General features: G+C 65.5%; 54 protein-coding genes and 2 tRNA genes (1 of these 56 running past the window's edge). 26 read left to right on the forward strand and 30 right to left on the reverse strand.

Going from position 1 to position 55,888, the window contains the following annotated elements:
• Nucleotides 1-54, reverse strand: partial view of an alkene reductase gene (locus EJC47_RS14140; RefSeq protein ID WP_033967557.1) — the 5' portion only. Its footprint begins 1,035 nt before the window's first position; 54 of the gene's 1,089 nt are visible here — the first part of the coding sequence; the start codon lies at nucleotides 52-54; its stop codon lies off the left edge, out of view.
• A 54-nt stretch (nucleotides 55-108) separates the two neighbouring features.
• On the opposite strand from EJC47_RS14140, the gene EJC47_RS14145 reads away from it, so the two are divergent.
• Genes EJC47_RS14145 through EJC47_RS14170 form a run of 6 tightly spaced genes read left to right on the forward strand, consistent with a single transcriptional unit; the run spans nucleotide 109 to nucleotide 6,054 of the window.
• Entirely contained in the window at nucleotides 109-1,023 is a 915-nt protein-coding gene (locus EJC47_RS14145) for a DMT family transporter (protein ID WP_126848610.1), read from the forward strand.
• Between the two features lie 9 nt (nucleotides 1,024-1,032).
• Nucleotides 1,033-1,710 (forward strand): COQ9 family protein, encoded by a 678-nt coding sequence (locus tag EJC47_RS14150; RefSeq protein ID WP_033967556.1) that lies wholly within the window; start codon nucleotides 1,033-1,035, stop codon nucleotides 1,708-1,710.
• 57 nt (nucleotides 1,711-1,767) lie between these two features.
• Nucleotides 1,768-2,055: a FeoA family protein gene (locus EJC47_RS14155; RefSeq protein WP_033967554.1), complete on the forward strand. Its 288-nt coding sequence runs from the start codon at nucleotides 1,768-1,770 to the stop codon at nucleotides 2,053-2,055.
• 1 nt (nucleotide 2,056) lies between these two features.
• Entirely contained in the window at nucleotides 2,057-3,931 is a 1,875-nt protein-coding gene (gene feoB, locus EJC47_RS14160; RefSeq protein ID WP_185867677.1) for a ferrous iron transporter B, read from the forward strand.
• 24 nt (nucleotides 3,932-3,955) lie between these two features.
• Complete coding sequence (ssb, locus tag EJC47_RS14165; RefSeq protein ID WP_126848612.1) at nucleotides 3,956-4,498, forward strand: single-stranded DNA-binding protein; 543 nt, start codon at nucleotides 3,956-3,958, stop codon at nucleotides 4,496-4,498.
• A gap of 32 nt (nucleotides 4,499-4,530) precedes the next feature.
• Nucleotides 4,531-6,054, forward strand: a complete 1,524-nt coding sequence (locus tag EJC47_RS14170) for a PAS domain-containing protein (protein ID WP_260591588.1) — start codon at nucleotides 4,531-4,533, stop codon at nucleotides 6,052-6,054.
• Between the two features lie 3 nt (nucleotides 6,055-6,057).
• Here EJC47_RS14170 and EJC47_RS14175 read toward each other — a convergent pair whose 3' ends face one another.
• The 5 genes from EJC47_RS14175 to EJC47_RS14195 all read right to left on the reverse strand — a co-directional run bounded on the left by EJC47_RS14175 (nucleotide 6,058) and on the right by EJC47_RS14195 (nucleotide 10,285).
• Nucleotides 6,058-6,459 (reverse strand): response regulator, encoded by a 402-nt coding sequence (locus EJC47_RS14175; protein WP_126848615.1) that lies wholly within the window; start codon nucleotides 6,457-6,459, stop codon nucleotides 6,058-6,060.
• Nucleotides 6,460-6,531: 72 nt separating this feature from the next.
• Nucleotides 6,532-7,134, reverse strand: a complete 603-nt coding sequence (metW, locus tag EJC47_RS14180) for a methionine biosynthesis protein MetW (protein ID WP_126848617.1) — start codon at nucleotides 7,132-7,134, stop codon at nucleotides 6,532-6,534.
• A complete protein-coding gene (locus tag EJC47_RS14185; protein ID WP_126848619.1) occupies nucleotides 7,131-7,556 on the reverse strand; it encodes a GNAT family N-acetyltransferase in 426 nt (141 codons plus the stop codon). Before EJC47_RS14185 ends, metW begins: the two co-directional genes overlap by 4 nt.
• Entirely contained in the window at nucleotides 7,553-8,686 is a 1,134-nt protein-coding gene (gene metX / locus EJC47_RS14190; protein ID WP_126848621.1) for a homoserine O-acetyltransferase MetX, read from the reverse strand. Before metX ends, EJC47_RS14185 begins: the two co-directional genes overlap by 4 nt.
• A gap of 27 nt (nucleotides 8,687-8,713) precedes the next feature.
• Nucleotides 8,714-10,285 (reverse strand): flavin monoamine oxidase family protein, encoded by a 1,572-nt coding sequence (locus tag EJC47_RS14195; RefSeq protein WP_126848623.1) that lies wholly within the window; start codon nucleotides 10,283-10,285, stop codon nucleotides 8,714-8,716.
• Nucleotides 10,286-10,370: 85 nt separating this feature from the next.
• On the opposite strand from EJC47_RS14195, the gene EJC47_RS14200 reads away from it, so the two are divergent.
• Nucleotides 10,371-11,279: a prephenate/arogenate dehydrogenase family protein gene (locus EJC47_RS14200; RefSeq protein ID WP_033967589.1), complete on the forward strand. Its 909-nt coding sequence runs from the start codon at nucleotides 10,371-10,373 to the stop codon at nucleotides 11,277-11,279.
• Nucleotides 11,280-11,292: 13 nt separating this feature from the next.
• Here the strand turns inward: EJC47_RS14200 and EJC47_RS14205 are convergent, their stop codons facing one another.
• Genes EJC47_RS14205 through ftsE form a run of 4 tightly spaced genes read right to left on the reverse strand, consistent with a single transcriptional unit; the run spans nucleotide 11,293 to nucleotide 14,151 of the window.
• Nucleotides 11,293-12,015, reverse strand: coding sequence for a lysophospholipid acyltransferase family protein (locus EJC47_RS14205; RefSeq protein ID WP_126848625.1), 723 nt, complete (start codon nucleotides 12,013-12,015; stop codon nucleotides 11,293-11,295).
• Nucleotides 12,012-12,548: a YdcF family protein gene (locus EJC47_RS14210; RefSeq protein ID WP_033967547.1), complete on the reverse strand. Its 537-nt coding sequence runs from the start codon at nucleotides 12,546-12,548 to the stop codon at nucleotides 12,012-12,014. Before EJC47_RS14210 ends, EJC47_RS14205 begins: the two co-directional genes overlap by 4 nt.
• Entirely contained in the window at nucleotides 12,545-13,438 is an 894-nt protein-coding gene (locus EJC47_RS14215) for a cell division protein FtsX (protein WP_033967545.1), read from the reverse strand. The genes EJC47_RS14210 and EJC47_RS14215 overlap by 4 nt, the downstream gene beginning before the upstream one ends.
• Nucleotides 13,435-14,151: a cell division ATP-binding protein FtsE gene (gene ftsE, locus EJC47_RS14220; protein ID WP_126848626.1), complete on the reverse strand. Its 717-nt coding sequence runs from the start codon at nucleotides 14,149-14,151 to the stop codon at nucleotides 13,435-13,437. The genes EJC47_RS14215 and ftsE overlap by 4 nt, the downstream gene beginning before the upstream one ends.
• A gap of 177 nt (nucleotides 14,152-14,328) precedes the next feature.
• On the opposite strand from ftsE, the gene EJC47_RS14225 reads away from it, so the two are divergent.
• Nucleotides 14,329-15,045 carry a zinc-ribbon domain-containing protein gene (locus EJC47_RS14225; RefSeq protein ID WP_126848627.1) on the forward strand — a complete coding sequence of 239 codons (717 nt, stop codon included), beginning with the start codon at nucleotides 14,329-14,331 and terminating at the stop codon, nucleotides 15,043-15,045.
• Here the strand turns inward: EJC47_RS14225 and EJC47_RS14230 are convergent.
• Complete coding sequence (locus EJC47_RS14230; RefSeq protein WP_126848628.1) at nucleotides 15,017-16,393, reverse strand: MATE family efflux transporter; 1,377 nt, start codon at nucleotides 16,391-16,393, stop codon at nucleotides 15,017-15,019. The two genes, EJC47_RS14225 and EJC47_RS14230, sit on opposite strands and share 29 nt — an antisense overlap.
• 110 nt (nucleotides 16,394-16,503) lie before the next feature.
• On the opposite strand from EJC47_RS14230, the gene EJC47_RS14235 reads away from it, so the two are divergent.
• The 3 genes from EJC47_RS14235 (at nucleotide 16,504) to EJC47_RS14245 (ending at nucleotide 18,091) form a co-directional block, all read left to right on the forward strand.
• Nucleotides 16,504-16,590 (forward strand) — tRNA-Leu (locus EJC47_RS14235).
• 128 nt (nucleotides 16,591-16,718) lie between these two features.
• The gene (locus EJC47_RS14240) at nucleotides 16,719-17,783 is read left to right on the forward strand and encodes a hypothetical protein (RefSeq protein WP_126848629.1); all 1,065 of its coding nucleotides are present in this window, start codon (nucleotides 16,719-16,721) and stop codon (nucleotides 17,781-17,783) included.
• Nucleotides 17,780-18,091, forward strand: coding sequence for a hypothetical protein (locus EJC47_RS14245; protein WP_126848630.1), 312 nt, complete (start codon nucleotides 17,780-17,782; stop codon nucleotides 18,089-18,091). Before EJC47_RS14240 ends, EJC47_RS14245 begins: the two co-directional genes overlap by 4 nt.
• Nucleotides 18,092-18,257: 166 nt before the next feature.
• Here the strand turns inward: EJC47_RS14245 and EJC47_RS14250 are convergent, their stop codons facing one another.
• Nucleotides 18,258-19,505, reverse strand: a complete 1,248-nt coding sequence (locus EJC47_RS14250; RefSeq protein ID WP_126848631.1) for a spinster family MFS transporter — start codon at nucleotides 19,503-19,505, stop codon at nucleotides 18,258-18,260.
• 78 nt (nucleotides 19,506-19,583) lie between these two features.
• A complete protein-coding gene (locus EJC47_RS14255; RefSeq protein WP_126848632.1) occupies nucleotides 19,584-21,938 on the reverse strand; it encodes a TonB-dependent receptor in 2,355 nt (784 codons plus the stop codon).
• A gap of 122 nt (nucleotides 21,939-22,060) precedes the next feature.
• Between EJC47_RS14255 and EJC47_RS14260 the strand changes: the two genes are divergently transcribed.
• Complete coding sequence (locus EJC47_RS14260; RefSeq protein ID WP_249340889.1) at nucleotides 22,061-22,750, forward strand: TetR/AcrR family transcriptional regulator; 690 nt, start codon at nucleotides 22,061-22,063, stop codon at nucleotides 22,748-22,750.
• A 128-nt stretch (nucleotides 22,751-22,878) separates the two neighbouring features.
• Here EJC47_RS14260 and EJC47_RS14265 read toward each other — a convergent pair whose 3' ends face one another.
• From EJC47_RS14265 to EJC47_RS14290, 6 genes are all read right to left on the reverse strand, one after another.
• Nucleotides 22,879-24,327: an ammonium transporter gene (locus EJC47_RS14265; RefSeq protein ID WP_126848633.1), complete on the reverse strand. Its 1,449-nt coding sequence runs from the start codon at nucleotides 24,325-24,327 to the stop codon at nucleotides 22,879-22,881.
• 23 nt (nucleotides 24,328-24,350) lie between these two features.
• The gene (locus EJC47_RS14270; protein ID WP_010405890.1) at nucleotides 24,351-24,689 is read right to left on the reverse strand and encodes a P-II family nitrogen regulator; all 339 of its coding nucleotides are present in this window, start codon (nucleotides 24,687-24,689) and stop codon (nucleotides 24,351-24,353) included.
• Between the two features lie 139 nt (nucleotides 24,690-24,828).
• On the reverse strand, nucleotides 24,829-25,038 hold the full coding sequence (locus EJC47_RS14275; protein WP_033967542.1) for a putative signal transducing protein: 210 nt from the start codon (nucleotides 25,036-25,038) through the stop codon (nucleotides 24,829-24,831).
• Nucleotides 25,039-25,045: 7 nt separating this feature from the next.
• Nucleotides 25,046-25,612, reverse strand: coding sequence for a pyridoxamine 5'-phosphate oxidase family protein (locus EJC47_RS14280; protein ID WP_126848634.1), 567 nt, complete (start codon nucleotides 25,610-25,612; stop codon nucleotides 25,046-25,048).
• Nucleotides 25,613-25,656: 44 nt separating this feature from the next.
• Nucleotides 25,657-27,087 carry a metalloprotease TldD gene (gene tldD, locus EJC47_RS14285; RefSeq protein ID WP_126848635.1) on the reverse strand — a complete coding sequence of 477 codons (1,431 nt, stop codon included), beginning with the start codon at nucleotides 27,085-27,087 and terminating at the stop codon, nucleotides 25,657-25,659.
• A gap of 18 nt (nucleotides 27,088-27,105) precedes the next feature.
• Entirely contained in the window at nucleotides 27,106-27,339 is a 234-nt protein-coding gene (locus tag EJC47_RS14290) for a zinc-finger domain-containing protein (protein ID WP_033967581.1), read from the reverse strand.
• Between the two features lie 92 nt (nucleotides 27,340-27,431).
• Between EJC47_RS14290 and EJC47_RS14295 the strand changes: the two genes are divergently transcribed.
• From EJC47_RS14295 to EJC47_RS14315, 5 genes are all read left to right on the forward strand, one after another.
• A complete protein-coding gene (locus EJC47_RS14295) occupies nucleotides 27,432-28,358 on the forward strand; it encodes an ABC transporter ATP-binding protein (RefSeq protein WP_033967537.1) in 927 nt (308 codons plus the stop codon).
• A 96-nt stretch (nucleotides 28,359-28,454) separates the two neighbouring features.
• Nucleotides 28,455-30,053 (forward strand): L-aspartate oxidase, encoded by a 1,599-nt coding sequence (nadB, locus tag EJC47_RS14300; protein WP_033967535.1) that lies wholly within the window; start codon nucleotides 28,455-28,457, stop codon nucleotides 30,051-30,053.
• 211 nt (nucleotides 30,054-30,264) lie between these two features.
• Complete coding sequence (gene bla / locus EJC47_RS14305) at nucleotides 30,265-31,323, forward strand: class A beta-lactamase (RefSeq protein WP_126848636.1); 1,059 nt, start codon at nucleotides 30,265-30,267, stop codon at nucleotides 31,321-31,323.
• Between the two features lie 53 nt (nucleotides 31,324-31,376).
• A complete protein-coding gene (gene polA, locus EJC47_RS14310) occupies nucleotides 31,377-34,130 on the forward strand; it encodes a DNA polymerase I (RefSeq protein ID WP_126848656.1) in 2,754 nt (917 codons plus the stop codon).
• Nucleotides 34,127-35,647, forward strand: coding sequence for a lipopolysaccharide biosynthesis protein (locus EJC47_RS14315; protein ID WP_126848637.1), 1,521 nt, complete (start codon nucleotides 34,127-34,129; stop codon nucleotides 35,645-35,647). Before polA ends, EJC47_RS14315 begins: the two co-directional genes overlap by 4 nt.
• A gap of 22 nt (nucleotides 35,648-35,669) precedes the next feature.
• On the opposite strand, the gene purH is transcribed toward EJC47_RS14315, so the two are convergent.
• From purH to EJC47_RS14335, 4 genes are all read right to left on the reverse strand, one after another.
• On the reverse strand, nucleotides 35,670-37,235 hold the full coding sequence (gene purH, locus EJC47_RS14320; RefSeq protein ID WP_126848638.1) for a bifunctional phosphoribosylaminoimidazolecarboxamide formyltransferase/IMP cyclohydrolase: 1,566 nt from the start codon (nucleotides 37,233-37,235) through the stop codon (nucleotides 35,670-35,672).
• A gap of 66 nt (nucleotides 37,236-37,301) precedes the next feature.
• Nucleotides 37,302-39,062 (reverse strand): heparinase II/III family protein, encoded by a 1,761-nt coding sequence (locus EJC47_RS14325; protein ID WP_185867678.1) that lies wholly within the window; start codon nucleotides 39,060-39,062, stop codon nucleotides 37,302-37,304.
• Complete coding sequence (gene rpe, locus EJC47_RS14330; RefSeq protein WP_126848639.1) at nucleotides 39,063-39,725, reverse strand: ribulose-phosphate 3-epimerase; 663 nt, start codon at nucleotides 39,723-39,725, stop codon at nucleotides 39,063-39,065. It lies immediately after the preceding gene.
• Nucleotides 39,726-39,771: 46 nt separating this feature from the next.
• Entirely contained in the window at nucleotides 39,772-41,046 is a 1,275-nt protein-coding gene (locus EJC47_RS14335; protein WP_126848658.1) for an RsmB/NOP family class I SAM-dependent RNA methyltransferase, read from the reverse strand.
• 125 nt (nucleotides 41,047-41,171) lie between these two features.
• Between EJC47_RS14335 and EJC47_RS14340 the strand changes: the two genes are divergently transcribed.
• Nucleotides 41,172-41,351: a DUF1674 domain-containing protein gene (locus tag EJC47_RS14340; protein ID WP_126848640.1), complete on the forward strand. Its 180-nt coding sequence runs from the start codon at nucleotides 41,172-41,174 to the stop codon at nucleotides 41,349-41,351.
• A 6-nt stretch (nucleotides 41,352-41,357) separates the two neighbouring features.
• On the opposite strand, the gene EJC47_RS14345 is transcribed toward EJC47_RS14340, so the two are convergent.
• Together EJC47_RS14345 and tsaD are read right to left on the reverse strand one after the other, a co-directional pair.
• On the reverse strand, nucleotides 41,358-42,329 hold the full coding sequence (locus EJC47_RS14345; RefSeq protein WP_126848641.1) for an NAD(P)H-dependent glycerol-3-phosphate dehydrogenase: 972 nt from the start codon (nucleotides 42,327-42,329) through the stop codon (nucleotides 41,358-41,360).
• Nucleotides 42,326-43,357 (reverse strand): tRNA (adenosine(37)-N6)-threonylcarbamoyltransferase complex transferase subunit TsaD, encoded by a 1,032-nt coding sequence (tsaD, locus tag EJC47_RS14350; protein WP_126848642.1) that lies wholly within the window; start codon nucleotides 43,355-43,357, stop codon nucleotides 42,326-42,328. The genes EJC47_RS14345 and tsaD overlap by 4 nt, the downstream gene beginning before the upstream one ends.
• A gap of 83 nt (nucleotides 43,358-43,440) precedes the next feature.
• Between tsaD and hemC the strand changes: the two genes are divergently transcribed.
• Genes hemC through EJC47_RS14365 form a run of 3 tightly spaced genes read left to right on the forward strand, consistent with a single transcriptional unit; the run spans nucleotide 43,441 to nucleotide 46,119 of the window.
• Nucleotides 43,441-44,361: a hydroxymethylbilane synthase gene (hemC, locus tag EJC47_RS14355; RefSeq protein ID WP_126848643.1), complete on the forward strand. Its 921-nt coding sequence runs from the start codon at nucleotides 43,441-43,443 to the stop codon at nucleotides 44,359-44,361.
• Nucleotides 44,358-45,041 carry a uroporphyrinogen-III synthase gene (locus tag EJC47_RS14360; protein ID WP_126848644.1) on the forward strand — a complete coding sequence of 228 codons (684 nt, stop codon included), beginning with the start codon at nucleotides 44,358-44,360 and terminating at the stop codon, nucleotides 45,039-45,041. The genes hemC and EJC47_RS14360 overlap by 4 nt, the downstream gene beginning before the upstream one ends.
• Nucleotides 45,042-45,072: 31 nt before the next feature.
• On the forward strand, nucleotides 45,073-46,119 hold the full coding sequence (locus EJC47_RS14365) for a hypothetical protein (RefSeq protein WP_260591589.1): 1,047 nt from the start codon (nucleotides 45,073-45,075) through the stop codon (nucleotides 46,117-46,119).
• On the opposite strand, the gene EJC47_RS14370 is transcribed toward EJC47_RS14365, so the two are convergent.
• Both EJC47_RS14370 and EJC47_RS14375 read right to left on the reverse strand, forming a co-directional pair.
• Nucleotides 46,116-46,913, reverse strand: coding sequence for a DUF72 domain-containing protein (locus tag EJC47_RS14370; protein ID WP_126848645.1), 798 nt, complete (start codon nucleotides 46,911-46,913; stop codon nucleotides 46,116-46,118). The genes EJC47_RS14365 and EJC47_RS14370 overlap by 4 nt on opposite strands.
• Before the next feature lie 157 nt (nucleotides 46,914-47,070).
• Entirely contained in the window at nucleotides 47,071-47,907 is an 837-nt protein-coding gene (locus tag EJC47_RS14375; protein ID WP_126848646.1) for a helix-turn-helix transcriptional regulator, read from the reverse strand.
• Nucleotides 47,908-48,003: 96 nt separating this feature from the next.
• Here EJC47_RS14375 and EJC47_RS14380 point away from each other — a divergent pair, with 96 nt between their 5' ends.
• Nucleotides 48,004-48,900, forward strand: a complete 897-nt coding sequence (locus tag EJC47_RS14380; RefSeq protein ID WP_126848647.1) for an SDR family oxidoreductase — start codon at nucleotides 48,004-48,006, stop codon at nucleotides 48,898-48,900.
• Between the two features lie 122 nt (nucleotides 48,901-49,022).
• Here the strand turns inward: EJC47_RS14380 and EJC47_RS14385 are convergent, their stop codons facing one another.
• The gene (locus EJC47_RS14385; RefSeq protein WP_126848648.1) at nucleotides 49,023-51,344 is read right to left on the reverse strand and encodes a GH92 family glycosyl hydrolase; all 2,322 of its coding nucleotides are present in this window, start codon (nucleotides 51,342-51,344) and stop codon (nucleotides 49,023-49,025) included.
• 288 nt (nucleotides 51,345-51,632) lie between these two features.
• A tRNA-Gly gene (locus tag EJC47_RS14390) sits at nucleotides 51,633-51,707 on the reverse strand.
• A gap of 200 nt (nucleotides 51,708-51,907) precedes the next feature.
• Here EJC47_RS14390 and EJC47_RS14395 point away from each other — a divergent pair.
• Genes EJC47_RS14395 through EJC47_RS14405 form a run of 3 tightly spaced genes read left to right on the forward strand, consistent with a single transcriptional unit; the run spans nucleotide 51,908 to nucleotide 53,648 of the window.
• Nucleotides 51,908-52,804, forward strand: a complete 897-nt coding sequence (locus EJC47_RS14395; protein WP_033967525.1) for a tetratricopeptide repeat protein — start codon at nucleotides 51,908-51,910, stop codon at nucleotides 52,802-52,804.
• The gene (locus tag EJC47_RS14400) at nucleotides 52,801-53,439 is read left to right on the forward strand and encodes an LON peptidase substrate-binding domain-containing protein (RefSeq protein WP_033967523.1); all 639 of its coding nucleotides are present in this window, start codon (nucleotides 52,801-52,803) and stop codon (nucleotides 53,437-53,439) included. Before EJC47_RS14395 ends, EJC47_RS14400 begins: the two co-directional genes overlap by 4 nt.
• 11 nt (nucleotides 53,440-53,450) lie before the next feature.
• Nucleotides 53,451-53,648, forward strand: coding sequence for a hypothetical protein (locus tag EJC47_RS14405; protein ID WP_033967521.1), 198 nt, complete (start codon nucleotides 53,451-53,453; stop codon nucleotides 53,646-53,648).
• A 70-nt stretch (nucleotides 53,649-53,718) separates the two neighbouring features.
• Here the strand turns inward: EJC47_RS14405 and EJC47_RS14410 are convergent, their stop codons facing one another.
• On the reverse strand, nucleotides 53,719-54,936 hold the full coding sequence (locus EJC47_RS14410) for a UbiH/UbiF/VisC/COQ6 family ubiquinone biosynthesis hydroxylase (protein WP_126848649.1): 1,218 nt from the start codon (nucleotides 54,934-54,936) through the stop codon (nucleotides 53,719-53,721).
• A gap of 126 nt (nucleotides 54,937-55,062) precedes the next feature.
• Here EJC47_RS14410 and EJC47_RS14415 point away from each other — a divergent pair.
• Nucleotides 55,063-55,888: DNA translocase FtsK 4TM domain-containing protein (locus tag EJC47_RS14415; RefSeq protein WP_185867679.1), on the forward strand; the 826-nt coding region annotated here is incomplete at its 3' end.

A 55,888-nucleotide genomic window follows, 5' to 3' on the forward strand; every position in this document is an offset into this window, starting at 1 on the left:
GCGATTGGGCGCATGGATCGTACCGAGTTGGATCGGGTCGAAGAGGCTGGGCATTGCGGACAAGTCCTTTTGCTGTGACGCACCATAAATAGGGCGCTACAGCGCGGCATGCACGACACCCTATACAAAAGAATAACTGTTACGCCTGCAATTCCAGCCAGCACGGTGGCGCTGCTGGCGGTAATTGTCGCCAACGCGGCCCTGGCCTTTGGGCCTTGGTTCGTGCGCGTGTCCGATACCGGTCCGGTCGCATCCGCCTTCTGGCGGATCACCCTCGCCGCGCCGATGCTCGTCGCGGCGGCCTCGGCGCGGGGATGGCGACCCGTAGCTGGTGTAGCACCCGTTCTGTCGCGCAGACTGTGGTGGATGATCGCGCTCGGCGGCATCAGCTTTGCCGCCGATCTGGCGAGCTGGCACCTGGGGATCCTGCGCACCACGCTCGCCAATGCAACCTTGCTCGGCAATTCGGCGACGCTGATGTTCCCGATCTATGGCTTTCTCATCGCGCGGGCGTGGCCGACGCGACTGCAGGGGTGTGCCCTGGCGCTCGCCGCGATTGGCGCGGGGTTGCTGATGGGCCGGTCTTACCAGCTCGATCCGCGACATCTCGCGGGGGATCTTTTGTGCGTGCTGGCGGGGCTGCTCTACACTGTCTATTTCATCCTCATGGCCCGCGTGCGCGCGGTGCTAGCCCCCCTCCCGGCGCTGGCGCTGTCGACGGTGGCCAGCATCGTGCCCCTGCTGTGCTTCGCCCTGCTGCTCGGTGAAAAGCTGCTGCCGACGCATTGGGCACCCTTGATCGGTCTTGCGTTGGTGAGCCAGATCGTCGGCCAGGGATTGATGATCTACGGACTTGGCCGCTTGCCGCCATTGACGATCGGGCTCGCCCTGCTGGTCCAGCCGATGGTTGGCACGACGATCGGCTGGGTCGTCTATCATGAACAACTCGGCTGGGCCGACTGGGTCGGCGCGCTGCTGGTTGCCATCGCGCTGGTGCTGGTCAGCCGCCCCGCGCGCGCCTAGATACCCCCCATGACAGACTCGATCGCCCCCACGCCGCTGGCCGATGCAACGCTCGATGAAATCCGCGCCGCGCTCGCGCCGCTGATCGCCGCCAATGCCGGGTTTGACGGCTGGGGCGATAGCGCGCGCGATCTCGCGGCGGACAGTGCAGGGGTCGATCGCGATGTCGCGCGGCTCGCCTTTCCCGGCGGCGCGGTCGATATGGTGGAGGCGTGGTTCGGCCATATCGACCACGCCATGCTGCATCGCGTACCCGCCGAGCGGCTGGCGACGATGAAAATTCGCGACAAGATCACCGCGCTGGTCGAGGCGCGCCTCGCCGAAACCGCGCCCGATCGCGAGGCCCTGCGGCGCGCGCTCGCGCTTCTCGCGCTGCCGCAGAACGTCACGCGCGGAGTGAAGCTCGGCTGGCATGCCGCCGACGTGATGTGGCGCGCCGCGGGTGATACCGCGACCGACTATAACCACTATACCAAGCGCGCGCTGCTGGCGGCGGTGTATGGCTCCACGGTCACGATCTTTCTGAACGATGAGAGCGACGGCTATACCGACACCCGCGCCTTTCTCGCGCGGCGCATCGCGGGGATCATGCAGTTCGAAAAGGCCAAGGCAAAAGTGGTGGGCCGCGCCGAACTGCGCCCGAGCCTGTCCCGCTTCATCGGACGGCTGCGTTACCCGGCGGTTTGAGAGTGATTCGCATTTAACGCTGGCGTTGCGCTCCCGTCATTGATAATCAGTCGCATCATGGATATGTCCAACCCGGTGAAGACTGCGTCGTCTCTTCCATTGCTCAGCCTCGAGTCGCTGCCGCAGCGGCAACGCGCGACGGTGTCCGCGATCGACTGGGCGCATTTGTCGACCCCGGAGGCGCGGCGCTTGCGCGAACTGGGTTTTGATGAAGGTGTCGGTGTCGAGGTTTTGCACCGCGCCAGCCTCGGCAAGGGGCCGATCGCGTGCCGGATCGGGCGGATGACCGTCGCGCTGCGCCGCGCGGTTGCGGGTGCCGTCCTCGTTTCGCCCGTTACGCGCTAACATGCCCCCCGTCCCCGGCGTCGCGCCATTGGTGGCGCTGGTCGGCAATCCCAATGCGGGCAAGAGCGCGCTGTTCAACGCCCTGACGGGCGCGCGCCAGAAGGTCGGCAATTATCCCGGCGTCACGGTCGAGCGTCATTCGGGCAAGCTGTCGCTGCCCGACGGGCGCATCGTCGATCTGGTCGATCTGCCGGGTGCCTATAGCCTCGAACCGTCCAGCCCCGACGAGCGCGTGACGCGTGACTTCGTGACCGGCACGCAAGTCGGCGAGCGTTTGCCCGATGCGCTGGTGGTGGTGGTCGATGCCTCCAACCTCGACAACCATTTGCGCTTCACGCTGCAATTGATCGCACTCGGGCTACCGGTGGTGGTCGCGCTCAACATGTTCGATCTCGCCGAGCGCGACGGGCTGACGCTGGATCCGGCGCGGCTGTCGGCGGAGCTCGGCGTGCCCGTCATCGCCACGGTGGCGGTGCGGCGGCGCGGCCTGGACGAGCTGAAGGCCAAGCTCGGCGGCGTCATTGACGAGGGGGCCGCGATCCGGCTGCGCCCGAGCGACGGCACGATCGGCGAGGACATTGTCACGCTGCAACGGCGCGCGCGCAAGATCGCGATGGCGGCGACGGTTGCGGAGGCCCCGGTGCGCCGCTGGACGCACGCGCTCGATTCGGTCGCCTTGCACCCCGTATTTGGGCTGATACTGCTGTTCGCGATCCTGTTCGTGATGTTCCAGGCGGTGTTTTACGCAGGTGCCGATCCGGCCGACGCGATTGCCGGCGGGTTCGACTGGCTGAGCGCGCAGGTCAAGGACGTGATGCCCGATTCGGTGCTGCGCTCGCTCATTACCGACGGCATCATCGCCGGCGTCGGCGCGGTGGTGAAGTTCCTGCCGCAAATCCTGATCATGTTCTTCTTCATCCTGGTGCTGGAAGCCAGCGGCTATATGGTCCGCGCCGCTTTCCTGATGGACCGGGTGATGGCGAGCGTCGGCTTGTCGGGCCGCGCGTTCATCCCGCTGCTGTCGAGCTTCGCCTGCGCCGTGCCCGGCATCATGTCGACGCGCACGATCGAGGACGAGAAGGACCGGCTGACCACCATCCTGGTCGCGCCGCTGATGACCTGTTCGGCGCGCCTGCCGGTCTACACGCTGGTGATCGGCGCGCTCATCCCCAACACCAGGGTCTTGCCCTTTGTCGGCTTGCAGGGGCTGGTGATGCTCGGCCTCTACATCATGGGCGTGGTCGGGGCGTTCGTTGTCGCCTTTGTCCTGCGCCGCACGGTAACCAAGGGGGCCTCTTCGGGCTTCATGATGGAAATGCCGAAATATCAGCTGCCCCGCGCGCGCGATCTCGCGCTCGGGTTGTGGAGCCGCGCCGAGATTTTCCTCAAGCGCGCGGGCACCACCATCGCCTTCACCACCATCGTATTGTGGGCGCTGCTGAGCTTCCCCAAGCCGCCCGAGGGCAGCCCGGTCTCGGCGGTGAATTATTCGGTCGCCGGGCGCATTGCCAACACCATCGAACCCGCTTTTCGCCCGATCGGCTTCAACCGCGACATCGTGCTGGCGCTGATCCCGGCAATGGCCGCGCGCGAAGTCGCGGTCGCGGCGCTCGGCACCGTCTATGCCATTGATACCGCAGGCGACAAAGACGAAGCCAAGATGGCGCAGACGCTGCACGCGCGCTGGAGCTTGCCGACCGCGCTCGCTTTCCTGATGTGGTTCGTGTTCGCGCCGCAATGCATCTCGACAATTGCCGTCACACGGCGGGAGACCAATGGCTGGAAGTGGCCTGCCTTCATGGTTGGCTATTTGTTCGCGCTCGCCTACATCGCTGCAGGAGCGGTCTATTGGGCCGCCATCGGACTCGGGCTTTAGCCCCGGACAGCGCAGGAAAAGACTATGGCGGGCGGCAGCGTCAACAAGGTAATCATCGTCGGCAATCTCGGGCGTGACCCGGAAAGCCGCACCTTCCAGAATGGCGGCAAGGTCGTGAACCTGCGCATCGCCACGTCGGAGACGTGGAAGGACAAGAATACCGGCGAGCGCAAGGAACAGACCGAATGGCATTCGGTCGCGATCTTCAACGAAGCACTTGGCGGCGTGGCCGAGCGCTATCTGCGCAAGGGCTCCAAGGTCTATATCGAAGGCGCGCTGAAAACCCGCAAATGGCAGGATGCCAGCGGCAACGACAAATATTCGACCGAAATCGTGCTGCAAGGCTTTAACGGCGTGCTGACGATGCTCGACGGTGCGCCCGGTTCAGGTGGCGGCAGCGGTGGGGCCCCGCGCGACGATTTCGGCGGCAATGACGATTTCGGCGGCGGTTCGGGTGGCTATGGCGGCGGCAATCGCGGTGGATCGCGCGGCGGCGGGGCCCCGGCCGGTGGCGGCGCGGCACGCGGCGGCTTTGCCGACGATCTGGACGACGACGTTCCGTTCTGAACCGAACGCGCTCTGCCGCGTTGGGCCAAGCAATGACCGATTTCGCCTCTCCCGCCATGTCCAACCGCTCGGGCTGGCGGATCGACGAGCGATTGCGCACCGCTGCCATCGCCGAATATGGCGTGGAGGCGCTACGCGACGATGCGGCGCTTACGCGAATCACGGATTTCGCGGCGGCTTTGTGCGATGCGCCGGTTGCCTTGGTCAGTATCGTCGAAGAGCATCGCCAGACCTTCCTGGCGCGTACGGGAGTGGAGCCGACCGAGACTCCGCGGGAAACCTCGTTTTGCGCGCATGCGATGGTGCTGGACGATATTCTCGAAGTGCCGGATGCGACGATCGATCCGCGGTTCGCCGATAACCCGCTGGTGACGGGTGCGCTTGGCATCCGCTTTTATGCCGGGATGCCGTTGGTTCGCGAGGACGGCCTACCGCTGGGCGCGCTGTGCGTGATCGATACGGTGCCGCGCCCCGGCCTGACCGAGCTTCAGCGCCAGGGGTTGCGTGTGCTGGCCGCCGACGTTCTGGCGCGGCTCAGCGACAATCGCAGCGCCGCGCAATCGCGTGCCAAGCTCGACGATAGCGAAGGGCGCTTTCGCGTGCTTGCCGACACCATGCCGCAGATGGTCTGGTCGACTCGAGCCGACGGTTTCCATGATTATTACAATGCGCGCTGGTATGAATTTACCGGGATGCCAGTTGGCTCGACCGATGGCGCGGAGTGGAACGGCATGTTTCACCCGGAGGATCAGGAACGGGCCTGGACGATATGGCAACACTCGCTGGCAACCGGCGCGCCGTATCAGATCGAATATCGCCTGCGCCGGGCCGACGGCCAATATCGCTGGACGCTCGGTCGCGCGCTGCCAATGTATGACGATAACGGCACGATCGTACGCTGGTTCGGCACCTGCACCGATATTCACGAACAGAAGGAAGCAAGCGAGCAGCGCGAAATCGTCGCGCACGAGCTGAGCCACCGCATCAAGAACATCTTCGCGGTAATTTCGGGTTTGATCAACTTGTCCGCGCGCAGCAATCCCGGCTTCGGCCCGATCGCCAGCGATTTACGCGAGCGGGTGACCGCGCTCGGCCGCGCGCACGATTTCGTGCGGCCGCACAGTGCGCAATCGCGCCCGTCCGTCTCTCAAAACAGCCTGCATGGCCTGCTGAGCGAACTGTTCCTGCCCTATCAACCCGAAGCCGCCCCCCGCATTTATGTGCAGGGCGTGGATTTCGAAATCGACGATCGCTCGGCGACGCCGCTGGCCTTGCTGTTCCACGAGCTTGCCACCAACGCCGTGAAATATGGCGCATTGTCGAGCGACGCGGGTGTCGTCGAGATCGCAACCCGCCGCGATGGCGAACGCGCAGTGCTGGAATGGCAGGAGCGCGACGGCCCGGTCGTCAACGTTCCGACCAAGACCGGGTTCGGCTCGCAATTGATCGAACTGAGTGTGGTTCGTCAATTGGGCGGGACCGTAGAGCAACGGTGGGAGCCGGACGGGCTCCGCGTGGCCATCGCCATTCCCAACCCGGCCCTGCGCCGCGACTAAGCCTTAATTGGTGAGCGGGACGAAGTCCGCGCTGGTGGTGGCGCTGGCGTCAACCTCCGCCGACGCGCTGGCAATGGCCGCCGCCGCCAGGATGGCCGCTTCGCTGAACGGCTTGCGGACATAGCCAAGCGCCCCGCTGGGATGCGCGATCTGTCCGGGATTGGCGGTGACGAAAACGACCTTGACCCCATAATCCCGCGCCAGCGTGCGCGCGAGTTCAGGGCCGGTCGGACCATCGCGGAGATTGATATCCACCAGCGCGAAGCTGCAATCGCGCGCGGCATCGATCGCCCCGTCGCGATCGGCTGCAATCGCCTTCACCGCATAACCGGCATCAACCAGAATACGTTCGAGGTCGAGCGCGACGAAAATCTCGTCTTCGACAATGAGGGCAGTGGCGGGCATGGCGTTTTTCATTCGGATAGGGACCTGGGACTATCTAACCCGGTATCGGGGGTGATGGTTCCTTGATCTCGCTCAATCCTTTCGGACAAGGCCCCCCAATTGGAACACAGCATGTTCCGCCAACAAATTGGCCTGCACCGACCCGGTCTGTTGATCGCCGGACAGGAACCACGCGCCCTGCACCTCAATCCCGCGCGCTTTCACAAAGGCGCGAAAGTCTTCGATCGTCACGTGATGGATGTTGGGGGTATCGAACCATTGCTCGGGCAACAGCCGCGTTACCGGCATCCGCCCGCCCCACAACAGCGACATCCGCACGCGCCAATGCGCAAAATTCGGGAAGGAGACGAAGGCTTGTCGCCCAACGCGAAGCAAATGATCGAGCACCACGTCCGGGCGGCGCGCGGTCTGCAAAGTCTGGCTTAGGATTGCGTAATCGAAGCTCGCATCGGGATAATCCGCCAGATCGATATCGGCATCGCCCTGGATTACCGACAGCCCCCGCGACACCGCCGCCGCCACATTCGCCGAATCCAGCTCCAGTCCGCGCGCATCGACACCCTTGGCGTCGCGCAATGCCGCCATCAGCGCGCCGTCACCGCAGCCGACATCGAGAATGCGGCTGCCGGGTGCGACATGGTCGGCAATGATCGCGAGATCGGGGCGCAATGTCATGACCACAGGCTCGCCGCAAAGACCGGATCGAGCCGTTCCATATAGTTTTCCGGTCGGATCGGCGCGTGAAAGCCGAGCGCCGCGTACACGCCATGGGCATCCCGCGTGACCAGGGCGATCCGCCGGATCCCTGCATAATCCGGGTGATCAACGTACCATTGCACCATCCGCCGCCCCAAACCCTGGCCGCGTACCGCCGAATCGACCCAGACGTCGGCGATCCAGGCAAAGGTCGCCCGGTCGGTGATCGCGCGGGCATAGCCCACCTGCACGCCATCCTGATAAGCGCCCAGGCAATGCGACCCCGCGATCGCGCGTTCGACCAGATCGCGCGCTATGCCCGGCGACCAGTAACTCGATGCCAGCCAGCCATGCACGCGCGCGACATCAAGCCGCGCTTTGTCGTCGGACAGCGTGATCATGCGCCCGCCCTCAAAAAACCGTCCACCACGCGATTCATCTCCGGCGCGTCGAGCAGAAAGGCATCATGGCCGTAAGGGCTCGACAACTCCACGAAGCTGACCGGCGCACCCGCCGCGTTGAGCGCGTGTACGATCGCACGCGAGGCCGGGGTCGGATAGAGCCAGTCGGTATCGAAACTGACCAGACAGAAGCGCGCCTTGGTGGCGCGAAAGGCGTTGGCCAAATGCCCGCCATGCTCCGCCGCGAGATCGAAATAGTCGGTCGCGCGCGTGATGTAGAGATAGGAATTCGCATCGAAGCGATCGACGAAGCTGATGCCCTGATGCCGCAAATAGCTTTCGATCTGGAAGTCGGCGTCGAACCCGAAGCTGATCGCGCCATCGGGCCGGTCGGGCCGCTGCTGCAGGCGGCGTCCGAATTTTTCGGTCAGCCCGGCTTCCGATAAATAGGTGATGTGCGCCGCCATCCGCGCCACCGCCAGGCCAGCCGCCGGCGGATCGCCGGTTTCATAATATTCGCCGCCGCGCCACTTTACATCGGCCATGATCGCTTGTCGGCCGACTTCGTGAAAGGCGATATTCTGCGCACTGTGTCGCGCGGTGGAGGCGATCACCACCGCAGCGCGGACGCGATCGGGAAAAGTGGCGGGCCAGCTCAATGCCTGCATGCCGCCCATCGATCCGCCGATCACCGCGGCCAGTGTGGCGATGCCCAAATGATCCAGCAACAGCGCCTGCGCGCGCACCATGTCGCGAATGGTGATGACCGGGAAGGCCATACCCCAGTGCCGACCCGTCGCCGGATTGATCGCCGCCGGGCCGGACGACCCCATGCAACTGCCGATCACATTGGTACAGATGATGAAATGCCGCGCCGGATCGACCGGCTTGCCCGGGCCAACCATGCGCGCCCACCAGCCGGGCTTGCCCGTCACCGGATGCGGCGAGGCGACATGCTGGTCGCCCGTCAGCGCATGGCAAATCAGCACGGCATTGCTGCGATCGGCATTGAGCGTGCCGTAGGTTTCATAGCCGATTTCGACCGGCGACAGCAGCGCGCCGCCATCCAGCCGCAGCGGTCCGGGCAACCTTACATGGCGGGCAAGCCCGAAACGCGCGTCCTCAGTCATTCCGCGCTGGTTAGGATCATGCGGCGATCAACTCAAGCCTCGCGCATGCGCCCGGCTGGCGATGATCGTCGAGGCGGCAAGCCGACCGGTCTGCGCACTGCCATTCATATAGCCGGGATAGGCGTCGGAAAGATGTTCGCCCGCGAACAAGACAGGGCCGGCCGAAACCGGAGCCTTTACGACCCCGCTTACCTCGGTCCAGATCAGCCGCCCGAAGCGCGTCAATTGGCCCGGCCGGAAATTGACATAAGCGCCCATCGCCATCGGATCGCGATGCCAGTTGGTGCGACGCACGAACGGCCCGGTGGCAGCCAGCATGCCCGGCACGCCGGGCTCCACCTGGACGGCATATTTGGCAGTCAGCGATAAGGGCTCCGGCCGGTCGGCCGCCGCCACCTGCGCGCCGCCCAGGAACCATGTCCACATGTCGCCCGACGCACCGCCGCCGCGCACGCTGCCATCCCAGCCGCTCGCCACTCCGGCCCGCGCGTTGGTTTGCCAGATGTCGCCGCCGCGCCCGACCACCGCATCCCATGGACGCGCGGTCATCCCCGCCTGAACCTTCATGTTCATGCCCAATCCGACCTCGGTAATGAAACGCGTCCACAGCGGCGGCAGGGGAACCTGAAAATCGATGTTGCGCGTGATCGACGCGGGGGTCGTGACGATCACGTTGGCGGCATCGACGGTTTTTCCGTCGGCAAATACCACGCGGACCCCGGCCCCGAACGGATCAATCCGCGTGACGCGGCGATTGAGCTGGATGCGGGCCGACAACCGCGCCGCCATGGCGTCGATCAACGCGCCGCTGCCGCCGGAAATAAGATAGCGTTCGTCGCTGCGTCCAAGAACGTCGATCCGCCGCCCCTTGACCGTCGGCAGGTTGAACACGAGTTCGATTGCGGATGCCTCTCCCGGTTCCACCCCATATTCGGTGCGCGCCGTCGCCTCGATCAGGCGACGGACCCACGGTTCGGGCATCAAATCGGCATGCCGGTCGAGATAGTCGGTAAAGCTCAGCGCATCGAGCTCGGGCCCGACCCGCGCATAATCCTGGTCCATCCGCACCGAATCGGCGTCGATTTGCCCGGCGATACCGCGCAACGCGGCAGCGAGCTTGCTCTGTGGCACCTCCTGGCCATCGGCGAGGATCATCGTGCGGTGCGGCGTGCCCTTGCGGTCGATCAGCGCCAAACCGAATTCTCGGGCGAGCGCATGCATATCGGCATGGTCGGTATTGACCAGCTGCGCGCCTGCCTCGAATGTCGGCTTGCCCGGCTCGCGTGCGGTATAGACCCGCCCGCCCAGCCGCGCGCGCGCTTCATACAGGCGCGCGTCGATCCCGGCGCGGGTGAGGTGCCACAAAGCAGTCAACCCGGCGATGCCGCCGCCGATAATCGCTACGGGGCCCGCGCTCGCCGTCCCCGCATGGCCAGGGGAAGGCAAAGCGGTTGCCGCCCCCGCCGCCGCGAGTGCAGCCAATACCGCACGTCGCGTCTCGCCTGGTCCCCCCGGGATCGGTGCCGACTGCTGTGTGTCGGTAAGATTGGCCCGTCGTGCCATCGCCAAAGCGCGCCAGACCGTTTCACTTCCCCGCATTCCTATCTCCCCACGCGGCCTCCTAGCAGGCCGGACGGACAACGCCAGCTTGCCAATGGAATGAGCATCCGCCATGCGCGACGTCATGCTGCCCTTTGCTCGTGTCACTATCATCGGTATCGGTCTGATCGGCTCGTCGATCGCCCGCGCCGCGCGCGCCGCGATGCCGACGGTCCGGCTGACCGGTTACGATGCCGACGCGGACGTTCGTCTCGTCGCAGACCAGCTCAAGCTGTTCGACGATGTCGCCGATAGCAGCGGCGCTGCGGTGATCGACGCGGACCTTGTCATCCTGTGCGTGCCCGTCGGCGCGATGGGAGCAGCCGCCGCCGAGTTCGCGGCCGATCTGCCTGCCGAAGCCGTGGTCAGCGATGTCGGCAGCTGCAAGGCCGAAGTGCTGCGCGCGCTGACCGAGGCGCTGCCCGGTGCCACGATCATTCCCGCCCACCCCGTCGCGGGGACCGAGCGCAGCGGGCCCGAAGCGGGCTTCGCGACGCTGTTCCACAAACGCTGGTGCATCCTCACCCCGCCCGAGAATGCCGATCCGCTCGCCGTTGAACGCGTTGCCGAATTCTGGCGCAGATTGGGCGCGGAAATCGAGACGATGGCCCCCGACCATCACGACCGCGTGCTCGCCATCACCAGCCATTTGCCCCATTTGATCGCCTATACCATCGTCGGCACGGCATCCGACATGGAGGAAGTTACCCAATCTGAAGTCATCAAATATTCGGCTGGCGGCTTTCGCGATTTCACGCGCATCGCCGCGTCCGATCCGACGATGTGGCGCGACGTGTTCCTCGCCAATCGCGAGGCGGTGCTCGACATGCTACAGCGCTTCTCGGAAGATTTGACCGCGCTGCAACGCGCGATCCGCTGGGGCAAGGGCGACGAATTGTTCGACCTGTTCACCAAGACCCGCGCGGTGCGACGCGGCATCATCGAACAGGGGCAGGACGATCCGGCCCCGGATTTCGGGCGCGCGCACGACTAAAACGCCGGCGTTGCTAGGCCTGCGGCGTGTCCAAGGCGTTGATCGCCGCATGGACGCGCCGCTCGATCTCGGCGCGCGGCAAGCCGGGGGGAATGGGCTCGCCGAACCGGAAGGTCACCACTCCCGGCACTTTCGGGCCGTGTTTGGGCCATATCTGTCCGCTGTTGATCGCCACCGGTACCACCGGGATCTTGAGCATCTGGTATAGCCCGGCGAACCCGGCGCGCAGCGGCGGCTGTTCGCCCGGTGCCACGCGCGTTCCTTCGGGGAAAATCAGGATCGAGCGCTGCTCGGCAAGCGCCGCGCGCGCCTCGCGTAACATGCGCCGCAGTGCGCCCGCCGACGCCTCGCGATCGACCACGATCACCCCGTAGCGCCGCGCCGCCCAGCCCCATACCGGGATATCGGTCAACTCCTGCTTCATCACGATCGCCGGGTTGCGCAGCATTCGCCCCAGCTCAAGTGTTTCATACATCGCCTGGTGCTTGGCGGCATAGAGCACGGGCACCCCGCCGATATGGCCGGGCCCCTTCGTATCCCCGAAACGCGCGCCTTCAATGTTTTGGTGGATACCGAGGATCGTGCGCGTCGCCCAGCCATGGAAGCGGGTCCAGAAATGCGTATGCACCACCATCGCGCGCCAGCCGAACAGCGCCGAAATTGGTGAGGTGAGCACAATCGGCACCGACCCCCCGTAAAACACCAGCATGAACAGCCAATTTCGCAAAGCGTTCACGTGACGGCCCCGATCAGCAAGGCAGCCTTGCGCAGAATGAGCTTATTATATTCGCCGATCAGCACGGCGTAGCGCGGGCTGCTCGGCACGCCATCCCCGAACACGGTCGCGTCCCCATCGAGCGCATTGACCAGTTCGAGCCGCGCCCGCGCCAGATGCCAATCCGAGGTCACCAGCCGCACCGTCTTGTAGCCGTGACTGCGCACCCAGTCCGCCGTCTCGTCGGCGTTGGAGCGGGTATCCACTGCTTCATGGCCCAAATCGACGCAGCACGCGAACAGCGCCGGGCTGACGCGATATTCATGCGCCAGTTCGGCCGGGCGCACTTCCGGCGCGACGCCGCTGATCAGCATGCGCTTGGCCATATGCCCCTGCAGCAGCGTGAGACCGCGATCGATCCGCCCGGCAGACCCCGTCAGCACCACAATTGCATCGGTACGCGGGCCGACAAGCGGTGCCGGCATCGTCGCCAGGAAAACCGCAAACCCAAGCAGCCAGAGCAGCACGAGCAAGCCCAGGACCCGCGCGATCACAAATAGCGTCCGAGCGCACCGAGCACCGCTTGCCGTGCCGCGAGCGTTGCCAGCAGCGCGAACACCAGCGGCAATGCCCCGAGCAGCACCCAATCGCGCGTGCCGAGCGCCAGGCCTCCCAGCAAATCCGAGCCAAGCGTCGTCAATTGCCAGCCAATCAACATCACCACGCCGCCCGCGACGACCGTGCCGAGCACGCCGCCGATCAACGTATCGAGCGCGATCCGGCGCTGGAACAGCCGCGCGACCTGAACATCGGTCGACCCCAGCATGTGCAAGACCTCGATCGTCGCCCGGTGCGTTTCCAGCCCGGCGCGTGCCGCCAGAACCACGACCGCCGCCGTGGCCGTCGCCATCAGCAAGACCAGCCCCGCCGCCAGCAGCGTGACGAGCCCCATGAAACTGCGCACCGGCGACATCCAGCTTTCATGCCGGTCGATCCGTGCGGAGGGCGCGACGCTCAGCACGGCTTCGCGCACGCGTGCCACCGCGGCATCGCTGGCCGCGCCGAGATCGACGTCGATCATCGCCGGGATCGGCAAATCGGGATCGGCACCGTCGGCCCCCAGCCACGGGCGCAGCAAGGTCGTCAGCTTGGCGCGATCGACCGCGACCGCGCGCGTTACCACCGGATCCGCGTGCAGCACGGCGAGCGCGCGCGCTGCCTGGTCGAGCCGCTTGCTCTCCACGGGCTCGACAATCTGCACCGTCAACCGGCCGGCCAATTGCCGGTCGAGCAACGCCGCCGCTCCCAGCGTGCCCAGCCCAAGCGCGGCGGCAAGCACCGTCAGGAACAGCATGATCGCCATGATCCACATCATGGCCCGCGTGCCCCGACTCTCGTCAAGCAAGCGGCGGTCGGCCGCCGATGCAATCATTCGCACGCTCATTCGCTACCGCCGGTGCCGTTGGGCGGGGGAAAGCGCAACGAACCCGTCGGGTCGAGCAAACGCCCGTGGTCCAGCCGCATCATGTGTGCCTTCTGGATGCGCCCGAGCAGGTGGAAATCGTGGGTTGCCACCACGACCGTCGTACCGAGCCGATTGAGCGAGTCGAACAGGTGCAACAATCGTTCCGCCATGTCCGGATCGACGTTGCCGGTCGGTTCGTCGGCAACGAGGATTTCGGGTCGGCCGATCACCGCGCGCGCAATCGCCACGCGCTGCTGCTCGCCGCCCGACAACGTTGGCGGCTTCGCCTCGACCCGGTCGCTGAGGCCGACCCAGGCGAGCATCTCGCGCACGGGTGCCTCGACATCGCTTTCGGGCACGCCCGATACGCGCAGCGGCAAGGCGATATTGTCAAAGGCCGAGAGATGCGGGACGAGCCGGAAATCCTGGAACACCACGCCGATCCGCCGCCGGAAGCCCGGCAGGCGCGATCGCGGCAAGGTCACCGCGTCTTCGCCGAACAGCCGGATGCTGCCGCGCGTCGGACGCTGCGCCAGATAGAGCAGCTTCAACAGCGACGTCTTGCCCGCGCCCGATGCGCCGGTCAGGAAATAAAATGCCCCGGTCGACAGCGTGAAGCTGACGTCGGACAGCGTCTCCTGGCCCGTGCCGTAGCGTAGCCCCACATTTTCGAACTGTACGATATTCGCCATGTGGCGCGTGCTGCTCGCTCTCTTATCAATGCCCTGCGCCTGCATCGCACGATCCGGCGCGCCGCCACAAGCACAGGCATCACGATAGCGTTGCGAAACGCTTGCCTAGCGCGGCCGCGTAGGCTTAGATTCGGGGGATACGTTGCCACAGGGCGGTAACGGGGCCAAAGCCGTATCATGATCCTCGAATGCACCAAGTGCCACACGCGTTACCTCGTCCCGGATTCCGCCATTGGGGCGGATGGGCGGACCGTGCGGTGCGCGAGCTGCAAGCACAGTTGGTTCCAGGCCGGTGCCCCCGTGCTCGATCTGGTTGCGCGGGCGGAAGCTGCGCCGATCGCGCCGCCGCCTGTCGCGCCCCGGATGGAAGCGGAGGTTGAGCGACAACCCGCTCCGCCGCCTGCGGCCGACCCGGCGGCTTCGCCCTATGAAGACTATGATGCGTTCGCGCACGAACCGCCGTTTCGCCCCCGCCGCAACCCGGCGCGGCGCTGGACCGTGGCGGCGATCGCGGCTGGCATCGCCATGCTCGCAGCAGCGGCGCTCGTTTTCTATGCGGACCTTCCCGGGCTGGCGGGCCAGTTGTTTCGCCCGGCGACCGGTACGCCGCTGAAAATCGTCAGCAAGCCGGTCGACCAGCATACCTTCAACGGCAACGAGATTTTCGCGGTCAGCGGCATCGTGCTTAACCCGACCGACACGCGCCAGCCCATCCCCGACATCCGCGCCGACCTGCGCGATGCGCAGAAGCGGATCGTGTTTAGCTGGATCATCCGACCCGAGGCGACCACGCTGCCGCCCAAGGGGCAAGTCCAGTTCAACTCCGCACAAGTCAACGTGCCCGTCAACGCCCAGGAGTTGGTGCTCAGTTTTTCCGGCGAGGCCGCGCACTGAGCCAGGCGAAGCGGCCGCCGTGCAGAATCGCGGCGGCAACCATTCCTAGCCCGGAGGCATAGACCAGCCCAAGCGGTCCGACCCCCGCTTGGACGAACAGCCAACCCGCCCCGCCGGTCACCACGAAGAACGCGACGATGCTGTTCACCCCCGCCGCAATCTGGTCGCCGAGCGACCGCAGCGCATAGACGAACACCACCTGCACGCCGTCGAACAGAATGAACGGTGCCCAGATCGGCAACATCGCCAACGCCACCGCGTGGACGCCAGGTGCCGCCGGAAACGCCGCGACGATCGGCCAGCGCGCCACCACGATCACGATCGCAAGCAGGCCCGTGAACAGCGCCGCCAGCCCGGCCGCGATCACGGTGCGGGGTACCGCCAGCGCGGGCGTCCCCTCGCCCACGGCATTGCCGACGCGCACGCCCGCCGCCGATCCAAGCCCGAGCGCGACCCCAAAGGTAACGTTGTGGACCGAGAAGACGATTTGGAAAGCGTGCGCGGTCACGGGGCCGAAGTCGGTCGACAAGGCGATCAGAATCGAAAAGCCCGCCAGTTCGAGGCCCGAGGCGATCGCGGGCACGATTCCGAAGCGCGCCAGCCGCACAGCACCGGGCACCGCAGCCACCCATGCCCGCCGCGAAAGATCGCGCACGCCGCGCGCCCGCGCATTGTCTGTCGTCCACACTGCCGCCAGCATCGCCACCGCGCCGATCAGCGACGCGCTTGCCGTTGCCGAAGCCGCCCCGACCGCCCCCAAAGCGGGCAGGCCCAAATGCCCGCCCGACCACGCCCAGGCCAGCACCGCGTTGAGCGGGAGAATCGCAAGGTTGACCACCATCACCCGGCGCGGCCGCGAAATTGCCTCCAGAAAGAAGCTCGCCGCGATGATCGTCAACTGGAACGGATAGGACAATGCCATCACCCGCACCACGCGCGCCGCCGGGCCCACCAAAGCTGGCGCGACGCCGATGCCGCCCAACATCGCTTCGGCAAACAGCCCGAAGCCGAGCGCACCAAGCGCGCCCAAGACCAGCGCCAGCACCAGCCCCTCCCGCAGGGTCGCGCCCGTGCGCGGCAGGTCGCCCGCGCCATCGGCGCGCGCGGTGAACACCAACGTGCCCGACAACCACGCCAGCCCCGCGACGATCGTCACGAAGGTCAGCGCCCGACTCGCGCCCAAGGCGGCGACTTGGTCGGTGCCCGTCAAGCCGACCACAACGATGTCGGTGACGCTCAAAATCGTCCAGTTGAGGCTGGTCAGCATCACCGGCCACGCCAGCGTGAGAATACGCCGCGTCTCCGCAACGCATCGGTCGGAGCGACTTGGGAGGGAGGCAACCGGCATCCGCGCCTGCTACGCGCATCATCCCGATTGCGATAGGCATTGCACCGGCCGCGATGCTTTGCTAGGGGCGCTCGCCTACCAGCTGCCGGGCGTGCCCGGTGATGTTACGTGCGGCCGTGGCGGAACTGGTAGACGCGCAACGTTGAGGTCGTTGTGGGCGAAAGCCCGTGGAAGTTCGAGTCTTCTCGGCCGCACCACTTTCTTAGAATCGCATCCCATGGAGGAGTAAGGCGGGGCGGTGGCGGCGTTGACCGGTGCAATTTCCGGTTGACGTGTAGGAAAATGTTGCTCAAATGTTCTCGCCGCATAAAGCAGCGAGGGCGGCATGATTCTGATATCCGATAGCCAGCGACGACGCGCATTTTCGATCTGGCTGCGAACCGGCAGATTGCCGCGCGTAGCCTTCGCGGACGGCATCGAACTCAAATTTAATCCCTGGCACGATCCGGCGGATGGGCGGTTCACCTTTGCGGGCTCGGGGCAGAACTATGGTCGCGACAGGACCAGCCCGATCAGACGGGCCGGTGACCATCGAGCACCGATAGGCAACCGTAGCAAGCCGAAGAAGCCGATTAACGGAGCAGGGCCGAAAGTGGGACCTTCGCCTTCCGGCCGCCTTGGCTCAACGGCGGCCCCACCTAAGCCACAGCATACGCAACCTGGCGCTCAGCGGAACTCTGCCGTCGAATTCGTCAGCGGGGTTGGCGAAGGCCTGTATCATGTCGGGAAAGAGACGGCCGCCGGGGCATATTCCCTTTTCACGACAAACCCTATCACCACGGTTAGCAATACAGCTATCGGTATTGCCGAAACGATCGATTCGGTCCTGGTAGCCGAAAACACGCCCGCGCGGATTCATATCGCTCGCGCGGTCAATACGATTGCACATGCGTCTTCGCGCGACCTTGGCCGTGCCACCGGATCGATCGTTGGCAATGTCGCGCTGGCGGCAGCACCCGGAGCGACGCTGTCGAAGGTGTCCGCCTTGCGCCGTATGCGCGCTGTAACGCCGCGCATTTCCTATGATCCGCCGCAGGTTGGCTGGGTCAAGGAGACCCTTGTTTCCGAAAAGCCTTGGAAAGTTTACAACGACACGGCCACGGGCGCGCGGCCCAGCCAAGCGCCCACACTAACGCGAACCCTTCCGGACGGCTCGAAGCGACCGGTGAAATTTGACGGTGTTCAGGGCGAAACCTTGATCGACAGAAAATGGGCGATCAGGGATTTGCCTCGCGCGCGGGCACAAACCTTGCGGCAGTCCGAAGTTTTAGCACAGCATCGCCTTATCGGTGTGTGGGAAGTTCCTAATGAAAAGCAGTTGCTCGCAGCCAGAAATCTATTGAAAAAATTGAAGGTCACCAACATCAAGGTAAGGGTCGTAAAACCATGATTGCTATTCAGGTCGCCCGCATTATCGCTCACTTTTCTCTGTTTCTCGAACTTACCGATGACGATACGTTGGACCCTGACGAGGCAGTACAGATGATGGAACTACTCGGCGCGGATCTTCAGGCTCTGGACAAGCCATTTTTGCGCGAACTGGTCGACGCCTTTGCGATCATCGCGTCCGAATTTACCGGAGAAGCGCAACAGTTGGTGCGGGATATTCCGTACAGCTGCTATCTCGAAGAAGAATTGGCGGCTGGCGATCCTGTCCGCCTGGCAGAGCTGGAGGCGATCCGCGAAGCGCGGGACTGACCGACAGGCGTGGAAATATGTCGACCGAGAAATTCGCAGCAATTTGTTTGGGTTACTGGTGATCAACGGAAATTTTCCGATGATCTGAGTGCCCAGCTTTGTCCCCTTTGGGGCACAAAGTTCTAACAAGGCTAGGCGGCAGCTCAGCTTGCTCTTGGTAGCCGGTTCACTCCACCCAATCGCGCGTTAGAAACCGGCTGGCGAGCGCCATTAGCGCGCCCGCGACCAGATACAGGCACAGGCCCGTCGCAATCGCATAGCGCAGGGCGTCGGTGCCATAGGCTGGTGCCAAATGGTCCGACAGCGAGCCGATTGCCCAGGAGCCCAGCCCAAGCCCGATCAGATTGTTGATGAGCAGGAAACTGGCCGAGGCGGTCGCGCGCATATGGGCGGGGACGAGATGCTGGACCGCGGTCAGCACCGGCCCGAGCCAGACATAGACCAGCGCCTGTGGCAGCAGGAACAAGGCGAACGCCGCCTGCCACGATCCGGCCAGCACGCCTGCGATGAACAGCGGCGTCCCCACCACATAGCAGATCGCCGGAAACAGCGCGTACCAGCGCCGCCCGCGCGCCCCGAGCCGGTCGCCCAACCATCCCCCCAGCAAAATACCCGCAACGCCACCGCTGAGCAGCAACGCGCCGAAGAACTGCCCGGTCTGGCTCAAGCCCAGACCGTAATTGCGCATGATCATGCTCGGCAGCCAGAAAGCCACGCCATAACCGCACATCGACCCTGCCGCCGCCCCGAAGGCGAGCAGCCAGAAGCTCGGCTTGGCGGCAAGGATGCCGAAGACATGGGTGATCGGCACTTGATCCACCGGTGCCACCGCGCGCGGGCGATCGCGCACGATCCATTTAAACGCAGGCGCAAGCAGCAGCCCCGCCACCCCAACCGCCAGGAACGCGCTGCGCCATTCGACCGTCTGCGCGATATAGCCGCCGAGCAACGCCCCCGCCGCCGCGCCGACCGGGATGCCAAGCGAATAGATCGACAGCGCCCGCGCCCGCGTGTTGGCCGGATAATAATCGCCGATCAGCGCGTAAGAGGGTGCCACCCCGCCCGCTTCGCCGACGCCGACGCCGAGGCGAAAGGCGAACATCTGCCCGAAGCTCTGCGCGGTGCCGCACAATGCGGTGAACACGCTCCACACGCCGAGCGACAGCGCAATCACCCAGGAACGGCTGGTGCGATCCGCCAGCAAGGCGAGCGGGATCGCCAGCGTCGAATAGAGCGCGGCAAAAGCGAGGCCCCCGAGCATACCGAGCTGTGTATCGGTCAGCGCCAATGACGCCTTCACCGGCTGCGCCAGGATGCTCAAAATCTGCCGGTCGAGAAAATTGAAGGTATAGACCAGCAGCAGCATCGCCAGGACGAGCGCGCGGTTTGCCGGGCGGGGGGTGTCGGTGGTCATGTTGCCTGCCCTCAATCGTAAAAAGGGCCGGGCACCCCGCGTCGAGTGCCCGGCCCACCTGTTTGTAACCGCCGCGATTCAGAATTTCGCGGTAATCGTACCGAACACCTGGCGCGGATTGCCGTAAAAGGCGGTGGCGATGCCTTCCTTGCCCAGCGTCGGAACATAAGGGCCATTCGGAACCGGCACGTTCGCGAGATTGATCGGATTCCCAGCCAGATCGGTGCGGATATATTGATAGCCCGAGGTCTTATAGTGCTTGTCGGTGATGTTCTTGGCATGGACGCCGATCGAATAGCGCCCCTTGCCAAAGGTATAGGTCAAATGCGCGTCCCACAGCGCATAGCCCGGCTGGTCGAGGAACGGGCTGGCGGTTTCGAACTGATGCGTCAGGCTGCGATACGACACCGTGGTGGAGGCGTTAACCTTGCCCGGCCCGGCCGGAACCGTGGCACCGAGCGTACCCGATAGCGTCCAGTCCGGCGTGTTCTGGAACACGCGAACATTGGCGACGTCGGTCCCGGTCGGCCCGATGAAGGTTTTGTACTTGGCATCGATATAACCCAGCGTCCCGGCAAGCGTCACGTTCGACCCCGCCCCTGCGAAATCCCGCGCGAGAATCGCGTTCGATTCGAGTTCGACGCCCTTGATCGTCGCCTTGGCGGCGTTGGTGGTGATGCCGCAGAAGGACTGCACGCCACCGATGATGCAGCCGACCGACCCCGGCACCTGCACGTTGCTGTAATCCGAATAGAAGCCGTCGAGCGCGAAGGTCAGGCGCTTTTCGAACAGTGCGCCCTTCCAGCCGATTTCATAGCTCTTCACCACTTCGGGCTTGAACAACAGATAGTTGTAGATTTCCTGATAGCTGCGCACGCCATCCTGATTGACGTCTGGTGCCGAGGTACCAGAACCGCGCGGATCGAAACCGCCGCCTTTGAAGCCTTCCGAGTAAGACGCATACAGCAGATGGTCGGCGGTCGGCTTGAAGCTCAGCGAAGCGCGCGGGGTGAAGCGCTTGAAGTTGGCGGTGCCACGGAAGTCCGTCGATGGTGCGCCGACCAGCGTCGGGCTGCCGCCAAATTCCGAGGTCACGCCGAAATAGCTGGCCTTGAAGACATAGGACTGGCGCTGGTCCCAGGTGTAGCGCCCGCCCAGCGACAGGCTCCATTGCGGCGTGAAATCATAGGTGAAATCGCCGAAGATCGAGCTGGTTTCGGTCCGCACGTCGCCAGCGGTATAGGCGTCAAAATTGGGGAGCGTCGTCGACAGCAGCACGTCGAAACCGGTCGAAGCCTTGGCCCCCAGATAATAGAAGCCGACCAGGCCGTTGAGCTTGTCGCTCTTGTAAGCGAGTTGAAATTCCTGGCTGGTCTGTTCGTTGCGATACACGGCGGGCACATCGACATCGACCGCGGGCAGCGCGTCAAAGTCGATCGGTGTAAAGGAACGATCCTTGCGGAACGCACTGATGCTCTTCAGCGTCAGATGGTCGGTCAGTTCGCCCGTCGCGACCAGCGAAAGCCCGCCCGCCTGGATGTTCTGGCGCGGGTTGTTGAGCCCGGCGCGGGTGTCGAAGGGGTTGGATTGCACCGGCGTCGCGGTCAGCAAGCTGGTGATCAGTCGCGATCCGTTGCGAGCGTTCGATTTATCCTCGGTGTAATCGCCGGTCAGCCGCAGCGACATCCGCCCGTCGGGCGACGCAAACTCGATCGTGCCGCGCCCGGCCCAGACGTTCTTGTTGTAATTGTCGATGTTGAGGTTGGTGTTGCGCCCGAAGCCGTCACGCGTCAGCCGCGCGCCCGACACGCCAATCTTGAACAGCGATCCGACCGGCGTCGACAGGCTGACGATGCCGTCGGCCTGGTTGAACGACCCATAGCTCGCCTTGAAACTCGCCTCGGGCACATCGGCCAGGCGCTTGGTCACATATTTGACCGCGCCGCCAATGGTGTTGCGGCCATAGAGCGTACCCTGCGGCCCGCGCAGCACTTCGATTCGATCGACTTCGTACACATCCAGAACCGCCGCCTGCGGCCGGTTGAGATAGACATCGTCGAGATAGATGCCGATCCCCGCCTCGAAGCCGGGGACCGGATCCTGCTGGCCAACGCCGCGGATGAAGGCGGCGAGCGTGGAATTGGTGCCGCGCGCATCCTTCAGCGTGGTGTTGGGGGTAACGTTCTGGATATCGGTCAGATCGACCACACCCGTCTTTTCGAGTCGGTCGGCGCTGAAGGCGGTCACCGCGATCGGCACATCCAGCAAGGTCTCCGCGCGGCGGCGCGCGGTGACGACGATGTCGCTGTTCTCGGCGACCGCTTCCGGTTCTGCTGGCGTCGGGGTGGTCTGGGCCATGGCAGGCGCGGCGACCATGGCAGCAAGCGCGACGCTGGCATTGAGCAACAGGCGCACGGAATTCAGGCGTGTCATCGGTTTTCCCCTCCTGCGGCGCATCCACATGGCCCGATATGCATCCGGGTTGTGCGCCTGTGCTTCTCGCTTTACTGAAACATGAACCAGGTTTCAACTTGGGATTTGGGGAGGACCATACGATGGCAGCCAAACGTGGCGTGGTGGCAACAGCCGACGCGGCGCAAGCGGGCGATCTGGCCGCGCGCGGCGACGCTGTGCGCCTCGACGACTCGGCAAGCGCCGGCAAGGCACCGCGCACCGAGCGCGGGCGCAAGACGTTGCGCGCCATCCTCGATGCGGCGGCGATCGAATTCGGCGAGCGTGGGTTCCACGAAGCCTCGGTCAGCGGCATCACGCGTCGGGCCGGTGTCGCGCTGGGCAGTTTCTACACCTATTTCGATTCGAAGGACGCCGTATTCCGCGCGCTGGTGCGCGACATGTCGGATCAGGTCCGCGACCGCGTCGCCCCGGCGATTCGCGCAGCACCCGACCAGATCGCGGCGGAACGTGCCGGGCTGCTCGAATTCATCGCCTTTGTGCGCGGGCACAAGGAAATTTACCGCATCATCGACGAAGCCGAATTCGTCGATCCCGAATCCTTCCACCTGCATTATGCGACGACCGCCGAGCGTATCGCGGCACGGCTGAAGGCAGCAGCGGCGCGCGGCGAGATCCGTAGCGACGTGTCCGAAGTCCACGCCTGGGCGGTGATGGGTATGAACGTGTTCCTGGGGTTGCGCTACGGCGTGTGGACCGATGACCTCGCCCCCGAGGCGGTCGCCGACGTGATTGCCGATATGCTGGTCAACGGCCTGGCCGCGCAGCCTTAGCCACCTTCGCCCCTGTCCGGGCCTTCACAAAGAAAAAGGGCCGGTGCGTTGCCGCACCGGCCTTAGGTCGTCCGCAGGAGGAACATGGTTTGGCTGCCGGGCTCCCCCGAACCCGGCAGCCAATCTCTTCAATAGTGGTAAGCGCGTTCGCCATGTTCGGCGATGTCGAGGCCTTCCTGCTCGACATCGGCGCTGACACGCATGCCCCAGGTCTTGTCGATCAGGACGAACAGCACCGCTGCACCGACGCCCGACCAGACCAGCGTCAGACCGACGGCCCAGCATTGGGTGATGACTTGGCCGAGCATGTCATAGCTGCCAGCGACCATGGTGCCGGGCTTGGTCGCGTAGTCGGCGATGCCCTGGCCACCGAGTTTGGGCGAAACCAGGATCCCGGTCGCGATCGCGCCGGTGATGCCGCCGACACAGTGCACGCCGAACACGTCGAGCGAGTCGTCATATTTGAACCACGACTTCACCTTGGCGACGAAGAAGAAGCAGAGCGGCGAGACGATCAGGCCGAGCACGACCGACCCCATCGGCCCGGCATAACCCGAGGCCGGGGTGACCGCGACGAGCCCCGCCACGACACCCGAGGCAGCCCCCAGCAGCGACGGCTTGCCGCGCACGATCTGTTCGACCAGCAGCCAGGACAGGCCAGCAGCGGCGGTGGCGACGAAGGTGTTGATGAAGGCAACCGAGGTGACGCCATTGGCTTCGAGGTTGGAACCGGCGTTGAACCCGAACCAGCCGACCCACAGCAAGCTGGCACCGATCATGGTCATGGTCAGCGAGTGCGGCGGCATCGGCTCCTTGGGGTACCCCAGGCGCTTGCCGAGCAGGATGCACATCACCAGGCCGGTGATACCGGCGTTGATGTGGACGACGGTGCCGCCAGCGAAATCGAGCGCGCCCCACTGGAACAGCTTGCCCGCATCGGCATTCTGCGCGGTCAGTGCGGCTGCGCCCTTAAGCGCCGCCGAAGCAATCGCGTCCGGGCCGCCCCAATACCACACCATGTGCGCGATCGGGAAATAGACCAGCGTCACCCACAAAGCGGTGAACAGCATCAGCGGCGAGAATTTCACCCGCTCCGCCACACTGCCGATGAACAGCGCCGGCGTGATGCAGGCGAAGGTCATCTGGAAGCAGATATAGGCATATTCAGGGACGTAGACCCCGTTGGAGAAGGTCGCTGCCTGGCTGTTCGCGTCGACGCCCATCAGGAACGCCTTGGAGAAGCCGCCGAAATAAGCGCTGCCACCGGTAAAGGTGACCGAATAGCCGTAGGTGACCCAGATCACTGCGACCATGCACACGATCATCAGCACCTGCGTGAGGACGCTGAGCATGTTCTTGGTGCGCACCAGGCCGCCATAGAACAAGGCAAGGCCGGGCACCGACATCATCAGCACCAGCAGCGAGGAAACCAGCAACCAGGCGGTATCGCCCTTGTCGACGGTGGCCTTTGGAATCGGCGAGACGGCCGCCGCCGTGGTCTGCGCCCAGGCCGGGAGCGCGGCGAAGACGGCAGCCCCCGCGAGCGCCGCCAACCCCAATTTGGTCGATGCTTTCATCTTTACCCCCTTAACAGCCCCGCTCACAGCGCGGTCTCATCGGTTTCGCCGGTGCGGATGCGGACCGCCTGCCCGACATCGAGCACGAAAATCTTGCCGTCGCCGATCGCGCCGGTATTGGCCGACGCCTGGATCGCCTCGACGACCTTGTCGGCAAGATCCGCGCCGCAGACGATCTCGATCTTGATCTTGGGCACCATGTTGGTGCTGTATTCCGCACCGCGATAGATTTCGGTCTGGCCCTTCTGGCGGCCGAATCCCTTGACCTCGGTAACGGTCATCCCGGCAACGCCGATTTCGGTGAGCGCTTCGCGCACCTCATCAAGCTTGAAGGGTTTGATGATGGCTATGACGAGCTTCATGCGACAACCGCCCCTGGTTATGGACCCCGAGGGCTTCTACGCAATGACCGTGCCAGAGTTAGAAAGACGCGTTTCCGCGCACAAACGCGTCAGGAAAGATTACCGACGGGTAAATTTTTGTGCAGTCGCGAAGGTCTGCCTAAGAATCGGGCAGCGCTGCGATGATCTGCCGCGCGGCCTCGATATCGTCCGCATCGACCATCACGCGCACGGGGATGAAGAACTGGCTCCCATCCGCAATGCTGGCATTGCCGTCGAGCGCGAACGCCGGAATCCCCTCGGACTCGAGTAGTCCGATCACGATATGCGCTTCGTTGCGCGCAAAGCGGCCCAGCTCCGCCAGACTCATGGGTGAATCACGCGACAGGCAGGTCGAAGGTCGGCAACACCGCCTGCACGCGCACGGGCAGGCCGTCGATGCTCGTCGTGCGATCCGCGATCTTGGCGAGGCGCGCCTCCGGATCTTGCTGGGCGTGATATTTGACCAGCGTGTCGCGCGGACGATCGAGCGTCATATGCGGCACGCCCCATCCGCAACTGGTCTGCACGCTGTCCACCGCGATGTCGAACACCTGCCGCGCACCGGGCAAGCGCGGAAAATGCTGGGCGAGCGCGTCGAACTCCGGCTCCCCCGCAATCACGAAACGCCCGGTGCCATACAGCCGCAAAATCAACGCCGGATTGTCGAACGCGCAGAACATGATGGTGATGCGCCCGTCGGCGGCGAGATGCGCCTGCGTCTCATTGCCCGATCCGCCAAGGTCGAGATAGGCAACGCGATCGGGCCCGAGCACGCGAAAGCTGTCCATGCCCTTGGGGCTGAGGTTGATGCGCGCGCCCTCCGCCGCCGTCGCCACGAAAAACACCGGCTGCCGCGCAATGAAGGCGCGGTGCTTGTCGTCAAGGGCGCGAAAGAACTCCATCGCAACCGCTTAACATAAGCGCATCCCTTTGGCGATGTGCGAGCTCAGACCGCCGTTCCGCCGACCGTCAGCCCCGCGACCAGCAAGGTCGGCTGCCCGACGCCTGCGGGAACGCTCTGACCGCCTTTGCCGCACATGCCGACGCCCTCGTCGAGCGCGAAATCGTTGCCGATCCCTTCGACGCGCGTCAGGCAGGACGGGCCATCGCCGATCAGCGTCGCGCCCTTGATCGGCGCGCCGAGCTTGCCGTTCTCGACCAGATAGGCCTCGGTGCAACTGAACACGAACTTGCCCGAGACGATATCGACTTGTCCGCCGCCGAAGGATTTGGCGAAGATGCCGGTCTTCATGCGGCTGAGCAGTTCGGCCGGATCGTCCTTGCCGCCGCGCATGAAAGTGTTGGTCATGCGCGGCATCGGCGCATGGGCGAAGCTTTCGCGGCGGCCATTGCCGGTCGGGGCCACGCCCATCAGGCGCGCGTTGAGGCGGTCCTGGATATAGCCCTTGAGGATACCGTCCTCGATCAGCACATTTTCCTGCGTCGGCGTGCCTTCATCGTCGATCGACAGCGAACCGCGCCGGTCGGCGATCGATCCGTCATCGACCACCGTCACGCCCGGGGCCGCGACGCGCTCGCCGATGCGGCCCGAAAAGGCGCTGGTGCCCTTGCGGTTGAAATCCCCCTCCAGCCCGTGGCCGATCGCCTCGTGCAGCAGGATGCCCGGCCAGCCCGGCCCGAGCAGCACGGTCATCTCGCCCGCCGGGGCCGCGACCGCATCGAGATTGACCAGCGCCTGCGACAGTGCCTGATCGATCGCGCGGTTCCACGTCGCCGGCTCCATCAGCTCGGTATAGAGATAGCGACCGCCCATGCCGAAAGTACCGGTTTCGCGGCGGCCATTCTGCTCGACGACGATCGACACGTTCAAGCGCACCAGCGGGCGCACGTCGGTCGCGACGAAGCCGTCGGCGCGGACGATCTCGATGACGTTCCAATTGCCCAAGAGCGACACCGACACCTGCGCCACACGCGGATCGCGCGCGCGCGCGGCGGCGTCGATCGTCTGGCAGAGGTTCACCTTGTCGGCGAATGGGATCAGGTCGAGCGGATCGGCGGCTGTATAGAGATGCCGGTTCGTGCTGCGCGGCGGCCCCGCTTTGGGCGCGGACGATGGATCGATCAGCGCCATCGTTTCGCTCGCGCGCCGGATCGCGGCGGCGCTCAGTTCATTGGCGTGCGCAAAGGCGGTCATCTCGCCCGACACCGCGCGCAGGCCAAAGCCCGAATGCGTGTCATAGCTCGCCGTTTTCAGCCGCCCGTCATCGAAGCCGAACGCCTCAGACTTGCGATATTGCAGATACAATTCGCCATCATCGGCCTTGCCGAGCGCAGCGGCAGTCAGCGCCTGCGCCTCCGCCGGATCAAGCTGGCCATCATAATAGAGAAAGGCGCGGGGGTCTGTCGGACTGGTCATTCCGACAATATAGGCGGCTTACAGGCCTGCGCCATCCCCGTGATCGCGCAAGGTCGACGGATCGACACCATCGGCGGGGCCACCGATCAGGACGAAACGCCGGTCGCAATAGCCGCAATCGACATAACCGCTCTCGTCGATTTCGAGGAAAACGCGCGGATGGCCGAGGCTGGCACCGCCGGGAATATCCGACGCGCCATCGCAATGATTGCGGGTGTGGGTGACACGGACGATTTCGGGCGGAGCGATCATGGCGACGCGCATAGCAGCGGTGTCGCGCGTGAACAATCCTCCCCGGCACGGGGAGGATTGAGCTTGGCGCGTGGCGCGCGTAGGGCGAAGCCATGACCGAGGCCGCTATCTCCATCGCGAACCTGTGCAAGACCTATAAGGGCGGCAAGCGCGCGCTCGACGGGGTCTCGTTCGATGTACCGCGTGGGACAATCTTCGGCCTGCTCGGCCCCAATGGTGCGGGCAAATCGACGCTGATCAACATCCTGGCTGGGCTCGTCAACAAGACCAGCGGCAGCGCCTCGATCTGGGGCTTCGATATCGACCAACACCCGCGCAACGCGAAGGTCTCGATCGGCATCGTCAATCAGGAAATCCTGTTCGATCCCTTCTTCTCGCCGTTCGAGACGCTGGAGATCCAGGCCGGGCTGTACGGCGTGCCCAAGGCCAAGCGGCGCTCGATGGAATTGCTGCGCGCGGTGCATCTGGAGGACAAGGCCAATGCCTATGCCCGCACGCTGTCGGGCGGGATGAAGCGGCGGCTGATGGTCGCCAAGGCCATGGTCCACAGCCCGCCCGTGCTGGTGCTGGACGAGCCGACGGCCGGCGTCGATATCGAATTGCGCCAGCAGCTCTGGGCCTATGTCCGCTCGCTCAACGATGCGGGGATCACGGTGGTGCTGACGACGCATTATCTCGAGGAAGCCGAACAATTGTGCGACCGCATCGCCATCATCAACCATGGCAAGGTCATCGCCAACGAGCCGACGCGCGAATTGCTGGCAAAGGCGACCGAGAAGCTGGTCGAGGTGACCGTCGACCGCGACGTTGCCGCACTGCCAACGGCGGCATGTTTCCAGAAGATCGCGCTCAAGGGCACGCGCACGCTCGCCATTACTTATGCCAAGGACCAGGTGAATGCGGGCCAGGTGCTCGCTGCGGTGCAGGCTGATGGATATGGCATCGTCGACGTCTCGACGCGCGAAGCTGATCTGGAGGACGTCTTCCTAAACCTCACGCGGGCATCGAACGCCGCCTAATCCCCTTGTCTTCCCGTTCGGTTCGAGCGTAGTCGAGAACCCTGCGGGCCGCCGCGACAGGTGTCTCGACTGCGCTCGACACGAACGGATTTGCTTTTGCCCCAGACCAACACCTCGGACGTGCTCATCATCGGCTCGGGTGCAGCCGGGCTCACCGCAGCGCTCAACCTCGCTGATCGGTTCAAGGTTACGGTGCTCGCCAAGGGGCGGCTCGACGAAGGCTCGACCGCCTGGGCGCAAGGCGGCATCGCGGCCGTGCTGGAAGAAGGCGACACCTTCGAAAGCCATATCGAAGACACGATGATCGCGGGTGCCGGGCTGAACAACCGTGCGACCGTCGAAATGGTGGTCGAGCGCGCACCCGCTGCGATTGCACGCTTACGCGAACTGGGCGTGCCCTTTGCGACCGAAAGCGAAGAGAATGGCGGCGCGCTGCATTTGACGCGCGAGGGCGGCCATTCGCACCGCCGCATCGTCCATGTTGCCGATGCGACCGGCTGGGCGGTACAGGAGGCGCTACAACGCGCCGCGACCGACCATCCCAACATCACGCTCGTCCCCGACATGGTCGCGATCGACCTTGCCACCAGTCGGCATGAGGAACGCTATTCGGGCGCCGGGCATGTGTGGGGCGTCTATGCCGTCAACCGCGCGACCGGTCGGGTCGAGCTGTACACCGCGCGCGCAACGATCCTCGCAACGGGCGGGGCAGGGCGCACCTATCTGTTTTCGACGGCACCGCGTGGCGCAACCGGGGACGGAATCGCCATGGCGTGGCGCGCGGGCTGCCGTGTTTCCAACATGGAGATGATGCAGTTCCACCCGACCTGCCTCTACAATCTCGACGTCAAGAACTTCCTGATCACCGAGGCGGTGCGCGGCGAGGGCGGGCAATTGCTCATCCCCGACACCGGCTATCGCTTCATGCCCGATTTCGATCCGCGGCTGGAACTGGCCCCGCGCGACATCGTCGCGCGCGCGATCGACCATGAAATCAAGCGCTTGGGGCTCGATTACGTCCATCTCGACATCAGCCATATGGGGCCGGAGTTCATCCACGAGCATTTCCCCAACATCCAGGAAAAGCTGCTCGGCCTCGGCATCGACATGACCACCGACCCGATCCCGGTGGTGCCCGCCCAGCATTACACGTGCGGCGGGGTGGTGGTGGATCTCGACGGTCGCACCGATCTGCCTGGCCTCTATGCTGCGGGCGAATGCAGCGAGAGCGGGCTGCACGGTGCCAACCGGCTTGCCTCCAACAGCCTGCTCGAATGTTTCGTGTTCGGCGAAGCCTGCGCGCAGCATATCAGCGAGCATTGGGACGATTTGCCCCCGCCGCCGGCGATCCGCCCGTGGGACGAAAGCCGCGTCGAGGATTCGGACGAGGAAGTCGTCATCAAGCAGAACTGGACCGAAATCCGCCGCTTCATGTGGAATTATGTCGGGATCGTGCGCACCACCAAGCGGCTGGAACGCGCGCAGCACCGCATCCGCATGCTGACCGACGAGGTCAACGATTATTACGGCCACTTCCGCGTCACGCCCGACCTGATCGAGTTGCGCAACCTGCTGCAGACCGCGGAACTGATCGTGCGTTCGGCGCTGCACCGCAAGGAATCGCGCGGGCTGCATTATACGCTGGATTATCCAAATATGCTGCCCGAAGCGCTCGACACCATTTTGGTGCCCTGAAATCAACGGTCTGGCCGGTTCCCGCTAAAAGCTCGTCTCATCCTGTGGTACAGGCGATTCATCGCACGGTTGCCGCGAAAGGATTCCTCAACCCTATTGTTGCCCTATCATGGGATGTGGGGCTCGGGAGAGAGGGTCTTTCTCGGGACATTGGGGCAAGTAAACGGTGACGCGCATTCTTCCGTATCGATTCCCAAAACCGGCGGCGGCAATGGTGCTCACCGCTGCCCTGTGCGCCTGCGGTCACGATGCCAATGTCCATGTCGCGCGCCTCGCCGCCGCTCCGCCGCTCGCTCCGCTGCCGACCTCTGCGGTGACGGTCCCCATCGCGCCGCGGCCCGTCGCGCCGCCTTCCGCGCTCGTCGCCAATGTCGCGGCGCTGGTGCGGGGCTTTGACGGACGCGTTGGCGTCGCAGTGCGCAGCATCGAGGAAGGCTGGGCAGTGGACACCGGCGGCGAGCAACGCCTGCCGCAGCAAAGCGTCAGCAAATTGTGGGTCGCGATGACCGTGCTCGATTACCGCGATGCCGGGCGCTTGAAACTCGAAGATCCGATCACGCTGACCCGCGACGATCTCACCGTCTTCCATCAGCCGATCGCGGCGCTGATCAAGGGTGAGCAGGGCTATCAGACCACCGTCGGCGAATTGTTGCAACGCGCGCTGACGATGAGCGACAACACCGCCAACGACCGCTTGTTGCGCTATGTCGGCGGGCCCAATGCGGTGCGCGACTTCCTCCAGCGCAAGCGGCTGGGCGACATTCGCTTCGGCCCGGGCGAGCGCCTGCTGCAAAGCCAGACCGCCGGGTTGGTATGGAAACCCGATTTCGCCTTCGGCAACGCCTTTGCGCTCGCCCGCGCGCGTCTCCCGCGCACCGACCGCATCGCCGCCTATGAACGCTATGTTTCCGATCCGCCCGACGGTGCGGCCCCCCGCGCCATTGCGGAGGCACTGGCGCGGCTGAAGCGCGGGGACCTGTTGTCGCGCAGCTCGACCGAGTATCTTCTGGCCACGATGGAATCCTCGCATACCGGCAAGCAGCGCCTGCGCGGCGCGGTGCCAGCCGGGTGGACCTTCGGCCACAAGACCGGCACGGGCCAGGATCTCGCCGGACGCACTGCCGGCTATAACGATGTCGGCCTGCTGATCGCCCCCGATGGCCGCAGCTACGCGATCGCAGTGATGATCGGCGATACGCCCAAGCCGATTCCCGCCCGCCAGGCGCTGATGCAGGCGGTGGTGGCGAGCGTCGTGGCGAATCACGGATAGCCGACACGAAAGCGGGGCTTTGTCCTTGCGAAAGCTTGGGCTATCCACCCGCAATGCCGCATCTCTATCTTGTCGATGGCTCGGGGTATATCTTCCGCGCCTATCACCGCCTCCCGCCGCTCACCAACATTCATGGCGAGCCGGTCGGTGCCGTTTACGGCTATACCACGATGCTGTGGAAACTGGCCGATGAACTGCACAAGGCCGATGGGCCGACGCACATGGCGGTCATCCTCGACAAGTCGAGCAAGACCTTCCGCAACGATCTGTACGATCAATATAAAGCGCATCGCCCGCCCGCGCCCGAGGATCTGGTCCCGCAATTCCCGATGATTCGCGATGCCACGCGCGCCTTCTCGCTGCCGTGTATCGAGACCGAGGGGCTGGAGGCCGACGATATCATCGCCTGCTACGCCAAAGCCGCGCTGGCGCAGGGCTGGGCGGTGACGATCGTCTCCGCCGACAAGGATCTGATGCAGTTGATCGAGCCTGGCCTCGATCTGTACGACACGATGAACAACCGCCGCCTTGGCGCGGAGCATGTCCGCGAGAAGTTCGGCGTCGAACCCGCGCAATTGGGCGACGTGCTCGCGCTTATGGGCGACAGCGTCGACAACGTCCCCGGCGTCACCGGCGTAGGCCCCAAGACCGCGTCCAAGCTGATCGCCGAACATGGCGATCTCGAGGGCGTGCTCGCCGCCGCGCCGACGATGAAGGCCGGCAAATTGCGCGACAATCTGATCGCGCAGGCCGATAATGCGCGGCTGTCCAAGGTGCTGGTCACGCTCAAATGCGACGAACCGCTGCCGCAGCCGCTCGACGAGCTCGAATTGCAGGGCATTCCCGACGCGCCGTTGCGCGCGTTTCTGGAGCATCACGGCTTCAAGTCGCTGATCGCGAAATTGTCCGCCGTAGCCGATGCCCCTGTCGCGGCACCGAAAGCGGTGCCGACCGAGCAGGACCCGCCCTGCGATCATGATTCGTATGAAACCGTGGTCGACGAAGCCGCGTTGGAGCGCTGGATCACCATCGCGCGCCACCAGGGCTGGATCGCGATCGACACCGAGACCACCGGAATCGATGCCACGCGCGCCGAACTGGTCGGAATCAGCATGGCGCTGCATCCCAATCTCGCTTGCTACGTACCTCTGGCACATGGCGGAAGCGGGCTCTTTGCGGAAAAACCGGTGCAGTTGAGCGCAGAGGTCGCGGTGGCCAAGCTCAAGCCGCTGTTCGAGGATCCGGGCGTGCTCAAGATCGGGCACAATCTGAAATACGACATGATCGTGCTCGGCCGCTTGGGCGTGAATGTCGCACCCTTTGACGACACCATCCTGATGAGCTTCGATCTCGATGCCGGGCTGCACGGCCATAGCATGGACGAACTCGCCGCGACGCATCTCTCGCACAGCTGCATCGCCTTCAAGGACGTGGTCGGCGTCGGCAAATCGCAGCGCACCTTCAACGAAATCGATCTCGACGCCGCGACGCGCTATGCCGCCGAGGATGCCGATGTGACGCTGCGTCTGTGGCGGCGGTTCAAGCCACGCTTGCCCGCCGAAGGCGCAACGCGCGTCTACGAAATGGTCGACCGCCCGCTCGTCCCCGTCATCGCGCAGATGGAACGCCACGGCATCAAGGTCGATCGCGAACGCCTCGCGCAGCTGTCTGGCGAGTTTTCCGGGCAGATCGGCGCGCTCGAAGTCGAAATCCATGCGCTTGCCGGTGGCCCGTTCACGATCGGCAGCCCCAAGCAATTGGGCGACGTGCTGTTCGAACGCATGGGCATCAAGGGTGGCCGCAAGGGCAAATCGGGCGTCTATTCGACCGACGTCAACGAACTCGAACGCATTGCCGCCGACCGCGATTCGCCGGGCAAGGACATCGCCACCAAGGTGCTCGAATGGCGGCAATTGTCGAAGCTGAAATCGACCTATACTGATGCCCTGCAAGCGCAGATCAACCCGGCGACGGGCCGCGTGCATACGTCCTACAGCCTGACCGGCGCGCAGACCGGGCGCTTATCCTCGACCGACCCCAATTTGCAGAACATCCCGATCCGCACCGAAATCGGCCGCCAGATTCGCGATGCCTTCGTCGCGGAGCCGGGCAACGTGCTGCTCGCCGCCGACTATTCGCAGATCGAGTTGCGGCTCGCTGCGCACATGGCCGACGTACCCGCGCTGCGCGAGGCGTTTGCCAGCGGGGCCGACATTCACAGCATGACCGCGCAGGAATTGTTCGGCGAGGTCAATCGCGACACGCGCGGGCGCGCCAAGACGATCAACTTCGCCATCCTCTACGGCATCAGCCGCTGGGGCCTGGCCGGGCGGCTGGATGTGACGGCGGACGAAGCGCAAGCGATGATCGACCGCTATTTCGACCGCTTCCCCGGCATCCGCAACTATATCGCCCAGACCACCGAGAGCGTGCGCGAGACCGGCTACACCACCACCCTGTTCGGGCGGAAAACGCATTTCCCGCGCATCGCCTCCAAGGTGCAGCATGAGCGCCAGGGGGCCGAACGCGCCGCAATCAACGCCCCGATACAAGGCACCTGCGCCGACATCATCAAGCGCGCGATGGTGCGGATGGGCCCCGCCTTGATCGAGGCTGGCCTGCCCAATGTACGGATGCTGCTACAGGTGCATGACGAACTCGTCTTCGAACTGCCCGAAGGCGATGTCGCCGCGGCCAAGCCGGTGATCGAACGCGTGATGGCAACCGCCGCCGAGCCCGCGGTGACGCTCAGCGTTCCGCTGGGCATCGAGATCGGCACCGGGCTCAGCTGGGGGGCCGCGCATTGAGCGCTCTCGCAGGCGTGACCGGCGGGCAAAGCACGGAAGAAATCGACGCGCTGGCCAAAGGTGGCCGCACCAACATCATCGGCTTCATGATGCGGCTGGTCGCGCGGCTGCCGTTCCTGTTCATCGCCGGCCGACTCTACGGCCCGGATACGCTCGGCACCTTTGCGCGTGCGGTGTTGTTCGTCGAGGTCGCGGCCTTGCTCGCTACCTTCGGGCTTAAGCGCGGGCTGGCGCAAGCGATCGCGGAGGCGGACGAGCGACCGCATGTCCAGATCGTATGGGATTGCCTGGTGGTCGCCGCAATCGCGTCGGGCCTCGCCAGCGCCGCGCTGATGCTGGTGCCCGAGCTGATGTATCACGGTAGCAGCCCGACTCTGCTCGAACGCCTGCTACCCTGCATCATCGTCGCCAGCGCGTGGTCCGACATCATGCTTGCCGGCCTCGCCTATCGCCGCAACGTTCAGGCGACGGTGACTGCGCGCGCGGTGATCGAACCGTGGACGATCTCGATCGCGGCGGGCGTGCTGTATCCAATCGCGCGGCATGACGGGCTGGTCATCGCCTATATGCTGTCGATGATCGCCGCGCTGGCGGCATCCGCCGTTCCGTTCGTGCGCAGTTACGGGCGACCGCATGGCTGGCGGCTGCACCCGGCACGCACCATCGCGCTGATCCGCCGCAATGCCCCGCTCGCCGGGGCCGATGCGCTGGAATGGGGTACGCGCAATGTCGATCGCTCGATCCTGTTCCTGATGTTCGAACCGCGCATCGTCGGCATTTACTGGATGGCGCAGCAGGTCGCCTCGATTCCGGGGAAGCTGAAGACCAGTTTCGACCCGATCCTGGGCCCGGTCATCACCACCAGTCTCGCGCGCGGCGACAATGCCGGCGTGGCCAGCCAGGTGCGGCAAGTCGGCTTCTGGATTCTGGCGGCGCAGACCGGCCTCGCGATGATGGGCTCCATTCCGGGCGAGGCGGTGATGGGGACGGTGGGCCCGCAATTCGTCGCGGGGACGGCGGCGCTCGCGTTCCTGCTGTTCGCGGAAGCGGCGGCCTCGACCGGGGCGGTGTGCGAATCCGCGCTCGTCTATATCGCGCGGCTGCAGAACATGGCGATTTCGATCGGGATGCTGCTGTTCCAGGTGGGCCTTAGCTTCGCGCTGATCTTCGGGATGCAATGGCTCGGCTGGCCGCTCGAATATCAGGCGGCGGGTCCGGCGATCGCGCTGTTCCTGTCGGTCGCGCTGACGTCGATTATCAAATCCAACTATCTGGCACATTTGCTCAAGGCGCGCGTCGCGGGCTGGCGCTGGCCGATGGCGTGGGCGGTGCTGGCGGCGGGGCTGGTCGGCGGAGCGTTCACCCTGCTGCCGCACCGTTTCGAATGGGCGGAGCTGCTGATCGGCGAACCCGCCATCGCCGGTGTCTATCTGTTCGTGCTATATCGCTTTGCGTTCGGTCCAGAGGACCGCGCCTTGTTCCGGCGGATGCCGGGGGCGGAAGCGGTCGCCGCCTGAACGGCGACCGCTTGATGCCGCCTCAGTGGCGGAAGTGGCGAACGCCGGTGAACACCATCGCGAGGCCCGCTGCATCGGCCGCTGCGATCACTTCATCGTCGCGGATCGATCCGCCCGGCTGAATCACGGCGGTCGCGCCCGCCTCGACTGCTGCCAGGAGCCCGTCGGCAAACGGGAAGAAGGCATCCGATGCTACCGCCGAACCGATCGTGCGCGGAGTTGCCCAACCCGCCTTTTCGGCGGCGTCCTTCGCCTTCCACGCGGCGATGCGCGCGGATTCGAGGCGGTTCATTTGCCCCGCGCCAATGCCGGCCGTGCTGCCATCCTTGGCGTAGACGATGGCGTTGGACTTGACGTGCTTGGCGATGGTCCAGGCGAAACGGCAATCGGCCAGTTCCTCGGCGGTCGGCTGGCGCTTGGTCACGACCTGCAGCTCGGGGTTGCTCGCGCCATCGCGCGTCTGCACCAGCCAGCCGCCGGTGATCGCCTTGGCGAGCAGCCCGGCGCGCGCCGGATCGGGCAGTTCGCCGGTCAGCAGCAACCGCAAATTCTTCTTGGCGGCGAAGATCGCCAGCGCCTCTTCATCGGCATCGGGCGCGACCACCACTTCGGTGAAAATCCCCGAAATCGCGCGCGCCGTCGCCCCGTCCAGCGCCCGGTTAAGCGCGATGATTCCGCCAAAAGCCGAAACCGTGTCGCACGCGAAGGCGGCGGCATAGGCCTGTTCGAGCGTGGTGCCGGTAGCGACGCCGCACGGATTGGCGTGCTTGACGATGACGCAGGTCGGCGCAGCCTCGCGGAATTCGCTGACCAGATCGAGCGCGGCATCGGCGTCGTTGAGGTTGTTGTAGCTGAGTTCCTTGCCCTGCACCTGCCGCGCCTGGCCGATGCCGCGCGCGTGCGGGCCGCTGGCGGTGTAGAACGCCGCCGACTGATGCGGGTTCTCGCCATAGCGCAGCGCCTGCCCGCGCTTCAGCGTCAAGGGCAGCGTCTCGGGGAAGCGTTCGCCCTGGTCGGCAAAGGCGAACCACTGTGCGATCATCCCGTCATAGGCGGCAGTCGCCGCATAGGCCTTGGCGGCGAAGCGACGGCGATCGGCGAGCGTCGTGCTGCCTTGCGCCACCACCGCATAATCCGCCGGATCGGTGACGATCGCGACAAAGGCATGGTTCTTGGCGGCAGAGCGCACCATCGACGGGCCACCAATGTCGATATTCTCGATGATCTCATCGCGCTCGGCGCCCTTGGCGACGGTCGCCTCGAACGGATAGAGATTGACGACGACGAGATCGATCGCGCCGATGCCATGTTCCTCCATCGCGGCGACATGGGCGGCATCGTCGCGCACGGCGAGAAGCCCGCCATGCACCACCGGGTGCAGCGTCTTGACGCGGCCGTCCATCATTTCTGGGAAACCGGTCAGGTCCGAAATGTCGCGCACGTTGAGACCCGCCTCGCGCAGCGCCTTGGCGGTGCCACCGGTCGAAACGAGTTCGACGCCTGCCTCGGCAAGCGAACGGGCGAGATCAACGATACCGGTCTTGTCGGACACCGACAGCAGCGCGCGGCGAATGGGGATGGTGGTCATGGTTGCTCCAGGGGATGGCTTTGCGCGTCCCTGCCCGCTCGCCCGCGAAGATTCAACCGGTGCGGTTTATCCCGCGCGCTTGAACGCCCAGCTCACACTCGCCCCACCCGCAGGCGATTCACCGGTGATGACGAGTTGCATCGTCGCATGCGGGCGGCCATCGGCATCGATCCACACGCTTTCCTCGACCGCCAGCGTGCCGCCGCGACAGCGGAACTGCCACAATCCGCCACCGGGCAACCGTAACAGCGCGGCAAGTCCGTCGGCAGTCGGCGAAACCTGCACGCCCACGCCCAGGTGAAAACGGACGGCGAAGCCGGTCGCCGCCAGCTTGCGGCGCTTGGTCGCGGGGAGCAGCATGTCCTCGCCGCGCAGCTCGCGCCCGTCGCTCGCCAGAATGAGCTGGCGGCGATGGAGAAAACCGAAGCGGCGGGCATAGCCATCATGGCTTGCCTCGACGCGGCTCAACCCCTCGCTCTCCTGCCGCGCAAGTTCGACCTCGGATACGCCGCGCCCGAGCGTGCCATCGCTATGGATCGCGGTCGAATTGCTATCCCCAACGATCAGCGTCGAATGCGCCGCTGTAGTCCGCAACCCTTCGGCCAGCGCCGCCGGAAGCTGCACGACGCCCGCGCGCGCGCCGCCGCAATTGACGACGAGCCGATGCGGGCCATCGGACATTTCGAACGCCAGCGTCGATGCACACCCGCCCTCGACCAAACGCGCGATCGGCGGGGGTGCACCGTCGAGAATGACGACGGTGGATCCGGCCGCCAAACGCTGATAGCCCCACTCGCGCGCCTGGCGGAGTGGACGCGTGCGCACGCCCGTTGCCGCGATGATCTGGTCGAGCGCCGCCGCCCCAACCGGCGCGCCGCCTTGCCAACTGCTGACATCGCGGTCGCCATGGCAGACGCCGAGCAAGGCGGGAACGAGCGCCGCGATCGCGTTGGTGACACTCGTCGGCGCTTCAAGCCGTCGCGCGGCATAGACTTCGCGGAGTGCGGTCAACAACATCAGCAGATCGACCTGTGCGGCGGGCGCGCGCGCGACGTTACCGCCATCTTCGAAAATCGATGCGGCCAGCGCCTTGGTAAGCGCGGCTTCGGTGGCACTGCGCCGCACATCGCCGCCCGGGATCAACAACCCGGCTGCGACCACGCCGCACATCGCCGCAACGCGCGGCGCGCCCGGCGCGGCCTTTTCCGCCCCGCGGTCGATATGCCGCGCGCCGCGCGCCAGCGTATTGAGAACACGGCTGCGGTAGACGAGATCGGTCGATGACAGGATAAGCGGTGCGTGCGCGGTCCACAGCAGGATCCGCCGCCCCCACAGATCGGCGCGCCACGCCGGTTCGCTGACCGTGTCGGCATGGGCATCGAGCCAACGCCGCATCAGCGCCTCGGCAATGGGGATTCCCTGCGCGCGCGTGGCCACGGTGGAGAGATCGCGCAGCCACGAAAACCCGTGCAGATACTCGGCAAAAGCCTTGGAAAAATCCGGCTTCACCAGATCGAGCGCCGCGATCGCGCGAGATTCGCCACGAAAGCTCAGTCGACCATCGAGCAATGCGTTGCCACGCCTGGCATCGCCCAAAAAGGGATCGTCCGGCACCGCGATCAGCTTCAGCGGGTGCCGACCCTTCAACCGCATTCCGTGAATGGGCGTCCGCCAGGTTAGCCGATGAAAGCGTTCGGCCAGACGTTCGGCCAGCGACAACCCTTTGTCTCCCCCTTGGCGGATTAGCCGCTTGCCTTCGTCGATGCTGTCGCCCTGCACATTGGGGCCGGACTCGATCGGGGCTCCAAGGGGGGACAGCTCAACCATCTAGCCGCGCAGGCCCGCGATATTGGCGGCGTAGGCCGCGGGGCCGCCGCGGAAGGTCGCCGTACCCGCGACCAGCGCATCGGCCCCGGCAGCAATCGCCCGGGGCGCGGTGACAAGATCGATGCCGCCATCGACCTCCAGATCGACAGCATAGCCGCCCTTGTCGATCATCTTGCGCACCGCCTCGATCTTGCGCAGCGAACTTTCGATGAACGCCTGCCCGCCAAAGCCGGGATTGACGCTCATGATGAGGACAAGGTCGACCTCTTCCAGCAGATAATCGAGCGCCTTGGCCGGGGTCTGCGGGGTCAGCACCACGCCGGGGCGCTTGCCCAGGCTGCGGATGTGCTGGAGGCTGCGATGGGTATGCGGCCCCGCTTCGACATGGATGCTGATCGTATCCGCGCCCGCCTCGGCAAAGGCGTCCAGATACGGATCGACCGGCGCAATCATCAAATGCACGTCGAGCGGCTTGGTGGTGTGCGGGCGGATCGCCTTCACCACCGCCGGACCGATCGAGATATTAGGCACGAAATGCCCGTCCATCACATCGACATGGATCCAGTCCGCACCCGCAAGATCGATCGCGCGGACTTCCTCGCCCAATTTGGCGAAATCGGCGGACAGGATCGACGGCGCGATACGGACAGGACGGTATGTCATAAGCCTTCAGCCTCTAGCATGGCCACGACGCCGGGCAAGCAAGGGATTATCCGGTGCGGCGCAGCCGTGCGATGAAAAAGCCGTCATTGCCGCCGGGATCGACCATGCCGGGAAGCGTGCGCACCCAACCGCCGGGATTGGGCACGATGCCAACCGGAAGCGCGTCCTGCGCAACGGGCTCGATCGCATAATCGCTGCGTGCGGCCAGAAAACGCTTCAACTGCGCCTCTCCCTCGGCCGGTTCAAGCGAACAGGTCGCGAAAACAAGCGTCCCGCCCGGCTTTACCCAATCGGCGGCACGGGCAAGCAATTTTGCCTGCAACGCGGCCAGTTCGGTGATTTGCGAGGGACGGACGCGGTGCAGCACGTCCGGGTGACGGCGAAAGATCCCCGTCGCGCTGCAGGGTGCGTCGAGCAGCACGGCATCTGCGGGAGCCGATGGCGACCACAAGAGCAGATCGGCCGCGATCACCTCTGCCGTCAGATGCGTGCGCTCCAGATTTTCGCGAAGTCGCGCCAGACGACTTTCCGAAGAATCGACCGAGGTGACGCTCCAGCCTGCGCTCGCGAGTTGCATCGTCTTGCCGCCGGGGGCGGCGCACAGGTCCAGCGCAACGCCGGGGCCACGCCCGAGCAAGCGCGCGGGCAGCGAAGCGGCGATATCCTGTACCCACCAACTTCCGTCCTCGAATCCCGGCAATTCGGGCACATGCGCCGAGGGCAGGCGCACATGGCCGGGCAGCAGCGACACGCCGCCCAGCGCCTCCGCCATCGCAGCCGTAGTGGCCGGATCGGCCAGCGTCAGGTCGAGCGGTGGCGGGGCTGCCATTGCGCGCTCGGCCGCCTCGATCCCGTCATCGCCCCAGGCGGCATGCCACCGGATCGCCACCGGATCGGGCAGGGTCGGCTGTTCGGGAAGCTGGTCGCCGCCGCGCATCAACGTGCCGAACACGCCGTGGACGAGCTTGCGCGGGCCGCCATCGACCAGCGGCAGCACGGTCGAGATCGCGGCGTGCGGCGGCGTGCCGAGCGACAAGGCCTGGACGAGCGCGATGCGCAGCGCAAAGCGCGCCTTGGCATCATCGGGCAGCCGCGTCTTGGTCGCCGAATCGATCAGCGCGTCGAGATCGGGCAAGCGGCGCAGTACTTCGGCGGCGATGGCATGGGCCAGCGCCCGGTCGTCGGCACGCTCGATTCCCGCCGTTGCGCGCCCGATCGCCGCCTCCAGCGGCAGGCCCTGGCGTAATACGGCATCGAGCAGGCGCAGTGCCGCGCGCCGCGCGGGAACACCCGGCGGATCGACCGGTTCGGGCTTGGGCATATAGCGGCGGGGCGGCGGAAGGGTCAAAAGCGGGGTCTCACAATAGCAGGCGATGGGTTGAATTGGGCGGAAAGACCGCCGATGTCACGCGGCATACGGCATCATGCCGCCCCAAGGACACCTCCATGGCCCGCCGCCCGTCGCATGTGAAGCCACCTGCCTATCTCAGCGCGAACCCGCCGCTGCCGCAGCCCGAGCCGAAACCGGCGGCGATGGCCGGGCAAAGTGCGAAGGGCGACCCCGATGGCCTTGATCCCACCCGCTATGGCGATTGGGAGTCAAAGGGTATCGCGATCGACTTTTAGTAGCGGCTATTCCGGGCGTAGCGGGCGCGCGAGCAGCGCGCCCACCACGGCATGGACTTCGCGCCCGTCAAGCAGCGCGCACACCGCCTCCACCACCGGCATGTCGACGCCCGCTGCCGCCGCCGCATCGCGCAGCACTGGCGCGGTGAACGCGCCCTCTGCGACGGTCAGGCGATCGGCAAGCAGATCCGCCGCGCGCTTGCCCTGGCCCAATCCCATGCCGAGCGAGAAATTGCGCGAACTGGTCGACGAACAGGTCAGCACCAGATCGCCCAACCCCGACAGGCCGCTGAGCGTTTCCGCCCGCGCACCGCGCGCCAGACCGAAGCGCGTCATCTCTGCAAAGCCGCGCGCGATCAGCGCGGCGCGTGCATTCTGGCCGAGCCCCGCGCCCTCGACCACGCCGCACGCGATCGCGAGCACATTCTTGACCGCCCCGCCAATCTCGGCACCGATCACATCGGTCGAGGCATAGGGGCGAAAGCTCGGGCTGGCGAGCCGATCGGCCAGCGCCGCGCCGAGCGCAGCGTCGGCACAGGCCAGCGTGACTGCGGTCGGCTGCCCCGCCGCCACTTCATGCGCAAAGGTCGGGCCGGACAGCACTGCAATCGGCGCTTCAGGATGGAGCTGTTGCGCCACTTCGCCGACCAGAAACTGCGTCCCCGCCTCAATCCCCTTGGCACACAGCACCAGCGGCGTCGTGCCGACCGGGGTTTCGGCCAACACCGCGCGGACGTGCTGCGCGGGCGCGACGACCAGCAACGCATCGCACGCCGCGAGATCCCCAAGCGCGCCGGTCGCCCGGATCGAGGGCGGCAGCGCAATGCCTGCGAGAAAGCGGCTATTCTCGTGCGTCTGGTTGATCGAAGCGACCACGTCGGGCTCGCGCGCCCATAGCAAGACAGGATCACCGCCGCGCGCGGCAACCTGTGCCAACGCGGTGCCCCAGGCCCCGCCGCCAATGACGCCGATCTTCATGCCTTCACCCCCGCGCCGCGCACCGCTTCGGCCCCCGGATCGAGCGGCCAGCGCGGCCGCGCGGCAATGTCGAGCGGGTCGGTCAAACCTTCGGCAAAGCGCTCCGCCCCGGCCCAGCCGATCATCGCAGCGTTGTCGGTACACAGCCACAAAGGAGGTGCGACGAAGCGCAAGCCGTTATCGTGTGCCAGCGCGCTTAGCGCGCCCCGCACCGCGCCATTCGCCGCAACCCCGCCCGCGACCACCAGCGCCGTCGCCCCCGCGGCACGATCAAGCGCGCGCGCGGTGCGATCGAGCAGGCAATCGATCACCGCTGCCTGGAACGAGGCGGCCAAATCCTCGACGCTCCATGTCTTGGCGTCGTGTGCGCGCACCACCGCACTTTTCAGGCCCGCGAAGGAGAAATGCGGCTCGGCCGATCCCTTCAGCGGGCGTGGCAATGGCACGATCGGCCGCCCCAATGCCGCTGCGGCCTCGACCGCCGGGCCACCGGGGAAGCCCAGCCCCAACACCTTGGCGGTCTTGTCGAACGCTTCCCCAGCCGCATCGTCGATCGTGGTGGCGAGGCGGCGATAGCGCGCAACGCCTTCGACCAGCAGCAACTGGCAATGCCCGCCCGACACCAACAGCAAGAGATAGGGGAAAGCGAGATCGGGATCGGCCAGGCGCGGTGACAGGGCGTGGCCTTCGAGATGGTTGACCGCGATCAGCGGCTTGCCCGCCGCATGCGCCAGCGCCTTGCCCGTGACCAGCCCGACCATCACCCCACCGATCAGGCCCGGCCCGGCGGTTGCCGCAATCGCATCGACATCGGCCAGCGTTACCCCGGCATCGGCCAATGCGGCTTCGACCAGTGGGGCCAGCACTTCGACATGTGCGCGCGCGGCGATTTCGGGCACCACCCCGCCAAACGGCCGGTGCGCTGCCTCCTGTCCCGCCAGGCGGTGAGCGAGGACGCGCCGGTCAGACGAAATCACCGCGGCGGCGGTTTCGTCACAGCTCGATTCAAGACCAAGGATCAGTGCCATGCGCCGCCCCTAGCGTGTTGCGCGGCGCTTGTCGAAATCGGGTGGTTTCGCCAAGAGGGGTATCACGAAACCAGAGGACCCGTGTGACCCATCCGCAATTCAGACTCGGCACGCGCGGATCGTCGCTTGCGCTCGTCCAGGCCAATATGGTGCGCGACACGCTGGCCCGGGCGCATGGCTGGACCGCCGATGCGATCGAGATCGTTACGATCAAGACCACGGGCGACCGCGTGCAGAATGTCGCGCTCGCCGAAATCGGCGGCAAGGCACTGTGGACCAAGGAACTCGACCGCGCCTTGCTGTCGGGTGAGATCGATTGCGCGGTGCATTCGATGAAGGATGTCGAGACGATCCGCCCCGCCGACATTGCGATCGCGGCGATGCTGCCGCGTGCCGATGTCCGCGACCGGCTGATCGGGGCCGAAAGCATCGCCGCACTGCGCCGGGGCGCGGTGATCGGCACCAGCTCGCCACGCCGAGTCGCACAATTGCGACGGATACGCCCCGATCTGGCGACTGTGCTGTTTCGCGGAAATGTCGATACGCGCCTGGCCAAGGTCGCGGCGGGTGCCGTCGATGCCTCCATGCTGGCGGCAGCAGGGCTCGACCGGCTTGGCCGCCCCGATGTCGGTGTCGCCATCGCGATTGACATCATGCTGCCCGCGCCCGCGCAAGGCGCGGTCGGGATCGAGGCGCGGGCGAGCGACACGCGAATGCTCGGCTGGCTCGCCGCAATCGATGATGCAGCGACGCACTGCTGTGTGCTGGTCGAACGCGCCTTGCTCGCCGCATTGCAGGCCGATTGCCATTCGCCGGTCGCTGCGCTGGCGACACGCGACGGCGACACCATCCGCCTGCGCGCCGAATTGTTCGCCGAGGATGGCAGCGCACACGTTTCGGGCGAAGCTTGCGCGGCCGTTGGCGATGCCACGCTCGCCGCGCGGCTGGCGGCCGATTTGCTGGCGCGGGCTCCGGCGTCGGTACGGCGGCTGTTCGCGGCGTGACCACACTGGCGGTGTTGCGGCCCGAGCCGGGCAATGCCGCCACCGTCGCCCGCGCACAGGCCGCCGGGTTCGCAACACTATCACTCCCGCTGTTCGCGGTGGGCGCGCTTCCCTGGGATGTCCCCGATCCCACACTCTACGATTCGCTCATTCTGACCAGCGCCAACGCGCTTCGGCTCGGCGGGCCCGGGCTCGAAGCGCTGCGGGAACTCCCCGTGCTGGCGGTCGGGCCGCATACGGCGGCGGCGGCACGCGCGGCGGGTTTTGACGTCATTGCGACCGGTGACGGCAACGCCGCCGACATAGCGGCCATCGCCACCGCGCACGGGCTTGCCAACGCCTTGCACCTCACCGGTCGCGATCGCACGCTGGAGCGGGGCGGAGCCGTTGCGGCGGTGGTGCCCGTCTATGAAAGCGTCACCATCCCCGTCGATGATTCAGCGCTTCGCGCGCTCGCCGGAACCACCGCGTTGTTGCATTCGGCACGCGCCGCGCGCCGACTGGCGGGGCTGCTCGAACATCTGGGGATGGATCGCGCGGCCCTGGACATCGCCGCCTTCAGCCCGGCAATCGCCACCGCCGCCGGGCGCGGTTGGCGCGCGCTCGCCATCGCGGCGACGCCGGACGATGCCGCCTTGTTTGCTGCGGTGGAGGCGCGCGGCGGCACGACGAGCCGTTGACCGCCCGCGTCATGGCCCCGATAAGGCGGCTATGGACGACACACCGCCTCCCGTCCCCGAAACCGCGCCCGCTCGTTTCGATTCGCCGCAGGTCGAGCCGGTCGCGGCGCGTACCGTGCCGCCCTTCGTGCCGCCCCCGCGGGTCGCGACGTCGGACGGCCTCGGCTGGCGGCGGGCGATCGCGCTCGGGCTGATCGCGTTCCTGATCGGGGCGAGCGCCACCGCTTTCGTCATCTTGCGCCTCGTCCGGGGCGGCGACACCAAGCCGGTCGCCACCGTCACGCTACCGGTTGGCAGCAACGGACAAGCGCCGGTCGTAATCGTGCCGAGCAAGACCAACGCCCCGGTCCCGACGATCGACCTTGCCGCCTTGTCCAGCCGCGAAGTCGAACTGGCCGACAAGATCGGCGATCTGGAAGCACGGTCGGGAACGATCGATCGCGATGCACGGCGTGCCTCTGGCTATGCGACGCGGAGCGAGGGGTTGATGGTCGCCTTCGCCGCGCGCCGTGCGCTCGACCGCGGGCTCAATCTGGGGTTTCTCGAGGATCAGTTGCGCGAACGCTTCGGTAGCGTGCAGCCTGCAGCGATCGCCACCATCGTGCAAGCCGCGCGCGAACCGGTGACGCTGGAGGATCTGCGCATCGGGCTCGACGGGGTTGCGCCCGAGCTCATGACCGGGATGGCCAGCACCGGCTGGTGGCAAAGCCTGAAACGCGAACTCAGCAATCTGGTGGTCGTGCGCAAGGCGGGAACACCTTCGCCGCTGCCGGTCGATCGCGTCGCGCGCGCGCGCCGTTTGCTGGATGCCGGGCAGGTCGAGGCGGCCCTCGCCGAAGTTTCGCGCACACCCGGTGCCCCGCGGGCGGAGCGCTGGACGAGCGCAGCACGGCGTTACATCGCAGCGCGTCGCGCACTCGACACGATCGAAAGTGCGGCGCTTTTTGCCCCGAGTGTCAATGCCGCGCCCGCTATAGCCGTCGCGCCCGCGCCAGCACCGGCGGTTCGGACCGCACAGGGCGCGGCTGCACCCGGCGGCGCAACGCCACAGCCGGAGTCGGCCCCCCAGCCGCGCTAGCCGTCGATCCGTTCGATCAGTGCCATCGCCCCGGCCGGCGCGCGCACCTTTGCGCCGTTGATGAAGAACACGAAGGTATCGCGGGGGACTTCGGGCGCAGGCTCGGCAAAACGCACCAGGGGATCGCGTGCCTCGCCCCGGGCCCAGCCGCGCGCCACATCGGCCCAGCGATCCAGCGCTGCAGGCGCATAGCCGGTGGGTTCTTCCTCCACTGCGGCTTCGAGCCGGGCATAGACAAAGTCGCCGCTGACATCGGCAATCGCGGGATAGTCCGCCGAATCGGCATAGACAATCGCCACACCGGCGGCCCGCGCCAGCGCGACGAATTCGGGAACCTGGAAACTGGCGTGTCGAACCTGCACCGCGTGACGTAACGCGACCCCATCTTGGTGCCGCGGCAGCAGCTTGAGGAAGGCCCCGAAATCATCGGGATCGAACTGCTTGGTTGCCATAAACTGCCATAGGATCGGCCCCAGCCGATCTCCGAGCTCGACAATCCCTTGCCCCGTGAAGCGAGCGATCGACTCGCCTGCTTCGGCCAGGACCTTGCGGTTGGTGCAATAGCGCGAGGCCTTCAGCGCGAACACAAAACCGTCTGGCACCGCCTTTGCCCAGGAAGCGAACGTCGCGGGCTTTTGCGACGAATAATAGGTCCCGTTGACCTCGATCGCGGTCAGCCGTGCCGCCGCATATTCAAGTTCGCGCTTGATCGGCCATTTATCGGGGAAAAACACCCCGCGCCACGGCTCATAGGTCCACCCGCCAATGCCGATTCGGATTTTGCCTGTGGTCATGGGGCCGAAGCTAAACCAGACGCGCATCGCGTGCCACCGCCGCGATGCCGGTATCTACGGGACTGCGAAAGTTGGAAATCCTGGCTTTTCGGCCTCTGTCACGGCGCGGACTGGTCGGCGAGTGGACGATCTCCGTTTCGGGGCCGCCCGATCTCCATCAATCGTCATGAGCGTCCAACAGCGCGCGCAGTCGATCGGCATCCGCTGGCGTGGCGGGGTTGTATATGATCATCCCGAGTTCGGGCCGCCCTTCGACCGCGAAGGACGAGAATTCCATGGCAAGCAGCCCCGCCTCTGGGTGATGGATGCGCTTTACCCCCTCGCCGTGCGCCACCACATCATTGTCTTGCCACAGGGCCTCGAACTGCGGGCTCACGCGACACAATTCACTGACCAGCTTGGTTACTGCCGCGCTGTTATTGGCACCGGCGCGCGCTACGTCCGCGCGAAAGCCACCGACAACGAAGCGGGCGACGCCGTCCCAATCCGCGTTTCGGAGGCGGACCTGGTCGCTCCCGAACATCAGGCGGAGGATGTTGCGGTCTTCGCGCGGCAGCTTGGCATAATCGGTCAGCAGCAGCGCCGCCGCCCGGTTCCACCCGACAACATCCCACATTGCTGTTTTGACGATCGCGGGGCTCAGCACCATCCCGTCCAGCACGCGTTGCAGCCGGGGGGAGATCCCGTCGACGGCCTGGTAACGCGCCTCCGGCGGGCGGCCGAGGCCCAGCATGTAGAGGTGCTCGCGCTCCGGCTCGGTCAGCATCAGCCCTTTGGCAATGCGGTCCAGTACGTCGGCTGATGGCGCGCCACCGCGCCCCTGCTCCAGCCAAGTGTACCATGTCGGGCTGATGTTCGCGCGGCTGGCAACTTCCTCGCGGCGCAGCCCCGGCGTACGCCGTCGACTGCTGTCGAACCCTAATGCCACAGGGTCAAGGCGGGTGCGGCGGTCGCGAAGATAGGCTCCGAGCAGGTTGGGCGTTTCGCCGGCCATGATCGATCCTGTTACGGGTTATACCATGATAAGGTCACTACTTTAACAGGTTCTCCTGGATCGCGATATGCCGCCCCGGCACAAGGAGACTATTTTATGCGCGTGTTCCTGACCGGCGCGACCGGGTTCATCGGCTCGCACGTCATTCCCAAACTCTTGGATCGCGGCCATCAGGTGCTCGGTCTCACCCGTTCCGAGGCCGGTGCCAGGCACCTCGAAGCGGTCGGCGTCGAAGTCCACCGTGGCGACCTCGAACAGCCCGAGACGCTCGCCCGCGGCGCTGCGGCGGCCGATGCCGTGATCCATTGCGCGTTCGATCACAATTTCCAGACATTTTTCGAGAATACCAAGAAGGACCAACGCAACATCGCCGCGATGGGCGAGGCGCTGGAGGGGACGCAGAAGCCGATCCTGATCACCTCGGGCGTTGGCATCGGCACGCCGCTCAACGGCGGCCCGGCGACCGAGGACGTGCTAAACCCGCGCCACGCCAATCCGCGTATCGCGACCGAGCTTGCTGGCGCGGCGCTGATCGCGCGACGCATCGATGTCCGCACCATCCGGCTGCCGCAGGTCCACGACACTAGCAGGGCCGGACTGATCACGCCGCTGATCGCCGAGGCCCGCCGATCCGGTGCGATCGCGTATCTGGGCGAGGGCAAGACCCGCTGGTCTGCCGCGCACGTCAGCGACGTCGCCGAGCTTTACGTCCTGGCACTGGACAAGGGCGAACCGGGCGCGCGCTACAATGCGTCGGTGGAGGAGGGCGTCACGGCGCGCGCCATCGCTGAAGCGATCGGGAAGGGAAGCGGGCTGCCGGTCCGCTCGATCGCGGCCGACGAAGTCGAACGCTATTTTGGCTGGATGGCCCCCTTCGCAGCGCTCGACATGGTCGCGTCGAACGCCTGGACGCGCGCGCGGCTGGGATGGGAGCCGACGGGACCCGATCTGCTCACCGACCTCGCCGCAATGGACTATTCGGCGCTCGCCTAGGGCGCATCGACCGCTGTTGCGGGCCATGCCCGTGCCACCAGGACCGCCGAAAACCGCAAATATCGAACCTGAACGGACAGCGTTACGGTGAAGCGCCCAGGCACCTCCGCGTGCCTTCGACCTCATCGCGTCTGACTGCTCGAATACGGTCGATCTGCAGGTCGAGCCGCCCACGCCGTGTTTGGCTTCGATTGCATAGTGAACCGCAACTCTCCGCCCGCCATGATCTGGTCGTGACGCAGATAGGCGCGGGTTATGGGGACACCGTTCAAGCTGACGGATCGCACAAACGGATGGCTGTCGTCGAGCCCGTCCGCCACGATGGTGAGGCGCTTACCGTTAGGCAGCGTTAAAGTCGCCCGATCGACGAACGGCCGACCAATCACATATTCGAGGCTGCCTGGCGTCACCGGGTAGAAGCCCAGCGCCGTGAAGACCAGCCATGCCGACATTTGCCCGAGGTCATCATTGCCGGACAGACCGTCGGGGGTCGGATGATATTGGCTCTCGACGATCTGTTTCAGCCGCGCCTGGGTACGCCACGGCGCGCCAGCATAGCTGTAAAGATAGGCGACGTGATGGCTCGGCTCATTGCCGTGGATGTACTGGCCGATCAGCCCGGCGATATCCTCGGCGTGGCTGTAATCCAGCTTCGAAGTGTCGTAATCGAACATCGCATCGAGCTTGGCAATCGTCGCGGCATCGCCGCCGAGCGCGGTCGTCAACGCCGCCTGGTCCTGCGGTACGAACCAGCTATATTGCCAGGCGTTGCCTTCGGTATAATCCGATCCGTAATTGATGGCGGTCGGGTCGAACGGGGTGCGGAAGCTGCCGTCCGCCTTGCGCGCGCGAACGAAACCGGTTCTTCCATCGAAGCTGTTGCGCCAGTTGTGCGCGCGCTTCTCGAAGGTCGCGGCGACGTCGCTGCGCCCCATCGCGCGTGCCATGCGGGCGATGGTCCAATCGTCATAGGCATATTCGACGGTCTTCGAGGCGGCTTCTGGCTCGCGGTCGATCGGTACGTAGCCAAGCTTCATATAGTCGCCGAGACCGCCGTAGGGGGCATAGGTCGCACTCGCCACCATCGCGGCGAGCGCGGCGTTTGCATCGAACCCGCGAATCCCTTTCAGATAGGCATCCGCGATAACCGGAGCGGCATGATAGCCGATCATGGTCCAGGTCTCGCGTCCCTGGAACTGCCATACCGGCAGGATGCCATCGGGGCTGTTCTCGCGGCTCGCAACGAGCGAGCGCACCACGTCGTTCGTGGTGCTGGCCGGTTGCACCAATGTCAGCAGGGGGTGTTCGGCGCGAAACGTATCCCATAGCGAGAAGGTCGAGCGGAAAGTATAACCGGTTGCGCGATGCACTTGGTTGTCGGGCCCGCGATACCGGCCGTCGGCATCTCCAGCCACCGAAGGGGCTAGCAGGCTGTGATACAACGCCGTGGCAACGCTCTTCTGCATCGCGACGGGTGCTGCGATCTCGAGGACGTCGAGCGCTGCGCGCCAGGCTGCGGTCGTGCGGGCGTGCACGGCATCAAAATCGCCGGGTTCGCTGGCGAGATTGGCAACCGCGCCCGCCTCATCGACCGATGAAATCGCGATCTTCACCTCGAGTGGACACGTGAGTGCGCCGAAATCGAGCCGCGCGACGAGCGCGCGGCCCGATCGTTCCGCGACGGCGTCGGTTCCTCGCCCCGGGCCCTGGAATCCGCGGTAAGCGACGTCCTTCTCGGTGCTAATGAAGGCGTGCCCGGCGAGCGGGGTTGAGAAGCGCATCGCTAAATACAGTTTGCGGTCCGGTGCCCATCCGCGCGTCTCCCGCGCGCCGACCAGCGTGCCGTCCGGCATCAGCCGAAGCGAGGCCCACAAGACCTTGCCCGGATAATTGTAGAGCGATGACCGCAGATCCAGCACCAGATGCGCGGCCTTGCCCGGGGCGAAGGTGTACCGATGCACCCCGATCCGCGTGCCCGCAGTCATCTCGGCTCGCACGGCTGGATCGGTCAGGGTCACGGCGTAATAGCCCGGGGTGGCCACCTCGCTTGCATGATTGAAACGCGATCGATAGCCCGACCCCGGCTTGGCCACGTCGCCGGGCTCGAGCGGGACAGCATCGCCCGACGTCGGCATCACCAGGAAATCGCCGAGATCGGAATGCCCTGCGCCCGAGAAATGGGTCGCTGAAAAGCCTTCGATGGTCGGGTCGGAATAGCGATATCCCGCCGCCCATTTATAGCTGTCGCGGATGACATGGCCGGTATCGGTATCGGGGCTCAGCTGCACCATGCCAAACGGTGCCGCAGCCCCGGGGAAGGTATGCCCTTCACCACCCGTCCCGATCATCGGATCGACGTGGTCGAAGGTGGATTGTGCGCCAAGCGGCGCGGCGGCGAGCGCAGCGATCAAAATCAGCGGCAGGTGTATACGGGCAATCCTCATAGCACGCTTAGAGCATTGCTGCGCGTTCGGCGGAAGGCCGCGCATCGGACCGTATCAACGGATGTCGCTTCCGGGAGCGTCAAAAATGGCGGCAGGCAAAAAGCAGGTAGCTCAACCTTGGGCCCGGCTGGGTCGATCGGAAGATCGAACGCCGCACACCGCCAGACTTCAAATTCGCGTCAGCCCCCGTCGGGACATAGGAGAAGGCCCGCGATCGGTGCGACTCCAAGGGGATTTCAGGTTTTGGTGCCGGAGCAATTCACGCTGTGAACTGCCGATTCGGAAAACTGGAGCGGGCGAAGGGATTCGAACCCTCGACCCCAACCTTGGCAAGGTTGTGCTCTACCCCTGAGCTACGCCCGCTCTGGCGTTACGGCCCAATCAGTCGCTGACTGGGCGGGTAAGGCGGCGGGCTCTAACAGCGACATGCGGACTCGGCAACCCCCTTATCGCAGCAAAGTGCATTCCCTGCCCCAATCATGCGAAAAGGGTTGGCTTCGCGGCCTGAGCAACCACATAAGGCCGGGCACACTGGATTGGAGCGACACTTGGCTACCCTGGGTATGAGCAGCGCCGAACGCGAAGCCGTGGAAAGCTTCCGCCGCGACGTCGTCGAACCGTCGATGACCAAATTGGTGATCATCGATTTCTGGGCAGAATGGTGCGGGCCGTGCAAGGCGCTGACGCCGCTGCTCGAAAAGGTTGCTGCCGCTTATGCCGACAAGGGTGTGGTGCTGGCCAAGATCGACACCGACAAGAATCAGTTCATCGCCGCGCAATTCCAGATCAAGTCGATCCCGACCGTCTATGCCATGTTCCAGGGGCAATTGGTCGCGGACCTGACACCCGCGCGCAGCGAGACGCAGTTGCGCACCATGCTCGACCAGATCTTGAAGCAGCTGCCGATCGAAAGCACCGAGGCAAGCCTGGAAGCCGAACTCGAACCGCTGATCGCGATGGGCGAGCAGGTATTGGTCGAGGGCGATGCCGCGCGTGCCGTCAGCGTATTCACACAGCTCGCCGAAATGGCCCCCGAGCATCCGGCCGTTCTTTCGGGAATGGTGCGCGCGCTGGTTGCCGACAAGCAGACCGATGCCGCCGAAGCGGCGATCGCGGCGTTGCCCGAAGAGATAGCCAAGCTGCCCGAGATTGAGCGCGCGCGCAGTGCGCTGGCGCTGGCCCGCGAGGCCAAGCCGGTCGATGATCTGGCTGGGCTTGCCGCCGAAGTCGCTGCCAATCCGCAGGATTTCGACAAGCGTTTTGCCCTGGCCGGTGGCCAGATGGCAGCGGGTGACCGCGACGGGGCTGCGGCCACGCTGCTGGCGATGATCGCCGATGACCGCAGCTGGAACGAGGGTGCCGCGCGGACGCAGTTGCTCAAGCTGTTCGAGGTGGTCGGACTCGAAGATCCGTGGGTGTCGGCGCAGCGGCGCAAGCTGTCGGCAATCCTGTTCGGGTGACGACGACGCGGCTCTCGATCTTCCCGCTGGCAGGGGCATTGCTCTTCCCGAGGATGCATTTGCCGTTGCACATCTTCGAGCCGCGCTATCGCGCGATGATTTCCGACGCCATGGCGCGCGACCGGCGAATCGGCATGGTGCAGCCGCGACCCACCCTCCCCGCGAACGCCGCCAATCGCGTCGAACGGCCCGCGCTGTTCGACATTGGCTGCGTCGGCAAGATCGCCGAGTTCGAGGCAAGCGAGGACGGACGCTACAACCTCATCCTCGAAGGGCTGTCGCTGTTCCGGATCGTGCGCGAGCTGGATGTGGCCACGGCTTTCCGCCAGGTCGAGGCCGAACTGATCGCTGGCCCTGCCAGCCCCGAAATGCTTTCGCTGTCGCGCCGCTCCGCGCTGGAAAGCGAATCGCGCACCTTTGCCGATGCGCAGGGCTATGCGGTCGATTGGGACGCGGTAGCGCGGCTCGACGACGAATCGCTGGTCAACGGGATCGCGCAGATCGCCCCGTTCGACGTCGCGGCAAAGCAGGCGTTGCTGGAAGCCGGCGGTATCGAGAACCGCGCCGAACTGATCATCCAGCTCATGCAGTTCTTCGGGCGGCATGACGGCGAGGATTCGGTGACGCTGCAATAGAGGCAAGCGCAATGAGCAAGGCCAAGCGCAAGGGCCGCCTCGGCGGCGCGGCGATGATGATCGGGATGTTCTTCGCCACGCTGTTCGACCCGAAAAAGGCGGCAGCGGTGGAACATGTCGCTACGCAGCGACGGATTGGCAACGAGGACGCGCGTATCGCAGCGACAGCCAGTGCGCCGCCTGCCGCCGGGGAAAATGTGCGCAACTGACCACGGCTCTGCGGGCTACCGGTGGACGCGCGACCCCAATCAACGCAGCGACCTGCGCCGCCGCTCGCGGCTAAACCGTCATTCCCTGCAGCAGCTTGGGTACGTCGCCGCTCTCGCCGCGCGCTTCGGCGATGAAGCGGCGCTTTAGCGGGGGCATGTGCTGCACGGCCGACAAGCCGAAACGCCGCACCGCGTTGGCGGTCTTGCCCGGCACGCCGAACAGCCGCGTGAGCCCATCGGTTGCCGCCGCCACCATGAAGGTGTCGAGGCTGCGCCAACGATCATAGCGTGCGAGCAACTGCGGATCGCCGAGGTCGAGCCCGGTGCGCTTGCCCTCGACCAGCACTTCGACCAGGGTCGCCACGTCGCGGAAACCGACATTGACACCCTGGCCCGCGATCGGGTGGATGCCGTGCGCGGCATCGCCAACCAGCGCCAGCCGGTTCGACACGATCTTGGCAGCATGGTGAAAGCCGAGCGGATAGCTCATCCGGTTGCCGAGCGGTCCGAGCGTGCCGAGAAAGCCACCGATCCGCTTGTCCGCCTCGGCCAGCCAACCGCGGTCGGACAGCTTCATCATCCCCGGGGCCTGATCACGCGTCACCGACCAGACGATGCACGAGCGGTGGCCCTGATCGTCATCGTTGAGTGGCAGGATTGCGAACGGACCATCGGGATAGAAGATCTCGAAGGCGATGTTCTCATGGGGGTGTTCATGGTGCAGCGACGTGACGATCGCAGCATTGTCATACGTCCAGCGCGCGACACGCAGGCCCGCCGCCTCGCGCGTCGGTGAATTGCGACCTTCTGCCGCGATCAGCAGCGGCGCGGTGATGACCGCGCCCGAATCGAGCGTGACGGTAACGCCGTGTTCGCCGCGATCGACCGCGACTGCCCGAGTCTTCATCCGTACGTCCACCCTGGGCGCGGCCGATGCCGCTTCGAACAACGCCGCGCGCAGCCGTCGATTCTCGACCATATGCCCAAGCGCATCCTCGCCCGCATCCGGCTCGAAATCGAGCGCACCGGGCTCCAGCCCATCGCTGACGCGAATCCCCTGGATCGGGCAGGCAAAAGCAGCAAGACGATCGGCCACACCGATCGCACCGAGCATCCGCCACGGCGCACCGGCAATCGCCGAAGCGCGGCCGTCAAAGCCGGCGGCAAGGATCACCTCCGGATCGGCGATGTCGATGATGATGGCGCTGAGCCCGTGCCGATCGAGCGCCACGGCGAGCGCGCTGCCGACGAGCCCGCCGCCGAGAATGATGACGTCTGCTTGGTTCATAGCCCGCTGTAGCGCTTCGGCGGGGGCGTGCCAACGGCTTCGCCCCACCGCTCCAGCCTTGACGCAAGCCCGCGCGCGCGCGATGATTCCTGGGGACAGACAGCGAACATTTGGGATTTGGAAAGCATGGCGAGCCGCGCGCAGCCACCGTTGTGGCGTGAAACCGTCCGGGCCGGCGCGGTGCGCAGCGGCGCGTTGATCGCTGCGATCGCGCTGGTGACGTTGGTGGTGGTGATCGTGATTGCGCTGGCGAGCTATCATGCCAGCGATCCGTCGCTCAATACGGCTTCGGCCGGCCCGGCGCGCAACTGGTTGGGGCGCGGCGGGGCTTTGGTCGCCGACGGAGCCTTCTGGTTGCTGGGTCCGGGAATCGCGCTGTTGCTACCGACGCTCCTGCTGATTGCTTTGCGACTGTGGCGCGACGTGCCCGTTGGGCGTTGGCGGCGGATATTGCTCACCGCAGCGGGCGGCATCGCGTTGCTCGGCTCCGCATTCGCGCTGGTGTCCGGCGCGGCGGTGGGGTGGTTGCCGGCCGGGTGGGGCGGGATCCTCGGCCTTGCCGTGTCGGACCTGCTCCGCGCCGCGATTGCGCTGATCGGGAATAGCGAGGCGGTGCTGTGGACGACGCGCGGTGCGGCCGCGATTGTCGGCCTCTGCGGGCTGGCGCTATGGGCCTATAGCTTCACCATCGACATGGCCGAACGACCGGCCCGCGCGCCACGCGAGCCGAAGCGACTGACCGACCGGCGCGGCGCAGCAGAGATCGAACCCGAGCGATTCGTGCCCGAATCGCCGCGCAAATTGTCGATGCCGCGTGCGGTGGCGACCCCCGATGTCCGACCGGGTCCGGTCATTTCCGAACGGCAAATGACGCCGGTCACCACCGCCAAGCCGCGCGAAAAGCAGACGTCGATGGACTTCGGCGACAAGTCGCATTTGCCTTCGGTCGATC

Origin of the sequence: Sphingomonas sp. TF3, from assembly GCF_003985085.1 — a bacterium.
Classification (GTDB): domain Bacteria; phylum Pseudomonadota; class Alphaproteobacteria; order Sphingomonadales; family Sphingomonadaceae; genus Sphingomonas.

Bases quoted from the DNA above. Each gene is read 5' to 3' on its own strand.
- EJC47_RS14375 (WP_126848646.1), bottom strand. From the start codon at position 47,907: ATGGCCGGCGAAACGCCCAACCTGCTCGGAGCCTATCTTCGCGACCGC.
- purH (WP_126848638.1), bottom strand. From the start codon at position 37,235: ATGACCACCATCCCCATTCGCCGCGCGCTGCTGTCGGTGTCCGACAAG.
- EJC47_RS14380 (WP_126848647.1), top strand. From the start codon at position 48,004: ATGCGCGTGTTCCTGACCGGCGCGACCGGGTTCATCGGCTCGCACGTC.
- EJC47_RS14345 (WP_126848641.1), bottom strand. From the start codon at position 42,329: ATGAAGATCGGCGTCATTGGCGGCGGGGCCTGGGGCACCGCGTTGGCA.
- rpe (WP_126848639.1), bottom strand. From the start codon at position 39,725: ATGACATACCGTCCTGTCCGTATCGCGCCGTCGATCCTGTCCGCCGAT.
- EJC47_RS14275 (WP_033967542.1), bottom strand. From the start codon at position 25,038: ATGAGTCTGGCGGAGCTGGGCCGCTTTGCGCGCAACGAAGCGCATATC.
- EJC47_RS14395 (WP_033967525.1), top strand. From the start codon at position 51,908: ATGAGCAGCGCCGAACGCGAAGCCGTGGAAAGCTTCCGCCGCGACGTC.
- EJC47_RS14200 (WP_033967589.1), top strand. From the start codon at position 10,371: ATGCTGCCCTTTGCTCGTGTCACTATCATCGGTATCGGTCTGATCGGC.
- EJC47_RS14155 (WP_033967554.1), top strand. From the start codon at position 1,768: ATGGATATGTCCAACCCGGTGAAGACTGCGTCGTCTCTTCCATTGCTC.
- EJC47_RS14150 (WP_033967556.1), top strand. From the start codon at position 1,033: ATGACAGACTCGATCGCCCCCACGCCGCTGGCCGATGCAACGCTCGAT.
- bla (WP_126848636.1), top strand. From the start codon at position 30,265: ATGGTGCTCACCGCTGCCCTGTGCGCCTGCGGTCACGATGCCAATGTC.
- EJC47_RS14250 (WP_126848631.1), bottom strand. From the start codon at position 19,505: ATGACCACCGACACCCCCCGCCCGGCAAACCGCGCGCTCGTCCTGGCG.
- EJC47_RS14385 (WP_126848648.1), bottom strand. From the start codon at position 51,344: ATGAGGATTGCCCGTATACACCTGCCGCTGATTTTGATCGCTGCGCTC.
- EJC47_RS14335 (WP_126848658.1), bottom strand. From the start codon at position 41,046: ATGCCCAAGCCCGAACCGGTCGATCCGCCGGGTGTTCCCGCGCGGCGC.
- tldD (WP_126848635.1), bottom strand. From the start codon at position 27,087: ATGACCAGTCCGACAGACCCCCGCGCCTTTCTCTATTATGATGGCCAG.
- EJC47_RS14145 (WP_126848610.1), top strand. From the start codon at position 109: ATGCACGACACCCTATACAAAAGAATAACTGTTACGCCTGCAATTCCA.
- EJC47_RS14405 (WP_033967521.1), top strand. From the start codon at position 53,451: ATGAGCAAGGCCAAGCGCAAGGGCCGCCTCGGCGGCGCGGCGATGATG.
- EJC47_RS14265 (WP_126848633.1), bottom strand. From the start codon at position 24,327: ATGAAAGCATCGACCAAATTGGGGTTGGCGGCGCTCGCGGGGGCTGCC.
- EJC47_RS14260 (WP_249340889.1), top strand. From the start codon at position 22,061: ATGGCAGCCAAACGTGGCGTGGTGGCAACAGCCGACGCGGCGCAAGCG.
- EJC47_RS14245 (WP_126848630.1), top strand. From the start codon at position 17,780: ATGATTGCTATTCAGGTCGCCCGCATTATCGCTCACTTTTCTCTGTTT.
- EJC47_RS14175 (WP_126848615.1), bottom strand. From the start codon at position 6,459: ATGCCCGCCACTGCCCTCATTGTCGAAGACGAGATTTTCGTCGCGCTC.
- EJC47_RS14370 (WP_126848645.1), bottom strand. From the start codon at position 46,913: ATGACCACAGGCAAAATCCGAATCGGCATTGGCGGGTGGACCTATGAG.
- EJC47_RS14270 (WP_010405890.1), bottom strand. From the start codon at position 24,689: ATGAAGCTCGTCATAGCCATCATCAAACCCTTCAAGCTTGATGAGGTG.
- EJC47_RS14365 (WP_260591589.1), top strand. From the start codon at position 45,073: ATGGACGACACACCGCCTCCCGTCCCCGAAACCGCGCCCGCTCGTTTC.
- EJC47_RS14325 (WP_185867678.1), bottom strand. From the start codon at position 39,062: ATGGTTGAGCTGTCCCCCCTTGGAGCCCCGATCGAGTCCGGCCCCAAT.
- EJC47_RS14290 (WP_033967581.1), bottom strand. From the start codon at position 27,339: ATGATCGCTCCGCCCGAAATCGTCCGTGTCACCCACACCCGCAATCAT.
- EJC47_RS14170 (WP_260591588.1), top strand. From the start codon at position 4,531: ATGACCGATTTCGCCTCTCCCGCCATGTCCAACCGCTCGGGCTGGCGG.
- EJC47_RS14255 (WP_126848632.1), bottom strand. From the start codon at position 21,938: ATGACACGCCTGAATTCCGTGCGCCTGTTGCTCAATGCCAGCGTCGCG.
- polA (WP_126848656.1), top strand. From the start codon at position 31,377: ATGCCGCATCTCTATCTTGTCGATGGCTCGGGGTATATCTTCCGCGCC.
- EJC47_RS14295 (WP_033967537.1), top strand. From the start codon at position 27,432: ATGACCGAGGCCGCTATCTCCATCGCGAACCTGTGCAAGACCTATAAG.
- EJC47_RS14410 (WP_126848649.1), bottom strand. From the start codon at position 54,936: ATGAACCAAGCAGACGTCATCATTCTCGGCGGCGGGCTCGTCGGCAGC.
- EJC47_RS14225 (WP_126848627.1), top strand. From the start codon at position 14,329: ATGATCCTCGAATGCACCAAGTGCCACACGCGTTACCTCGTCCCGGAT.
- tsaD (WP_126848642.1), bottom strand. From the start codon at position 43,357: ATGGCACTGATCCTTGGTCTTGAATCGAGCTGTGACGAAACCGCCGCC.
- metX (WP_126848621.1), bottom strand. From the start codon at position 8,686: ATGACTGAGGACGCGCGTTTCGGGCTTGCCCGCCATGTAAGGTTGCCC.
- feoB (WP_185867677.1), top strand. From the start codon at position 2,057: ATGCCCCCCGTCCCCGGCGTCGCGCCATTGGTGGCGCTGGTCGGCAAT.
- ftsE (WP_126848626.1), bottom strand. From the start codon at position 14,151: ATGGCGAATATCGTACAGTTCGAAAATGTGGGGCTACGCTACGGCACG.
- EJC47_RS14240 (WP_126848629.1), top strand. From the start codon at position 16,719: ATGATTCTGATATCCGATAGCCAGCGACGACGCGCATTTTCGATCTGG.
- EJC47_RS14230 (WP_126848628.1), bottom strand. From the start codon at position 16,393: ATGCCGGTTGCCTCCCTCCCAAGTCGCTCCGACCGATGCGTTGCGGAG.
- EJC47_RS14195 (WP_126848623.1), bottom strand. From the start codon at position 10,285: ATGCGGGGAAGTGAAACGGTCTGGCGCGCTTTGGCGATGGCACGACGG.
- EJC47_RS14185 (WP_126848619.1), bottom strand. From the start codon at position 7,556: ATGATCACGCTGTCCGACGACAAAGCGCGGCTTGATGTCGCGCGCGTG.
- EJC47_RS14280 (WP_126848634.1), bottom strand. From the start codon at position 25,612: ATGGAGTTCTTTCGCGCCCTTGACGACAAGCACCGCGCCTTCATTGCG.
- metW (WP_126848617.1), bottom strand. From the start codon at position 7,134: ATGACATTGCGCCCCGATCTCGCGATCATTGCCGACCATGTCGCACCC.
- ssb (WP_126848612.1), top strand. From the start codon at position 3,956: ATGGCGGGCGGCAGCGTCAACAAGGTAATCATCGTCGGCAATCTCGGG.
- EJC47_RS14215 (WP_033967545.1), bottom strand. From the start codon at position 13,438: ATGAGCGTGCGAATGATTGCATCGGCGGCCGACCGCCGCTTGCTTGAC.
- EJC47_RS14340 (WP_126848640.1), top strand. From the start codon at position 41,172: ATGGCCCGCCGCCCGTCGCATGTGAAGCCACCTGCCTATCTCAGCGCG.